Source organism: Devosia sp. Micro-HW1 (genome assembly GCF_056341075.1).
This window is the reverse complement of record NZ_CP094375.1, coordinates 3,262,501-3,319,142: the sequence shown is the minus strand read 5'-3', so window position 1 is coordinate 3,319,142 and position 56,642 is coordinate 3,262,501. Positions and strand designations below refer to the sequence as shown.

52 protein-coding genes, 1 tRNA gene and 1 riboswitch (2 of these 54 only partly in view) are annotated in these 56,642 nt (G+C 63.7%); of the genes, 21 read left to right on the top strand and 32 right to left on the bottom strand.

What is annotated here, in order from left to right:
- On the top strand, positions 1-219 hold the final stretch of the coding sequence (locus MQW79_RS15965) for a TIGR02186 family protein (RefSeq protein WP_476585452.1). The gene continues 543 nt to the left of window position 1, outside the view; only the last 219 of its 762 coding nucleotides appear in the window; its start codon lies beyond the left edge, outside the window; the stop codon is at positions 217-219.
- Between the two features lie 116 nt (positions 220-335).
- Here MQW79_RS15965 and pdeM read toward each other — a convergent pair whose 3' ends face one another.
- The gene (gene pdeM / locus MQW79_RS15960; RefSeq protein WP_476585451.1) at positions 336-1,103 is read right to left on the bottom strand and encodes a ligase-associated DNA damage response endonuclease PdeM; all 768 of its coding nucleotides are present in this window, start codon (positions 1,101-1,103) and stop codon (positions 336-338) included.
- A gap of 34 nt (positions 1,104-1,137) precedes the next feature.
- Positions 1,138-3,630 (bottom strand): ligase-associated DNA damage response DEXH box helicase, encoded by a 2,493-nt coding sequence (locus MQW79_RS15955; protein ID WP_476585450.1) that lies wholly within the window; start codon positions 3,628-3,630, stop codon positions 1,138-1,140.
- A gap of 280 nt (positions 3,631-3,910) precedes the next feature.
- On the opposite strand from MQW79_RS15955, the gene MQW79_RS15950 reads away from it, so the two are divergent.
- From MQW79_RS15950 to MQW79_RS15940, 3 genes are all read left to right on the top strand, one after another.
- Complete coding sequence (locus MQW79_RS15950) at positions 3,911-4,198, top strand: DUF6460 domain-containing protein (RefSeq protein ID WP_476585449.1); 288 nt, start codon at positions 3,911-3,913, stop codon at positions 4,196-4,198.
- A gap of 1 nt (position 4,199) precedes the next feature.
- On the top strand, positions 4,200-4,871 hold the full coding sequence (locus tag MQW79_RS15945; protein WP_476585448.1) for a nucleoside/nucleotide kinase family protein: 672 nt from the start codon (positions 4,200-4,202) through the stop codon (positions 4,869-4,871).
- Between the two features lie 160 nt (positions 4,872-5,031).
- Positions 5,032-6,378, top strand: a complete 1,347-nt coding sequence (locus MQW79_RS15940; RefSeq protein ID WP_476585447.1) for an MATE family efflux transporter — start codon at positions 5,032-5,034, stop codon at positions 6,376-6,378.
- Positions 6,379-6,521: 143 nt separating this feature from the next.
- Here the strand turns inward: MQW79_RS15940 and MQW79_RS15935 are convergent, their stop codons facing one another.
- Entirely contained in the window at positions 6,522-7,628 is a 1,107-nt protein-coding gene (locus MQW79_RS15935; RefSeq protein ID WP_476585446.1) for a quinone-dependent dihydroorotate dehydrogenase, read from the bottom strand.
- On the bottom strand, positions 7,625-7,984 hold the full coding sequence (locus tag MQW79_RS15930) for a DUF952 domain-containing protein (protein ID WP_476585445.1): 360 nt from the start codon (positions 7,982-7,984) through the stop codon (positions 7,625-7,627). Before MQW79_RS15930 ends, MQW79_RS15935 begins: the two co-directional genes overlap by 4 nt.
- 132 nt (positions 7,985-8,116) lie before the next feature.
- Between MQW79_RS15930 and MQW79_RS15925 the strand changes: the two genes are divergently transcribed.
- The 5 genes from MQW79_RS15925 to MQW79_RS15905 all read left to right on the top strand — a co-directional run bounded on the left by MQW79_RS15925 (position 8,117) and on the right by MQW79_RS15905 (position 11,372).
- Positions 8,117-8,773 (top strand): S24 family peptidase, encoded by a 657-nt coding sequence (locus MQW79_RS15925; RefSeq protein ID WP_476585444.1) that lies wholly within the window; start codon positions 8,117-8,119, stop codon positions 8,771-8,773.
- Positions 8,770-9,213 (top strand): aminoglycoside 6'-N-acetyltransferase, encoded by a 444-nt coding sequence (aac(6'), locus tag MQW79_RS15920; protein ID WP_476588252.1) that lies wholly within the window; start codon positions 8,770-8,772, stop codon positions 9,211-9,213. Before MQW79_RS15925 ends, aac(6') begins: the two co-directional genes overlap by 4 nt.
- A 438-nt stretch (positions 9,214-9,651) precedes the next feature.
- Positions 9,652-10,227 (top strand): hypothetical protein, encoded by a 576-nt coding sequence (locus MQW79_RS15915; protein WP_476585443.1) that lies wholly within the window; start codon positions 9,652-9,654, stop codon positions 10,225-10,227.
- A 2-nt stretch (positions 10,228-10,229) separates the two neighbouring features.
- Positions 10,230-10,451, top strand: a complete 222-nt coding sequence (locus tag MQW79_RS15910) for a helix-turn-helix domain-containing protein (RefSeq protein WP_476585442.1) — start codon at positions 10,230-10,232, stop codon at positions 10,449-10,451.
- 24 nt (positions 10,452-10,475) lie between these two features.
- Positions 10,476-11,372 carry an alpha/beta hydrolase gene (locus tag MQW79_RS15905; protein ID WP_476585441.1) on the top strand — a complete coding sequence of 299 codons (897 nt, stop codon included), beginning with the start codon at positions 10,476-10,478 and terminating at the stop codon, positions 11,370-11,372.
- Positions 11,373-11,386: 14 nt separating this feature from the next.
- On the opposite strand, the gene MQW79_RS15900 is transcribed toward MQW79_RS15905, so the two are convergent.
- Positions 11,387-13,030 (bottom strand): lysine--tRNA ligase, encoded by a 1,644-nt coding sequence (locus MQW79_RS15900; protein WP_476585440.1) that lies wholly within the window; start codon positions 13,028-13,030, stop codon positions 11,387-11,389.
- A gap of 142 nt (positions 13,031-13,172) precedes the next feature.
- Here MQW79_RS15900 and MQW79_RS15895 point away from each other — a divergent pair, with 142 nt between their 5' ends.
- Together MQW79_RS15895 and MQW79_RS15890 are read left to right on the top strand one after the other, a co-directional pair.
- Positions 13,173-13,583, top strand: a complete 411-nt coding sequence (locus tag MQW79_RS15895; protein ID WP_476585439.1) for a tellurite resistance TerB family protein — start codon at positions 13,173-13,175, stop codon at positions 13,581-13,583.
- Between the two features lie 13 nt (positions 13,584-13,596).
- Complete coding sequence (locus MQW79_RS15890) at positions 13,597-14,250, top strand: DUF2161 domain-containing phosphodiesterase (protein ID WP_476585438.1); 654 nt, start codon at positions 13,597-13,599, stop codon at positions 14,248-14,250.
- Positions 14,251-14,259: 9 nt separating this feature from the next.
- Here MQW79_RS15890 and MQW79_RS15885 read toward each other — a convergent pair whose 3' ends face one another.
- Complete coding sequence (locus tag MQW79_RS15885) at positions 14,260-15,075, bottom strand: transporter substrate-binding domain-containing protein (protein ID WP_476585437.1); 816 nt, start codon at positions 15,073-15,075, stop codon at positions 14,260-14,262.
- A gap of 116 nt (positions 15,076-15,191) precedes the next feature.
- Positions 15,192-16,400, bottom strand: coding sequence for an O-succinylhomoserine sulfhydrylase (metZ, locus tag MQW79_RS15880; RefSeq protein ID WP_476585436.1), 1,209 nt, complete (start codon positions 16,398-16,400; stop codon positions 15,192-15,194).
- 39 nt (positions 16,401-16,439) lie between these two features.
- Positions 16,440-16,515: riboswitch (SAM riboswitch) on the bottom strand.
- Positions 16,516-16,685: 170 nt separating this feature from the next.
- Between metZ and MQW79_RS15875 the strand changes: the two genes are divergently transcribed.
- Positions 16,686-17,792: a 2'-deoxycytidine 5'-triphosphate deaminase gene (locus tag MQW79_RS15875; protein ID WP_476585435.1), complete on the top strand. Its 1,107-nt coding sequence runs from the start codon at positions 16,686-16,688 to the stop codon at positions 17,790-17,792.
- 243 nt (positions 17,793-18,035) lie between these two features.
- On the opposite strand, the gene MQW79_RS15870 is transcribed toward MQW79_RS15875, so the two are convergent.
- From MQW79_RS15870 to MQW79_RS15840, 7 genes are all read right to left on the bottom strand, one after another.
- Entirely contained in the window at positions 18,036-19,094 is a 1,059-nt protein-coding gene (locus MQW79_RS15870) for an ABC transporter ATP-binding protein (protein ID WP_476585434.1), read from the bottom strand.
- 10 nt (positions 19,095-19,104) lie between these two features.
- A complete protein-coding gene (locus tag MQW79_RS15865) occupies positions 19,105-21,306 on the bottom strand; it encodes a glycoside hydrolase family 2 protein (protein WP_476585433.1) in 2,202 nt (733 codons plus the stop codon).
- 8 nt (positions 21,307-21,314) lie between these two features.
- Positions 21,315-22,133 carry a carbohydrate ABC transporter permease gene (locus MQW79_RS15860; RefSeq protein WP_476585432.1) on the bottom strand — a complete coding sequence of 273 codons (819 nt, stop codon included), beginning with the start codon at positions 22,131-22,133 and terminating at the stop codon, positions 21,315-21,317.
- Positions 22,130-23,074 carry a carbohydrate ABC transporter permease gene (locus MQW79_RS15855; protein ID WP_476585431.1) on the bottom strand — a complete coding sequence of 315 codons (945 nt, stop codon included), beginning with the start codon at positions 23,072-23,074 and terminating at the stop codon, positions 22,130-22,132. Before MQW79_RS15855 ends, MQW79_RS15860 begins: the two co-directional genes overlap by 4 nt.
- Positions 23,075-23,296: 222 nt before the next feature.
- Positions 23,297-24,571: an ABC transporter substrate-binding protein gene (locus tag MQW79_RS15850; protein ID WP_476585430.1), complete on the bottom strand. Its 1,275-nt coding sequence runs from the start codon at positions 24,569-24,571 to the stop codon at positions 23,297-23,299.
- Positions 24,572-24,683: 112 nt separating this feature from the next.
- The gene (locus MQW79_RS15845; RefSeq protein WP_476585429.1) at positions 24,684-25,667 is read right to left on the bottom strand and encodes a LacI family DNA-binding transcriptional regulator; all 984 of its coding nucleotides are present in this window, start codon (positions 25,665-25,667) and stop codon (positions 24,684-24,686) included.
- A gap of 46 nt (positions 25,668-25,713) precedes the next feature.
- Complete coding sequence (locus MQW79_RS15840) at positions 25,714-28,149, bottom strand: EAL domain-containing protein (RefSeq protein WP_476585428.1); 2,436 nt, start codon at positions 28,147-28,149, stop codon at positions 25,714-25,716.
- A gap of 151 nt (positions 28,150-28,300) precedes the next feature.
- Between MQW79_RS15840 and MQW79_RS15835 the strand changes: the two genes are divergently transcribed.
- Positions 28,301-29,020, top strand: a complete 720-nt coding sequence (locus MQW79_RS15835; protein WP_476585427.1) for a class I SAM-dependent methyltransferase — start codon at positions 28,301-28,303, stop codon at positions 29,018-29,020.
- 130 nt (positions 29,021-29,150) lie between these two features.
- Here MQW79_RS15835 and MQW79_RS15830 read toward each other — a convergent pair whose 3' ends face one another.
- The 11 genes from MQW79_RS15830 to MQW79_RS15780 all read right to left on the bottom strand — a co-directional run bounded on the left by MQW79_RS15830 (position 29,151) and on the right by MQW79_RS15780 (position 44,066).
- Positions 29,151-29,795, bottom strand: coding sequence for a ThuA domain-containing protein (locus MQW79_RS15830; protein ID WP_476585426.1), 645 nt, complete (start codon positions 29,793-29,795; stop codon positions 29,151-29,153).
- Positions 29,796-29,835: 40 nt separating this feature from the next.
- Positions 29,836-31,467: an acyltransferase gene (locus MQW79_RS15825; protein ID WP_476585425.1), complete on the bottom strand. Its 1,632-nt coding sequence runs from the start codon at positions 31,465-31,467 to the stop codon at positions 29,836-29,838.
- A 152-nt stretch (positions 31,468-31,619) separates the two neighbouring features.
- Positions 31,620-32,630, bottom strand: a complete 1,011-nt coding sequence (locus MQW79_RS15820) for a hydroxyacid dehydrogenase (RefSeq protein WP_476588251.1) — start codon at positions 32,628-32,630, stop codon at positions 31,620-31,622.
- On the bottom strand, positions 32,627-34,480 hold the full coding sequence (locus tag MQW79_RS15815; RefSeq protein WP_476585424.1) for a DUF2264 domain-containing protein: 1,854 nt from the start codon (positions 34,478-34,480) through the stop codon (positions 32,627-32,629). Before MQW79_RS15815 ends, MQW79_RS15820 begins: the two co-directional genes overlap by 4 nt.
- Positions 34,480-35,511, bottom strand: a complete 1,032-nt coding sequence (locus tag MQW79_RS15810; protein WP_476585423.1) for an ABC transporter ATP-binding protein — start codon at positions 35,509-35,511, stop codon at positions 34,480-34,482. Before MQW79_RS15810 ends, MQW79_RS15815 begins: the two co-directional genes overlap by 1 nt.
- Complete coding sequence (locus MQW79_RS15805; RefSeq protein WP_476585422.1) at positions 35,508-36,524, bottom strand: ABC transporter ATP-binding protein; 1,017 nt, start codon at positions 36,522-36,524, stop codon at positions 35,508-35,510. The genes MQW79_RS15810 and MQW79_RS15805 overlap by 4 nt, the downstream gene beginning before the upstream one ends.
- A 168-nt stretch (positions 36,525-36,692) precedes the next feature.
- Entirely contained in the window at positions 36,693-37,835 is a 1,143-nt protein-coding gene (locus MQW79_RS15800; RefSeq protein ID WP_476585421.1) for an ABC transporter permease, read from the bottom strand.
- Positions 37,832-38,824 (bottom strand): ABC transporter permease, encoded by a 993-nt coding sequence (locus MQW79_RS15795; protein WP_476585420.1) that lies wholly within the window; start codon positions 38,822-38,824, stop codon positions 37,832-37,834. The genes MQW79_RS15800 and MQW79_RS15795 overlap by 4 nt, the downstream gene beginning before the upstream one ends.
- Positions 38,825-38,943: 119 nt before the next feature.
- On the bottom strand, positions 38,944-40,851 hold the full coding sequence (locus MQW79_RS15790) for an ABC transporter substrate-binding protein (protein WP_476585419.1): 1,908 nt from the start codon (positions 40,849-40,851) through the stop codon (positions 38,944-38,946).
- A 113-nt stretch (positions 40,852-40,964) separates the two neighbouring features.
- Positions 40,965-42,791: a heparinase II/III domain-containing protein gene (locus tag MQW79_RS15785; RefSeq protein WP_476585418.1), complete on the bottom strand. Its 1,827-nt coding sequence runs from the start codon at positions 42,789-42,791 to the stop codon at positions 40,965-40,967.
- 267 nt (positions 42,792-43,058) lie between these two features.
- Positions 43,059-44,066 carry a LacI family DNA-binding transcriptional regulator gene (locus MQW79_RS15780; RefSeq protein WP_476585417.1) on the bottom strand — a complete coding sequence of 336 codons (1,008 nt, stop codon included), beginning with the start codon at positions 44,064-44,066 and terminating at the stop codon, positions 43,059-43,061.
- Positions 44,067-44,274: 208 nt separating this feature from the next.
- Between MQW79_RS15780 and MQW79_RS15775 the strand changes: the two genes are divergently transcribed.
- Positions 44,275-44,348: transfer RNA gene (locus tag MQW79_RS15775), tRNA-Gly, on the top strand.
- Positions 44,349-44,401: 53 nt separating this feature from the next.
- Here MQW79_RS15775 and phnE (MQW79_RS15770) read toward each other — a convergent pair.
- The 7 genes from phnE (MQW79_RS15770) to MQW79_RS15740 form a co-directional block, all read right to left on the bottom strand.
- Positions 44,402-45,757: a phosphonate ABC transporter, permease protein PhnE gene (gene phnE, locus MQW79_RS15770; RefSeq protein ID WP_476585416.1), complete on the bottom strand. Its 1,356-nt coding sequence runs from the start codon at positions 45,755-45,757 to the stop codon at positions 44,402-44,404.
- A 1-nt stretch (position 45,758) separates the two neighbouring features.
- Positions 45,759-46,730 (bottom strand): phosphonate ABC transporter, permease protein PhnE, encoded by a 972-nt coding sequence (phnE, locus tag MQW79_RS15765; protein WP_476585415.1) that lies wholly within the window; start codon positions 46,728-46,730, stop codon positions 45,759-45,761.
- Between the two features lie 173 nt (positions 46,731-46,903).
- Positions 46,904-47,812, bottom strand: a complete 909-nt coding sequence (gene phnD, locus MQW79_RS15760; protein ID WP_476585414.1) for a phosphate/phosphite/phosphonate ABC transporter substrate-binding protein — start codon at positions 47,810-47,812, stop codon at positions 46,904-46,906.
- A gap of 60 nt (positions 47,813-47,872) precedes the next feature.
- Entirely contained in the window at positions 47,873-48,700 is an 828-nt protein-coding gene (gene phnC, locus MQW79_RS15755) for a phosphonate ABC transporter ATP-binding protein (protein ID WP_476585413.1), read from the bottom strand.
- 264 nt (positions 48,701-48,964) lie between these two features.
- On the bottom strand, positions 48,965-49,576 hold the full coding sequence (locus tag MQW79_RS15750; RefSeq protein ID WP_476585412.1) for a DapH/DapD/GlmU-related protein: 612 nt from the start codon (positions 49,574-49,576) through the stop codon (positions 48,965-48,967).
- Positions 49,577-49,585: 9 nt separating this feature from the next.
- The gene (gene phnN / locus MQW79_RS15745) at positions 49,586-50,137 is read right to left on the bottom strand and encodes a phosphonate metabolism protein/1,5-bisphosphokinase (PRPP-forming) PhnN (protein WP_476585411.1); all 552 of its coding nucleotides are present in this window, start codon (positions 50,135-50,137) and stop codon (positions 49,586-49,588) included.
- The gene (locus MQW79_RS15740) at positions 50,134-51,282 is read right to left on the bottom strand and encodes an alpha-D-ribose 1-methylphosphonate 5-triphosphate diphosphatase (protein WP_476585410.1); all 1,149 of its coding nucleotides are present in this window, start codon (positions 51,280-51,282) and stop codon (positions 50,134-50,136) included. The genes phnN and MQW79_RS15740 overlap by 4 nt, the downstream gene beginning before the upstream one ends.
- A gap of 164 nt (positions 51,283-51,446) precedes the next feature.
- On the opposite strand from MQW79_RS15740, the gene phnF reads away from it, so the two are divergent.
- The 7 genes from phnF to MQW79_RS15705 all read left to right on the top strand — a co-directional run.
- On the top strand, positions 51,447-52,205 hold the full coding sequence (gene phnF / locus MQW79_RS15735) for a phosphonate metabolism transcriptional regulator PhnF (protein WP_476585409.1): 759 nt from the start codon (positions 51,447-51,449) through the stop codon (positions 52,203-52,205).
- The gene (gene phnG / locus MQW79_RS15730; RefSeq protein ID WP_476585408.1) at positions 52,195-52,638 is read left to right on the top strand and encodes a phosphonate C-P lyase system protein PhnG; all 444 of its coding nucleotides are present in this window, start codon (positions 52,195-52,197) and stop codon (positions 52,636-52,638) included. The genes phnF and phnG overlap by 11 nt, the downstream gene beginning before the upstream one ends.
- Entirely contained in the window at positions 52,638-53,168 is a 531-nt protein-coding gene (gene phnH, locus MQW79_RS15725) for a phosphonate C-P lyase system protein PhnH (RefSeq protein ID WP_476585407.1), read from the top strand. Before phnG ends, phnH begins: the two co-directional genes overlap by 1 nt.
- Positions 53,168-54,262 carry a carbon-phosphorus lyase complex subunit PhnI gene (locus MQW79_RS15720; RefSeq protein WP_476585406.1) on the top strand — a complete coding sequence of 365 codons (1,095 nt, stop codon included), beginning with the start codon at positions 53,168-53,170 and terminating at the stop codon, positions 54,260-54,262. The genes phnH and MQW79_RS15720 overlap by 1 nt, the downstream gene beginning before the upstream one ends.
- On the top strand, positions 54,259-55,173 hold the full coding sequence (locus MQW79_RS15715) for an alpha-D-ribose 1-methylphosphonate 5-phosphate C-P-lyase PhnJ (protein ID WP_476585405.1): 915 nt from the start codon (positions 54,259-54,261) through the stop codon (positions 55,171-55,173). The genes MQW79_RS15720 and MQW79_RS15715 overlap by 4 nt, the downstream gene beginning before the upstream one ends.
- Positions 55,170-55,991 (top strand): ATP-binding cassette domain-containing protein, encoded by an 822-nt coding sequence (locus tag MQW79_RS15710; protein ID WP_476585404.1) that lies wholly within the window; start codon positions 55,170-55,172, stop codon positions 55,989-55,991. The genes MQW79_RS15715 and MQW79_RS15710 overlap by 4 nt, the downstream gene beginning before the upstream one ends.
- A gap of 167 nt (positions 55,992-56,158) precedes the next feature.
- Positions 56,159-56,642, top strand: the 5' portion of a protein-coding gene (locus tag MQW79_RS15705; RefSeq protein ID WP_476585403.1) for a phosphonate C-P lyase system protein PhnL. Its footprint extends 254 nt past the window's final position; 484 of the gene's 738 nt are visible here — the first part of the coding sequence; it begins with the start codon at positions 56,159-56,161; its stop codon lies beyond the right edge, outside the window.

Here is a 56,642-nt window from a genome sequence, read left to right as displayed (position 1 = left end):
CCGAGCAATGCACCGCCGGGCCCCTATATCGCCCAGACCTATCTGTTCAAGGATGGGGAAATCATCGCCCGCAAGTCGGATGGCTTTGCCGTGCGCAAGATCGGCTTCGAACGCTTCTTGGCCCTCGCCTCGACCCAGTCGCCCTTCCTCTATGGCCTTGCCTGCGTCGTGCTGGCGCTGTTCACCGGCTGGCTTGGCGGCGTACTGTTCAGGCGGTGACTCGGGCCTTGTGAAGCCGTCACCGCCGGGCTTGACCCGGTGGTCCATCTCGCCACGGCATGGATTGCCGGTACAAGCCCGGCAATGACGAAAGAGCGAGAGCCTCGTGTTCTGCCTCAGCCGCCCACCAACCGCTTTACCGGCACCGGATAGGTGCGGTCGCGGCCCAGCATGACCACTTCCAGTGAGGGCCAGTTGAAGAGGCCGAAAAACGCCTGCGAGAGAATGTTGAGCGCGCCGGTGGAGCTGCCATAGGCGGGCAGGATCATCAGCCGGCTGTCATGCACGAAGCAGGGTTTTCGCGTGGTGCGGCCATCCATCAGCAGGCGGGCGGCCGGATGCAGGTGACCGGCGACGAGGCCGGTCTGGCCCTTCTTCGGCTCATGAGTGAGAAAGAGACCTTCAAGTTCCAGCTCCGGCAGGCAAGTACCGCCGATGGCATGGGGCGCCGGATCATGGTTGCCGGAAAGCCAGATGCATTCGACCATTTCGGTGATGGCATCGAGCCGCATGCGGTCGGCCGGCGTCAGCAGGCCGGCGGAGTCGGGTCGATGGAAACTGTCGCCCAGAGCAATGAGTCGCTTTGCGCCCGTCCGCCGAAGGTCAGTTTCCAGCCGCGTCAGCGTCATGGCCGTATCATAGGGCGGCAACATCTGGCCTCGCCGGGCAAAGCTCGCCATCTTCTCGAAATGCAGGTCCGCCACGAGCAGGGTTTCGCGCGCGCGCCAATAAAGGGCGCCCGAGGCGAGAGGCTCGAAATTATGACCGGCGAAACGCAGCACTGATTGGTCCGGGATGGAGGCAGAAAGGGCGGCGTTGTTCATATAGTTTTTCGTACCATTCGTGGCCAGACCCGAGGCCTGCCATTCGAGCACAGCTCTCATGGCCTTTCGCCTCAAATCGCTCCACTGGAGCGATTTACCCTTCGGGACGGCTCAAAGCCTCTCTCAGCAACTCCTCTGCGGCATCAGCCATAGCTGATTCCCGCGCTTCCCCGAAAATCGGTTCCTTGCCGATGTCGAGCATGACCGGCACGGCAAGCGGGGAAATCTGCTGCAGGGGCTTGTGGACGATGTGGTGCCGGATGCGGCTGAGCATCTGCCCGAGCCGCTCGATGTCGAGCAGGCCCCGTGCGGCGTCGCGGCGGGTGGCTTCGATGAGAATATGGTCGGGCTCGTGCTGGTAGAGCACGTCATAGATGATGTCCGAGCTCATGGTGATCTGGCGCCCGGACTTTTCCTTGCCCGGATGCCGCCGCTCGATCAGCCCGGAAATGATCGCGCAATTGCGGAAGGTGCGCTTCATCAGCGCGCTCTCATCGAGCCAGGATTCGAGATCGTCGCCGAGCATGTCCTCATCGAAGAGCTCGTCGAGCGAGAGCCTCCCGGTACGGATCAGCGCCGAAAGATCGCCCAGCCCCCAGACGGCCAGAGCATATTCACTGGCAACGAAACCCAGCGGCCGGGCGCGCATGCGCTCCAGGCGGCGGGTCAGCAGCATGCCCAGGGTCTGATGCGCCAATCGGCCCTCGAAAGGATAGCAGACGAGGAAATTATGGGTGCCGCGCGGAAAGGTTTCCACGAGGAGACTATCGCGCCGCGGCAGCACGGAAAGATCGCGCTGCAGGCGCAGCCAGTCCGATACCTGGTCGGGCAGTTTGGACCATTCGGCGGGGCTGTCCATGATGCGACGTACGCGCTCGGCGAGGTAGGTAGAGAGCGGGAATTTGCCGCCCATATAGGACGGGATTTTCGGGTCCTTGGCAAAGGCCCGCGACACGAAGGCCTCATTGTCCTTCATGCCTTCAAAGGCGACGATTTCGCCGCCGAACATGAAAGTGTCGCCCAGCGACAAGGTGCCGAAGAAATATTCCTCCATCTCGCCCAGCACGCGCCCGCCCGCCCCGATCGGCCCGGTGGTGCGGCCGGTCTTCTGGCCGCGCGCCCGCACCAGCCGGACGCGCACCATGGGTTCCTCGATGATGGTGCCGATATTGAGCCGATATTGCTGGGCCACGGCCGGATGGGAAATCCGCCACTTGCCATCATCCATCTGCCGGAGGCGCGCATAGCGCTCATAGGCGCGCAGGGCGTAGCCGCCGGTGGCGACGAAATCGAGCACCTTGTCGAATTTTGCGCGGGTGAGATCGCGATAAGGCCAGGCGCGGATCACTTCCGCATAGAGATCGTCGGCGAGAAAGGCATCGGCGCAGGCCATGCCGAGCACATGCTGGGCCAGCACGTCATAACCGCCCGATTGCGGGTCTTCGCTGTCCTGATGCCCTTCCGACACGGCCTCCACCGCCGCTTCGCATTCGAGCACTTCGAAGCGGTTGGAAGGCACCAGCAATGCCTTGGAGGGCTCATCGAGCCGGTGATTGGCGCGGCCGATGCGCTGCAGCATGCGGCTCGAGCCCTTGGGCGCGCCCACCTGCACCACGAGGTCCACATCGCCCCAGTCGATGCCCAGGTCCAGCGTCGAAGTACACACGACCGCCTTGAGCTTGCCCGAGCCCATGGCCGCCTCGACCTTGCGCCGCTGTTCCACCGAGAGCGACCCGTGGTGGAGCGCAATGGGCAGCATGTCCTCGTTGATGTTCCAGAGCCCCTGGAACAGCAGCTCGGCCTGCGAGCGGGTGTTCACGAAGAGCAAAGTGGTCTTGTGCGCCTTGATCGTCTCGTAGAGCTCACGATGGGCATAGACCGCCGAGTGCCCGGCCCAGGGCAGGCGCTCCTCGGTTTCGAGAATGCTGAGTTCCGGCGCCGCACCGCCCACCATGCGCAGCAGGTCGGTCTGCCCGTCGGGATGGGGCTGGGCAATCCAGTCGCGCAAGAGATCCGGCCGCGCCACCGTTGCCGACAGCGCGGTAATGCGCATGTCCGGCGCGAGTTTTGCGAGGCGGGCGAGACCGAGCGAGAGCAGGTCGCCACGCTTGGAGGTGACGAGGGCATGGAGTTCGTCGAGGACGACGCGCCGCAGCGTCCCGAACATCAGCTCGGCCTGCGGATGGGAAATCAGCAGGGCCAGCTGTTCGGGTGTGGTCAGCAGCACATGCGGCGGCTTTACCCGTTGCCGGGCGCGCTTGGACGCCGGCGTATCACCGGTTCGCGCCTCCACGGTGATCGGCAGTCGCATCTGGGTGATCGGCGTCGAAAGGTTGCGCTCGACGTCTACGGCAAGGGCCTTGAGTGGGGAAATGTAGAGGGTGTGCAAGCCCTCGAAATCGCCATCGACGAGATCGGAAAGGGTCGGCAGGAAGCCGGCCAGGGTCTTGCCGGCGCCGGTCGGCGCGATCAGCAGCTGGCTGGCGCCGGATTGATATGACGCCAGAACATCGCGCTGATGCTGGCGCGGGGCCCAGCCGCGCGCCTCGAACCAGTTTGAAATGACGGGCGGGAGGGATGAGGTCACGGCGACGCCGCCGGTCGCGCGAATAAACCCCCACCCTGCTTCGCGACGGACTTGGCAGTCGCCAAGTCCTGCTCAGCTTCCCTCCCCACAAGGGGGAGGGCGAGGAAGGAGCCGAAGCCGTTCAGTATCCGGGCATCTGCAGTCTGCGCCTCCCTCCCCCTTGTGGGGAGGGAATGAGGGTGGGGGGTTTCGCGCACACGGAAAAGAGACACGTTGAACCTTCTGCAAATCACCTCAGACCCTATATGATGGGCCTGACCCTGCCAAACAGAGTGAACCGATGACAGAAGATCCAAGATCATATTCCCGTTCCAGCTTCGAGCGGTTGATCGGCGGCAGGCCGGTCCCGGTGCTGCTGAAGCTGGTGGTGATCTCGCTGCTGGTCGGCTTTGGCATGGCCCTGTTTGGCCTTGATCCGGCGAGCCTGGTGCGCGGCGTGGTCGATCTCATTGAGGAAGCGCTCCGCGACGGAGCCGGCGTGTTCCGCCAGATGGGCGCCTATATCATCACCGGCGCCGTCATCGTCGTGCCGATCTGGCTGCTGCTGCGCCTGACCCGCGCGCGCTGACATGGTCGATACCGTCTCGATCACGCCGAAAAACGTGCTGTCGCGGCTGGTGCCGCATATTCTCGAGATGGAGAGCCAGGCGCGCGGGCAGCGGATCGCCATCGGCATTGCCGGCGGACCGGGCGTGGGCAAGTCGACCTTGTCGGCCGAACTGGTCGCCATGCTCAATGCGGTCAAGCCCGGCAGCGCGGCACTGGTACCCATGGACGGCTTCCACATCAAGCATGCCAAGCTCGAAGCCATGGGTGCAACCGACCGCAAGGGCGCGCCGCATACATTCGAAGGCGCGGAATTCGTGAGCTTCCTGCACCATCTCAAGCATGCGACCGGGCCCGTCAGCGGGCCGGGCTATATCCGCAGGATAGAGGATACGGTGGAGGATGCCTTCACCGTCGCGCCTGACGTCCGGGTGCTGGTGGTCGAGGGCAATTATCTGCTGCTGACCCAGGGCGAATGGGCCGGGGTCAAGGCGATGCTCGACTATGCCGTTTTCCTCCACGTGCCACGCGACCTCGTGCGGGTCCGGCTGATGCATCGCCACGGCGAGGAAGGGCTCTTTTCCGAAGAGCGCAACCGCGCCCATATCGAGCGCAATGACCTGCCCAACTATGATCTTGTCGAACAGTCGCGCGAGCGGGCCGATGTGGTGTTTGAACTGGAGGTGGAGCGGTAGTCTCACCCGTTCTTCCGCGGGTCGTCACCACCGGGCTTGTCCCGGTGGTCCATGGATTGTTGGGACAAGCCCGGCAATGACGTTGAACACAAGACTGCGCTTGATCTGATACCGGTCTATCGGGCTAGTACGGTGCCTGCCCATTCCCGAGTCCCCTCCCATGACCACCCGCCCCCAGCATCCATTCGACGTCCGCCATGCCGATGTCTGGAAGATCGCCCTGCCCGCGTCCGTCGCCTTCATCACCGAGCCCATGGTGGGTCTGGTCGACATTACCGTAGTCGGGCGGCTCGGAGATGCGGCCCTGCTGGGTGGGCTGGTGCTGGGCGCACTGGTCTTCGACGTGCTGTTCTCGCTGGCCTATTTCCTGCGCATCGGCACGGCCGGGCTCGTGGCGCAGTCGGTGGGCGCGCGCGATCCGCGCAATGGGCTCCTGCATGTCAGCCGGGCGCTGATCCTCGGCACCATCATGGGTCTCCTGATGATCCTTTTCGCCGCGCCCATTCTCTGGGCGTCCGAGGCAATCCTGGCGCCAGAGGCCGGGGTGCGGCAGGCGCTGGCGGACTATTTCCATGTCCGCATCTGGTCGGCGCCGTTTTCGCTGATCAACTATGCACTGCTCGGCTGGTTCTATGGCCGCGCCGAAGCGCGCACCGGCATGATGGTGCAGATGCTGCTCCATGGCATCAACATCGTGTGCAGCATCGTCTTGGTTTATTGGCTCGGCTGGGGTGTTGCCGGCGCGGCGGCCGGAACCGTGATCGGACAGGTCGTGGCGGCGCTGCTCGGCCTGTACCTTATGGCCCGCACCTATGGCGGCCTGCGCGCGCTGGCAGCCCGGATCGCGCCGGGAGAGCTGGGCGACGCTGCCGCCATCAGGCGCATGTTCGGCCTCAGCCGCGACCTGATGATCAGATCGATGGCGCTGATGGGCGCCTATGCCTGGTTTGCTGCGCAGGGCTCTCGCATGGGCGAGGTTGCGCTGGCGGCCAATGCGCTGCTGCTCAACCTGCTCATGGTAGTCGGCTTCTTCCTCGATGGCATCGCCCAGGCGGGCGAGCAGTTGACCGGCAAGGCGGTCGGCGCCAATTGGCGGCCGGCTTTCGACAGGGCCTATGGCCTGTCGCTGCTCTGGGGCCTCATCATCTCCGTGAGCCTTGGTCTGGTCTTCTATCTCGCCGGCCCCGCCATCATCGGTTTCATGAGCACCAATGACGATGTGCGAAACTATGCGCTCGACTTCCTACCGCTGGCCGCCCTTTGCTCTCTGACCTTCATGCCCGCCGTAGTGCATGATGGCATTCTCGTCGGCACGACGCAGAATGTGCTGATGCGCAATGGCATGGTGGCGTCGCTGCCGGTTTTCCTCGGCGCAGCGCTGATCCTGCAGCCGCTCTGGGGCAATTGGGGCCTGTGGGCCGCGCTGCACATCTGGTTCCTGACACGCGGCCTCATCTACTGGTGGGCGCTGGGACGCCGCAAGGCCGGCCTGTTCAGCCCGGCCTGACTGCATACCATCCAAAAACGCAGTTCCGTCCTCGCGCCCGACGCGAGGACCACTATCCGCGCGCGCCTCTCGCAATTTGGGCTGTGGCGGCTGGCCCTCGGATCAAGTCCGAGGGCGGCACAGTGGGTGGATGGCTATCGCGTTCAGTCGACCCTGCCGTCCGCCCAATCCGCAGTCTTCGTCCCCACCAGTTCGGAGATATTCTTCTTGCCAGCCGAACGGACCTCGGCAACCAGGCCGCGCTTGATGCGGTCGAGCAGGTCGAGCCCGCCAAAAACCAGCGCCGAATAGAGCTGGATGGCATTGGCGCCGGCTTCGAATTTCTGCAGCGCCGTCTGCGGCGAATGGATGCCGCCCACGCCCACCAGCGGCAGCGTGCCGACGCGCTGGCGCATCTGCGCGAGGCGCTGGGTCGAGAGCGCAAACAACGGCTTGCCCGAGAGGCCGCCAGTTTCGGTTGCGTTTTCCATTTCCGCTACTAGATCGCGCGAAATCGTGGTGTTGGAGACGATCAGCCCGTCGAGATCGGTGTCGAGAATGACGCGCGCCACGGCATCCATACCGGACTCGTCGAGATCGGGCGCGATCTTCAAGAGCACCGGCACGCGGGTCCTGGCCTTGGCGCGGGCCGCCAGCACTTCGCCGAGCAGGCGCCGCAGCGCCTCGTCGGCCTGGAGATTGCGGAGACCAGGCGTATTGGGCGAGGAAATGTTGACGGTGAGGTAATCGGCGAGGTCGGCGAAGCGTTTGACGCCCAGGACATAGTCGGCGACGAAATCCTCGCTATCCTTGTTGGCGCCGATATTGACGCCGAGCGCGGCCGGCACGCGCAGGCCCTTCAGCCGCGCAAAGGCCGCGTCGTGGCCCTCATTGTTGAAGCCCATGCGGTTGATGACGCCGTCGGCCTCGGCAATGCGGAACAGGCGGGGCTTGGCGTTACCGGCCTGCGGTCGCGGCGTCACGGTGCCGATCTCGACCATGCCAAAACCCATCAGCGCCAGCGGGCGTGGCACTTCGGCATTCTTGTCAAAGCCTGCCGCCATGCCGACGGGGTTTTTCAGCTCCAGACCGCAGAGAGTGGTCGCCAGTTCCGGCGGATCGGCATGCTCCTGTTGTGGCGCCAGGCCCAGCCGCAGGGCGGTAATGGTGGCGCCATGGGCCGTTTCCGGATCCATGCGCAGCAGAGTGTCCCTGGTGAGATTGGCCAGGCCCGCATTGCGCAGCAGCGGCGACAGGGCGGAGAGGATCATTGCACGGCCTCCGGCAGCACGCAGTTGCCGTCGGCATCGACACTGATCGGCTCCTCCCACTCGACATGGCTCAGGTCCAGCGGACCGCCATAGAGATGGGGAAACAACTGACCGCCGCGCGACGGCTCCCACACAAGGTCCTGACCCAGATCACCGGCGCGCACCGCCAGCAGCACCAGATCGGCCTGACCCTTGAAGTGCAGGCGCAGGGTTTCGGGCAATTGGGCGGCGGTCGAAAAGTGCATGTAGCCGTCGGCCGCATCGATCGGCATGCCGGCGTAAGACCCGGCCTGGCGGGCCGGCGCAAAGCTGGTGCCGGTTGCGATCTTGTAGATGAACTGGGGCGTTTCGGGCATGCGTCAAACCTTGTGCAGGCAAAGAACCGATCGGTTGCCGGGGTAATGCGGAATGGGGCGCTTTACAAGCGGCTTGGGAGGGGTATAGGATTGTTTTCTTCTCTAAGACACAATTCCTTTCCGGGTGCAGCCATGCTCTCACATCGGGCCATTTGGGATGGCATTGACTCGCTGGCGCGACGGCAAGGCGTATCCGTCTCGGCGCTGGCCAAGCTGGCCGGGCTTGATGCCACCGCCTTCAACGTCTCCAAGCGCATCAGCAAGGACGGGCGGGAACGCTGGCCTTCGACGGAGAGCATTTCCAAAATTCTCGAAGCGACCGGGGAGAGCTTTGACAGCTTTCTCAACGGAACCGGAGCTTTCCTGTCCATGCAAGGCGGATTTTCGGAGCCCGGCGGCGGCCTGCGCAACATACCCCTATTGGGTCTCGCCCAGGCGGGTAGCGGCGGGTTCTTCGACAGCGCCGGCTTTCCGGTGGGCCACGGCTGGGACGAGGTAGCGCTGCCCACCCCCGACGATACCGGCATCTATGCCCTCGAAATCTCGGGCGACAGCATGGAGCCGCTCTATCGCGAGGGGGACAGGATCGTCGTTTCGCCTACCGAACAGGTCCGCCGTGGGGACCGGGTGGTGGTCAAGACCCATGAGGGCGAGGTGATGGCGAAAATCCTCTTCCGCCAGACCGCCAAGCAGATCGAGCTGCATTCGATCAATCCGGCCTATGAGCCGATCCTGCTCGACATTGTCGATATCGAATGGATGGCGCGCATCATCTGGGCCAGCCAGTGAGGGTGGAGCCGGCCATCGCCGCCGATGCCGCGGACTGGACCAGGATGCGCACGGCGCTGTGGCCCGAAGGCGGCGAGGCCGAGCATGCAGAGGAGATTGCGCGCCTGCTCGTCGATCCGGGCGAGACCCTCAACCTGATCGCACGAAGCGATGCGGGAGTGGCGCTCGGCTTTCTCGAAGCCAGCCTCCGTCGGGACTATGTCGAGGGCTGCAGCACTTCGCCGGTGGCCTTTCTCGAAGGCATTTTTGTCCAACCGGAGGCGCGCGGCCAGGGCGTGGCCCGTGCCATGGTGTCGAAGGCCGAGAACTGGGGGCGGCAGCGCGGTTGCACCGAATTCGCCTCTGATGCGGCGCTCGACAATTTTGCCAGCCACGACATGCATGCCGCGCTGGGCTTCGAGGAAACCCGGCGCGTCGTCTATTTCAGGAAATCCCTCTGACCTGCCAGCTACGGCCGGCTCGCACGAAGAGATCGGCGAGAATGCGCGGCATTGCCGCCGTCTCCGCCAACTCTCCTGGTTCGGAGCGGAGGCGACGAACGCGGCCTCCTCCGAAAGCACAAAGGTCTGCCACGGTTTGCCGCTCGCTACGGCTTCCAGGACCATCCGTTCGCCGTTTCGCACCACACGAGTGCCGGTTGCGCGAGGCCGGATCGGCGCGCGAGCGGTCGGTCATCACCATCACCTGGCGATGGATACTTTGCCGCTACTGGTCGTGGTTGGTCGCGGCGGCCAGGGGCAGCGCCACGGCGAGCATCGAGAAGAGGCGGCTCCCCGCCTCTTATCGTTTAGCAACAATTTTTGTTCCACTCATGTGCTTTTATTATTGTACAACGATAATTTTCATGCAACCAATTCGGCACAGATCGGAGACTGGACATGAACACTGGATTGACGCCGGCTGACGGCAGAGTCGTGGCGATGGACGTCGCGCCGCGCATGGTATTGTTGTTCAACGGCCTCGCCATCGGCGCCGTCACCCTGGCAACATTGCTGCCCCTGGCTTCGGTCGCCTACTGGCTGCTGGTCGATCCGGCCGAGGCGCGGCAGATGACGGGCGTACCCGCCGACCTCCTGCCAGACATCACCATGGGGCAGCGCCTCGTTGCAGCGCTCGTCGCCCTGATCACCTGCCTGCCCCTGGCTTGGGGCCTCGCGCGTCTCAGGACGTGCCTTGGCAGCTTTGCCGATGGACGCCCCTTTGCCTCCGATGGCGTGGCCGGTCTGCGTGACTTCGCCTTGGGCAGCATGGTGGCGGCCCTGGCCCAATTGGCGGGTCATACCGCGATGGGGCTGGTCCTGACCTGGAATGCGGCACCGGGCCACCGGCAGCTCGTGCTGCGCGTCGACAGCGACATGCTGTTGCTGGCCATGTTCGCCAGCACGATCGCGGCGCTGGCCTGGGCCATGGAAAAGGCTGCAGCCCTCGCCGAAGAAAACAGCCAGTTCATCTGACCATGGCAATCAGGGTCAATCTCGGCGTCGTGCTGGCGCAGCGTAATGTGAAGTCCAAGGACCTTGCTGAATATATCGGCATCACCGAGGCCAATCTGAGCCTGCTCAAGCAGGGCAAGGTCAAGGGCATCCGCTTCGATACGCTCGAAGCCATCTGCCGATACCTCGACTGCCAGCCGGGAGACATTCTCGCCTTCGAGGATGAGCCGACCCCGGCGGAATAGACTTTTCACCCAAGGAGAAATGATATGCGGTTCCTTTCCGGCGCCGTCGCGATGGCGCTTGCCTGCCTTCCGGCGACCACGGCCATGGCCGAAACCCTGCAGCGCAGCGATGGCAGTGCCATTCACTATCACCTTGCCCGCCCGGACGGGCCGCCTGAGGGCCTCATCCTCATTGCCCAGGGGTCTGGCTGTGCGCCGGCCGCGACCAATCCCTCGCTGGCGGCGGTACGCGATGCCTTTGCCGGCTACGCTGCCCTGACGGTGGAAAAATCCGGCGTCACGCCGGAGGCCGGCATTGTCGACGGCTTTACCGACTGCCCGGCGGCGTTTCACGACACCTATACGCTCACGCAGCGGGTGGAGGATTACCGGACGGTGCTTGCCCATCTGCGGCGGACCGGGGGACTGGAGGGACAGAGGCTCGTGCTGTTCGGCGGCTCCGAAGGGGGGCTGGCCGTCGCACGGCTCGCCGCCACGGAGAAGCCTGTCGCCACGATCATTCTCTCATCGGCCACCGGCCTGTCGCTGGAGGAGATCATTCTCATGACCCTGCCGCCGGAGGGCCAGGCCGCCGTGTCGGCGGGGTTTGCGGCAGCCAGGGCCGATGACGAAGGCGCTGCGCTGTTCGCTGGGTCGTCGCATCGCTTCTGGGCCGATATTCTCGACCAGCGCGCCCTCGACACCATGCTCGAGAGCACCGCACCCTTCCTGGTCATCCAGGGCGGTCTCGACACGTCCAGCCCGCCGGCCGCATCGCGACCGACCCTCGACGCCTTTGCCCGGGCCGGCGCTTGCGGGCTCACCTATTGGGAGTTTCCCGGCCTCGACCACGGAATGCTGACACCAGACGGGCAATCCCGGCTGACCGCGGTGCTGAACATGGCGGCCCTTTGGGCCGAACGGCCCATGACCGCCTGTTGATTATAGCCCTGGACCTAGGCGGTCAGCTTGCCGTCCAGGGCCTTCTGAATGAGGTGGCGCGTGTTCTCGATGCCGTAGAGCGCGGCGAAGGAGCCGAAGCGCGGGCCGCGTTCCTGGCCGATCAGCACCTGGTAGAGCATCTGGAAGAAGTCGCCGGATACGCCGGGACCGCCGCTGGGGCTCTGCTTGGTGTGGTCCTGGTAGCGCTCGATGGTACGGGCCACATCGAGAGCAGCGGTCTGGATGGTTTCGTTGTCGGCGTCGGCGGGCAATTCACCGAAGGCGGCCGACAGCTTTTCAAGCGCGGCTCGTTCGACCGCGTCGGGGGCACGGTAGGTCTTCTTCACGAAGTCGCGGAAGTAGCGCATGGCGTAGCCGACCAGCGCATCGAGCTGGGGATGGGTCTTGGCCGAAACGCCCGGCGCATAGGCCGAGATATAGCCCCACATGACTTCCGGGGTTTCCGGGTTGGACGCCGTAGCCAAGTTCAGCAGCAGGCCAAAAGTGACCGGCATGTCGATCTTGGGCACATTGCCGAAATGGACATGGAAAGCTGGATTTTCGAGCCGTGCAGCCGCTTCCTGGCGCTCGAAAGCGGCGACGAACGAGAAGTATTCGTCCACGGCGCGCGGAATGACATCGAAATGCAGGCGCTTGGCGACGCGCGGCTTCTGGAACATGTAGAGCCCCAGGCTCTCCGTCGGCGCATAGGTCAGCCATTCATCGATGGTCAGGCCATTGCCCTTGGACTTGGAGATCTTCTGGCCTTCGGCGTCGAGGAACAGCTCATAGACATAGTGCTCGGGCGGGGTGCCGCCGAGGATCGAACAGATCTTGTCGTAGATATGCTGGTTGGTCTGGTGGTCCTTGCCGAACATCTCGAAATCGACACCCAGGGCCGCCCAGCGCATGCCGAAGTCCGGCTTCCACTGTAGCTTCACATGGCCGCCGGTGACCGGCACGGTGGTGTCGCGGCCGTCTTCGTCCTCGAAGGTGACAGTGCCATCCCTGGCGTTGACTTCCTTCATCGGCACATAGAGCACGCGCCCCGAAATCGGCGAGATCGGCAGGAAAGGCGAATAGGTCGCCTGCCGTTCGGCCCCAAGCGTGGGCAGCATGACATCCATGATCGCCTGGTAGCGTTCGGCCGCGAGGCGCAGCACGGTGTCGAACTGGCCGGACTTGTAATAGTCGGTGGCGCTGGCGAACTCGTAGTCGAAGCCGAAGGTGTCGAGGAAACGCCGCAGCATGGCGTTATTATGCTCGCCAAAGCTCGCATATTCATTGGTCCACGGATCGGGCACCGCCGTCAGCGGCTTTTGCAGATGCGGCTCCATCGCCTCCTTGGAGGGGACGGTATCCGGGATCTTGCGCATGCCGTCCATGTCGTCGGAAAAGCACAACAGGCGGGTCGGAATCTGGTCGCGGGTCAGCAGGCGAAACGCGGTGCGGACCATGGTGGTGCGCGCCACTTCGCCGAACGTGCCGATATGGGGCAGGCCCGAGGGACCATAGCCGGTCTCGAACAGGGCTTCGCCCTTGCCCGACTTTTCCAGGCGTTTGACCAGTTTGCGCGCTTCCTCGAAGGGCCAGGCGCGCGCGGTCTGCGCGGGCTCGAAGAAATCGGGGTCAAGTTCGGGCAAAGCGGCTGGCGACACGGGCTGGCGGCCTTTCGGTGGGCAGGAAGACACAAAGCCCGGTCAATGCACCGGAACCGGGTCAACGTCAATGTCGCAGGTGGTTGCGCAGGGGGGCGCAAGCGCCTAGTTCTTGGTCCTGTTCGCAACGGGGACTGCCACGATGACTCATGCCCATGACGCCCTCATCCACCTGATGATCGTGGCCGCCTCATCAGACAGTGCGATGAGCGAGAAGGAGCTCAAGCGCATGACGGCGCTGATCGAGCGCCTGCCGGTGTTCGACGGCTTCGACATGGATCGGCTGGAAGACGTCGCCAATGAATGCGCGGACCTGCTCAACGGTCCCAACGGCCTTGATCGGGTGGTCGCCGAAGCGGTCGCCGCCCTGCCCCCCAAGCTGCAGGACACGGCCTATGCCTTGGCTGTCGAACTGACGGCCGTGGACCTTCACCTGGAACAGGAAGAACTGCGCTTCCTCGAAATGCTGCGCGATCACCTGAGCCTTGACCGGCTGACGACGGCGGCCATCGAAGTCGCCGCGCGCGCCCGCCATCGCCGCATGCCGAGCTGAGTTATCAGCCGGCATGGAAACCGCGCTCTACCTGCCCGTCAAAGCCTTCCTTGAAGCGGCCGGCTATGTGGTCAAGGGCGAGGTCGGCGGTTGCGACCTGGTCGGCGTCAGCGCCACCGATCCTGATGTCATCGTCGTGTGCGAACTTAAGCTCAGCTTCAATCTCGAGCTGATCCTGCAGGCAGTGGACCGTGCCACCATCGCCGACGAGGTCTGGATCGCGGCGCGCCTGTCCAAGGGCAAGGGACGCGAAGCCGACAAGCGCTATCGCCAGCTCTGTCGCAGACTGGGCATCGGCATGCTGGGAGTAACCGATGAGGGCGTGGTCAGCATCATCGTCAGCTCCGTCGCACCCATGCCGCGCACCAATTCCAAACGGCGCTCGCGCCTGGTGCGCGAACACCAGCGCCGGCAGGGCGATCCGGCTCTTGGCGGCAGTACCCGCGTTCCCATCATGACCGCCTATCGCCAGCAGGCGCTGACCTGTGCCTTGGCCATGCTCGATGGCCCGCTGCGACCGCGCGACATACGACCGGCCGCACCCGATGCGGGCAAGATCCTGCTGGGCAATGTCTATGGCTGGTTCGAACGGGTCCGCCCCGGCGTCTATCAGTTGACCGAGGCCGGTCGGTCTGCCGCCGAGCAGCATCGCCAGTTGATGGCCTGAACCGGCCCCTCAGTAAAATCCTACCGGGAACCAGCGCAGATAGAGTTCGTCGAGCGCGCCGCTTTCCTTCAGGCGCACCAGCGCCCAGTCGATGGCATGGCGCACCGGATCGTGTCCGGCCGGCACGGCGATGGTCATGCCTTCGCCGAACAGGCTCGGCCGGAAATAGGCGCCGCCGGCAAAGCCGCAGCAGCCGAGGTTCTCATTGAGCCAGAAGGAGGCCCGCATGGCGTCGCCAAACCAGGCATCAATGGACCCCGACCTGACCGCGTCGAGCCCGGCAATCTCGCTGTCGAAGCCGACGCGCTCGACATCGGGCAGGTAGCGTTCGAGAAAATCCTCATGGGCGCTGCCTGCTCGTACGCCGACGCGCTGCTCGATCAGCCCCTCGGGAGAGAAGCCTTCAACAGCATCGGCCTGGGTCACGAAGCGGCCCGGCAGGGCGAGATAGGCGGAGGAAAAATCGAACTGCGCCCCATTCTCGTCGGTCATGGCGAGGCCCGCGATCAGGGCGTCCCCCTGGCTTTCCGAAAGCGCCGTTGCTGCCTGGTCCCATGGCCAGGCCTGGATGGTGCAGGCGACATTGACCTCGGCGCAGATGCGCTTGGCCAGATCGATATTGAAGCCGACCAGTTCCCCGCCTTGGTCCCGGAAGTTGAAGGGCGGGAAATCGGCGGTGGTCAGAAAGCGGATCGCCGGAATGGGCGTGAGGCTCGGCAGCATTTCACGTGCATCGGGATCGGCATGATAGGGCATGGTCTGGGCGAAGGCGGGGGTGGCGAGCAGGGCCAAAGCCAGCGCGCCCAGCGTGCGGCGCCACCCCACCCTTGATCCCTCCCCCTCAAGGGGAGGGAGACGATGAACTCCGGCGCCTCGGTCCTGCGCCTCCCTCCCCTTGAGGGGGAGGGAATGAGGGTGGGGTGAAGCGGCCAACACCATGGCTAAACTTGATCCAGCCCATACATCAGGTCGGCAATCAGGTCGTCGGGGTCTTCAAGGCCGACCGACAGACGCAGCAGGCCCGGGGTCACGCCGGTTTCGAGGCGGACCTCCTCGGTCAGGCGCGCATGGGTCGTGGTCCGCGGGTGGGTGATGAGCGATTTGGCATCGCCCAGATTGTTGGAGATGAGGATCACCGCCAGATTGTCGGACAGGGCGAAAGCCCCCTCCTGCCCGCCCTTGACGTCGATGGCGAGCAGCGTCGAACCGCGCTTCATCTGCCGCTTGGCGAGGTCATATTGTGGATGACTGGGGTCATGCGGGTAGATCACGCGCTCGACCTTGGGATGGCCTGACAGCGCCTTGGCAATCTTCTCGGCCGAATTGGTCATCTGCTCGACGCGCAGCGCAAAGGTTTCGAGGCCCTTTGTGAGAACCCAGGCATTGAAGGGCGAGAGCGTCGCCCCGGTATGGCGCAGGAACGTATGGACATCGCCTTCGATGAGCGCCTTGGAACCCAGCACGATGCCGCCCAGCACGCGGCCCTGGCCATCAATATGCTTGGTGGCCGAATAGGTGACCAGATCGGCCCCCATCGCGAGCGGCTTCTGATAGAGCGCCGTGGCAAAGACGTTGTCGACGATCAGTTTTGCGCCATGGGCATGGGCGATTTCGGCGACGGCGGCGATGTCGACCAGTTCGAGCGTCGGGTTGGTCGGGGTCTCGATGAACACGACCTTGGTATTGTTCTGCATGGCGGCAGCGAAATTGGCCGGGTCGCGCCCGTCGACAAGCGTCGAGGCGACGCCGAAGCGTGGCGCGAAATCTTCGACCACATAGCGACAGCCGCCGAACAGCGCCTGCGAGGCAACGATATGATCGCCGGCACGCACCTGGCTCATCACCGCATTGGTAACGGCGGACATGCCGGTGGCGAAGCACCGCGCCGCCTCGGCGCCTTCGATCAGCGCCATGCGATCCTGGAACATGTCGTAATTCGGATTGGCGAAGCGCGAGTAGTTGTGCCCGCCCGGAATCTTGCCCTGAAACAGCAGCTCGGCATGCTCCGAACTGGGATAGGAAAAGCCGGAATTGAGGAACAGCGCTTCGCTGGTCTCGTTGAACTCCGAACGCCTGTTGCCCCCGTGAACCATCTGCGTCGCCGCCGACAGCTTCTTGGGATCGGCGAGGGGATTGTTGTTCCTGGACATGTTCGAAACCTTCATACGAAAAAACCGGCACGCAATGGGCGGCCGGTTACTACGGTCTTTAGCGACTTCTTTAGAGTGGCTGCAAGCGACCGGCCAAATCACCACTACGAATTACCCTAAGGCCATCAGCGCAGCGGCGTCAATTGTCGAGGTTGCTGGGGAAGAAGCCCCGACGCGGCCCCCCATCGTCATTGCCCGGCTTGTCCGGGCAATCCAGACTTGGCACAAGCATGGAGGATGCGAGACGGGTGGAGCCCGTCCTCGCGGCCTCGAGGAGCGCACTATATGACCCAGACCTGGCCAAAGGGCGTCTTTCCGGCGCGGTTGATCGAAAAGCTGCACGCCGAAGGCTCCATTGCCGCGGAGCGTCCGTTCGACGCCGATCAAGTGCAGCCGGCCAGCCTCGACCTTCGGCTGGGCAAGACCGCCTATCGCGTCCGCTCAAGCTTTCTGCCCGGCCCCAACCATTCGGTTGCCGAGCGTATCGAAGCGCTGAAACTGCACGAAATCGACCTGACCAAGGGCGCGGTGCTGGAGCGGGGTTGCGTCTATCTCGTGCCGCTCGAGGAAAGCCTCGACCTGCCTGCCGACGTCAGTGCTTCGGCAAACCCCAAGAGCTCAACCGGGCGCCTAGACGTCTTCACCCGCGTCATCGGCGACCGGGCGCGCGGCTTTGACCAGTTGCCGCCAGGCTACAAGGGCCCGCTTTTCCTCGAGATCAGCCCACGCACCTTTCCCGTGCTGGTGCGCACCGGCTCGCGCCTCACCCAGATGCGCTTCCGTTCCGGCGACGCCCGCCTGTCGGTTGAGGCACATCGGGCGCTGCACGCCTCCGATACGCTGGTCATTGGTGGCGATCAGCCGGTCGACAACGGCGTCGCGCTCTCCATCGACCTCATGGGCGAGGGGCGGGACGGGCTCATCGGCTTCCGATCCAAGCGCCATACGGCTGTGGTCGATGTCGACAAGAAGGGTGCGCTCGATGTGCTCGACTTCTGGGAGCCGCTCTATGCCCATGGCCAGAGCGAGCTGATCCTTGATCCCGATGAATTCTATATCCTGGTGAGCCTCGAGGCCGTCCACGTGCCCCCCACGCACGCCGCAGAAATGGTGCCGTTCGATCCGCTGGTCGGCGAATTCCGCGTGCATTATGCGGGATTTTTCGATCCGGGCTTCGGCCACTCGGCCGCCGGCGGCACCGGCAGCCGCGCCGTGCTCGAAGTCCGCAGTCGCGAAGTGCCGTTCCTGCTCGGCCATGGCCAGATCATCGGACGGCTTATCTATGAGGAACTGGCCGAAAAACCCGACCGCCTCTATGGCAGCGCCTTCGGCTCCAACTACCAGGCCCAGACGCTCAAGCTCTCGAAACACTTTAGGCCGTTCGAGCGATAGGGCCCGGCCCCATGCCACCAAAAAACTCGTACCGTCCTCGGGCCTGACCCGAGGACCTGTTGCCACATCCGCCATGGTTGAAAGTGGCCCTCGGATCAAGTCCGAGGGCGGCTCGGTGGTTGCAGGGAAGCCGGATTACCTCCCCGTCGTCATTGCCCGGCTCGTCCGGGCAATCCACCTCGCAAAAGCATGGACCACCGGGACAAGCCCGGTGGTGACGATGAACATATAGGCCTCCGCGCTCTACCTTATCCGCCTGCCGTCCTTGCCGAACACCAGCAGGTCCGCGGGTTCGAATTTCGCCGAATAACGGTCGCCGGTCTTGAGCGTGCGGTTATTGTCGGTGGCGATGGTGAGCAGTTCGCTGCCGGTGTCGCGGGCATAGGCATAGGTTTCCCCGCCCAGATGCTCGATGATCTCGACAGTGACGTCGAGCGCGGCGCTGCCCTCGGTGGAAAAATGCTCAGGACGGATGCCCACGGTGACGGAAGCGCCGGTCTCCAGCGCCACGGGCGAGGGAATGACCTGACCCGGGAAATCGATGAGGCGGATGCCGCCGGTCTCAGCCGTGCCTGCGAGGAAGTTCATCTTAGGCGAGCCGATGAAGCCAGCCACGAAGATATTGTCCGGGTTATCGTAAAGTTCGAGCGGCGAGCCGACCTGTTCGATGCGCCCGTCGCGCAGCACCACGATCTTGTCGGCCAGGGTCATGGCCTCGACCTGGTCGTGGGTGACGTAGATGATGGTGGTGTTGAGCTCCTGATGCAGGCGCGCAATCTCGATGCGCATATGCACGCGCAGCTCGGCGTCGAGGTTGCTGAGCGGTTCGTCGAACAGGAACACGTCCGGGTGGCGGACGATGGCGCGGCCGATGGCGACGCGCTGGCGCTGCCCGCCCGAGAGCTGGCCGGGACGGCGCTCCAGCAAGGGTCCGAGTTCAAGAATGCGGGCCGCCTCGGCCACGCGCCTGTCAATCTCGGCCCTGGGTGCACCGGCGAATTTCAGCGCGAAGCCCATATTCTCGCGCACCGTCATATGCGGGTAGAGTGCATAGGTCTGGAACACCATGGCAATGCCGCGCTGGGACGGATCGACCTCGTTCATGCGCCTGTCGCCGATGGTGAGATCGCCCGAGGTGATCTGCTCAAGTCCGGCGATCATGCGCAGCAGGGTGGACTTGCCGCAGCCCGAGGGGCCGACAAAGACCACGAATTCCTTGTCCGCAATTTCGAGATCGACGCCCTTGATGACCTCGACGGCGCCGAAGGACTTCTTGACGTTGGCCAGCTTCAATCCGGACATGGGCGGTTCCTCAGCTTGCGGAAAGCGTTGCGACGGCCCGTCCGAGCCGGTCGCTGGTGACGGTGACAGTGATCGGACCCTTGCCGGTGGTCCTCAGCCAGAAGCCGGTCGAACCGGCGCGCAGCGGCACGAGGCCCGGGCCCAGCCGTTCGGCGGCGCCGGAGACTTCGATACTCACCGGCTCGGGGAAGAAGGGCAGCTTCTTGCCCGACTGGTCGAGCGCCCGCACCATGACGCGGACAGTGTCGCCCTCCGCGCCGAGTTCGGTCTTGTCGGCCACGACTTCAAGCTCGTGGGCGATCGGATCGGCGATGAAATTGACGGTCTTGACCGGTTTTCCATTGATGAAGCCGGTGACGGTGGCGTCCTCCCAGCTCATGCCCCAAAGGCCCAGTTCCTCGTCGGTGAGATGCGCGCGGGTGATGACCACGGGCGCATGCGGCAGGTGCGGGAATTTATCGCGGTCGGGTCGGAAGCGCTTGGGCGCGTTCTTGCCATAGGTCAGCTCGACCTCGTCGCAATTGGTGAGGATGATGAGCGGCAGCACGCCACCGATATTGCGCTCGCCGCGGGCCCAGAAGGTCACCGGCTTGAGGATGACCTCGTCCTCCGGTTCGCACTGGCTGCTATAGGCCCAGGCGGCAAACTTCGGTTCGCGGAACATGTCCATGACGCCATGGTGGCAGATGCGGTCGCCCGAGCCGAAATCCTTGTGGGTGTTGTAGTCGAAGGCGCACCAGCCGATGCAGCCGGCAATCTGCGGATCGCCATAGGCGGCGTTCATCACTTCCAGATGCCGCAGCACATGCTCGGCCTGGCGCTGTTCCTGGTCCCAGGACTTGGTCGGGTACATGTGCCCGCCATATTCGGTGATCATGTAGGGCACGACACGGTCGAGGCCCGTCACTTCCTGCTGCGGCCGCAGCGGGGTGCGCGGGCGGTTGCCGCCCCACTCCTCATTACCGAGGATGAAGTCGTTCATGGTGTAGACGTCTTCGAGCAGCTCGCTGTCGGTGATGTAGCGCACGCCACCGGTGGAGCGGGTCGGATCGAGCTCCCGCGCCAGTGTGTTAGTGCGCACATAGAAATCGCGGTCGTCCTGGCTCTCGTTGATGCGCACGCCCCATATGACGATGGAGGGGTGGTTCCAGTCGCGGGTGATCATGCGCCGGACGTTTTCGACGCTCTCGTCCTTCCAGCTTTCGCCGCCGATATGCTGCCAACCGGGGATTTCCTCGAACACCAGGAGCCCCAGTTCATCGCAGCGGTCGAGGAAATAATGGCTCTGCGGATAGTGCGAGGTGCGCACCATGTTGAGCTTGAGCTCGTGCTTCAGGATTTCCGCGTCCCGTTCCTGCGCCGACTTGCCGAGGGCGTAGCCGACATAGGGGAAGGACTGGTGCCGGTTGAGGCCGCGCAGTTTTAGCGCTCTGCCGTTGAGCTTGAAGCCCTCGGTGGTGAATTCAGCCGTGCGGAAGCCGAAGCGAAATGTTGCCTCGTCCTGGCCGGCGGCGGTGTCCACGGTCACGGCAAGCGTATAGAGCGACGGGGTCTTGAGATCCCAAAGCGTGATGCCGGTGAGCCCGTCGAAACCGATCTCGACACCGGCGCCTGAAATCGCCGCCTCGGTACTGGCAATGATCTTGCCCTCGCCGTCGAGCAGCGTTGCCTTGAGCGTGCCGGACAAAGCCAGGTCCTGCGGATTGGCGAGATCGATGCGGGCGCGCACCGCCTTCTTTTCGGCCAGCGCGTCGGGCGTTTCCACCTTGGCATTGCCGACAAAGATGGGCGCCGTCACCTTGAGCCAGGCTTCGCGATAGATGCCGGCATAGGTGAGGTAATCGATCTGGCCGCCGAAGGGCGGGATTTCCGGATTTTCACTGCCGTCGATGATGACCGAGAGCAGGTTTTCGCCGTCATTCAGCCGGCCGGTCAGACGGGCCTCGAAGGGCGTATAGCCATCCTTGTGCGCGGCGATCTCCGCCCCATTGAGGCTGACCTTTGCATTGGCCATGGCGCCGTCGAAGACCACCGACACTTCCCTGCCCTGCCAGACGGAGTCGGCGGTGAAGCGCTTCTCATAGGTGAAGACGCGCTGGTAGGCCTTCTCGTCGAAATAGGTGAAGGGCAGTTCCACCGCCGTATGCGGCAGGCGGACCTGGTCCTTGCCCTCGAACAGCCAGCCGGAATTGAAATCGATCAGGGAACGCATGGAAGACTCTATTTGACGGCGCCCAGCATGCCTTCGACGAAGCGGCGCTGGAGCAGGAAGAAGATGATGAGGGTGGGCAGGGTGGCAAAGATGGCGCCGACCATGACCACGCCCCAGTCGGGCGTATAGGCCGAGGTGAGACCGGCAACGACCAGGGTCAGGGTCTTCATCTCATTGGTCTGCAGCACGATCAGCGGCCAGAGGTAATTGTTCCAGTTGGCCATGAAGACGATGATGGTGGCCGCCGCATAGGTCGAGCGCATCACCGGCATGTAGACCCAGAAGAAGATCTGCCATTCCTTGAGCCCGTCGATGCGCGCGGCATCGCGCAGTTCATGCGGGAAGGCTTTCGTCGCCTGGCGGAAGTAGAAGACGATGAAGATCGACGCCACCGTGGGCAGGATGATCGCCTGGTAGGTGTTAATCAGCTTGAGGTTCGCCATCATGATGAAGAGCGGGACCATCAGGGCCGCGAAGGGAATGGACAGCATCAGCAAGAGGCTGCCGAAGATCTTTTCGCGGAAGCGGCTGCGGAACATCTCGAAGCCATAGCCCGCCAGTGAGGAGATCAGCAGCGTCAGCGCCGTGCCGAAGCCGGCGATGAAGAACGAGTTGAACAGGATGCGCGGCATGTCCACCGAGGTGAAGAAGTTCACCATATTGCCCCAGAGCGCACCGCCGGGCGTGGCCTTGCCCTTGAGGATGTCGGCAGAGGTATTGGTGGCGCCGACCGCCATCCAGAAGAACGGGAAAACCGAGATGAAGGCGGCCAGCAGCAGCAGCAGATAGGTGGCGGCGCGGCCGACAAGGGCGATTGGGTTGCTCATGCGCGGCGATCCCTTGCCACCAGGAACTGGATGAGGGTGAGGATGCCCACCAGCACGACGATCACATAGGAGACGGTCGCGGCGTAGCCGAAGCTGGGCATGAAGCGGAAGCTGAGATTGTAGATATAGAGCGACAGCGTCAGCGTCGCGTCTGACGGCCCGCCCTGATTGGTGATCAGGTTGGGCTCGTCGAAGAGCTGCAGCGTGCCGATGGTGGAAATGACGGTGGTGAAGAGGATCACGGGCTTGAGCATTGGCACGGTGATGTACCAGAAGCGCGCCCAGGCCGGGACGCCGTCGATCCTGGCCGCCTCGTAGATCGAGCGGTCGATATTCTGCATGGCGGCGAGGTAGAAGATCATGTTGTAGCCGGTCCAGCGCCAGGTGATGGCGCTGATGATCACGACCTTGGCCCAGAACGGATCGGCGAGCCAGGGAATGGGATTGTCGATGATCTGCAGGGCCATGAGCATCTCGTTCATGATGCCGTCCTGGGCAAACATGGAGCGGAAGACCACCGAATAGGCCACCAGCGAGGTGACGCAGGGCAGGAAGATGGCAGTGCGGAACCAGCTCCGCCCCCAGAGCCTGCTGTCATTGAGCGCATTGGCAAACAGCAGCGCCAGGATCAGCATGATCGGCACCTGGATGGCCAGGAAGATCAGCGTATTGGAAAGGGCCCGGAGGAAGATCGGGTCCTGGGTCAGGCGCATGATATTGGTGAAGCCGCCGAAGCTGAAATTCATGCCGCGACCGACCTGGAAACTCATCCAGAGCGACCAGATGATCGGGTAGATCATGAATATGCCGAGAAGGGTGAGGGCGGGCAGCACGAAGAGCCAGCCATTGACCTGCTGCGAGCGGTCATATCCCGATTGCGCCACGCTTTCCCCCTGCTTACTCGCCGTGCCCGAGGGGCGTCGGCTCTTTCCTGGTGTCATTCCCGCGAACGCGGGAACCCCTGTTCAGCGAAACCCAAGTTTATCGTCATTGCCCGGCTCGACCGGGCAATCCACCTCCCCCGCAGTCTGGACTACCCGGTCAAGCCGGGCAGTGACGACCATGAAGAGATTGGCGGAACGATAAAATCACCGACGACCCCCGCGCCGAACGCGAGGGCCTCGGGGAGGCCGGGGGCGGCGTGCCGCCCCCGGTTTTCCTGATTACTGGACCTGCTGGTTGACCTGGGCCTCGATGGCCGCGGCGATCTCGTCGATATTGCCGCCGCTGGTCAGGGCCGGAATCTGCGCCACGACAGCCGCGTCGGCTTCGTTGGTGAAGATGCCATAGTTGACCGCCGGGATCTGGCCGAGCCAGTCGGAGAAGTTCTGCCACACCGGGGCGCCGCCGAAGAAGTCGTCGCTGGCCGAATAGGCCTCACCTTCACGGGCGGCCAGGAGCGAGCCGAGCGCACCCTGGTTGACGAGGATTTCCTGGTAGAAATCGACATCCTGACCCCAGACGGTGCTGAGGAAGTCGAGGGCTTCGGCCTTGTTGGGGGCCGAGGACATGACATACCAGCTCGAACCGCCGAGGTTGGAGGCATTGGTGGCGCCTTCAACGCCGTCGAGCGCCGGGATTGGGGCAATGCCCCACTGGCCGGACTGGTCGGCATTGGCCTTGATCGTGCCGACCATCCACACGCCGGTCACGGTGGCAAGGGTGTCGCCCGAGGTGAAGGAACCGGTATACTCGGTCCAGCCGGCAACCGGCTTGGTGATGCCCGAGGCAATCAGATCCTGGTAGGTCTTGAGGGCAGCCTTGAACACGTCGTTATTGGCAATGTTCACGCTGCCATCTTCGTTGAAGTACCAGGAACCTGCCGACTGCATCATGATGCGGAAGATGCCGGCGTCATTGGGATCGATCGGCAAGAGGATCTGGCCGGTCTTTTCCTTGATGTCGGTGCCGATTTCGATGAGGCGGGCCCAGGTGATGCCTTCGAGGTCGGCGGCGGTATAGCCGGCATCCTCGAGAATGTCGGAGCGGTAGAAGAGGCCCGTCACGCCGGAGTCGAAGGGCAGCGAATAGGCTGCGCCATTGAGGGTGGCGAGCTCAACCTTGTAGGGCGCGAAGCCGGAGAGATCGGCAGTGCCGGACACCGGCTCGAAGGCGCCGGGGAAGGACTGCAGATACTTCTGTGCACCATAGTCCTCGATCAGCACGATGTCGGGCAGGCCGTCAGTGGTGCCGGAGGCCAACTGGGCCTGCAGCTTGGTTTCGAGGTCGGCCTTGGCGAAGTCGACGACGGTGACAGTCACATCGGGATGCGCGGCGGTATAGATTTCGGCGGCCTTGTTCATGGTGGCGCCGTTGAAGTTGGGGTCCCAGGCCCAGACGGTGATTTCACCGGCCGATGCGGCGGTGACGGTGAACAGGGATACGCCGGCAAGCGCGATAGCAAGCGAGCGCTTCAGGCCCGCGGAAAAGCTGGTCATTGATAATCCTCCCAATTGGGTGTTTCCTCTTCACCCTGAGAGCACACTAATATGACTTTTGGCTCCCGCGCAAGAATTTCAGTAAATTTTTACTGCGGATAATTTTGCGCGCCTATTGTCCGTCGAGGGACCGCGTACTCGCCCGCCAGACAATGCGGGAGGCCAGGTTGATCTGCTTGGCCAATTCGCGCCCACCAACCCGTTCGAGCAGCAGTTCCACCGCGGTTTCGCCGATTTCCTCAGCCGGCAGGTGGACCGTGGTCAGCGGCGGGTTGAGAAACTGCGCCACCGAGATGTCGTTAAAGCTCGCCACCCCGATGTCGCCGGGAATGGCGAGGCCTGCCTCGTGCAGGGCACGATAGACGCCGATGGCCATGGAATCGTTGAAAGTGACGATGGCGTCGAAGGGCCGCCGCTCGGCGAGAATATCGCGGGTGAGGCGGTAACCGCCCTCTTCGGTATTGTCGCCGCTGCGGAACAGGCGGTCATCGAACCAGCCGGCCGCCGTCATCCATTGCACAAAGGCCTGGGCGCGCCGGTCACCCCAGCCGATATAGCCGATCCGCCGGTAGCCGCGCTGCGCGAGCGCCGCCAGCAGCTTCTCCATGGCTGATCTGAGGTCAGCCGACACGGAGTCGATCTGGTCGTCATGCGGCACGTGGTCGGCAAAGACGATCTGGCGGGAATTCTTCACCAGCCAATCGGTTTCGTCCTCGTCGTGGCGGCCAATGACGATGGTGCCGGAGGCCTCCTGCAGCAGCTTGGCGTCGGGCTTCGCATCGGTGTGGTAAACTTTTACCGTTTCAATCTTGAGGGCGGCGCAGCGCCGCTCGATGCCGAGGCGCAGGGCCACGTAATAGGGATCAACCAGCTCGCGTTCAGGCGCCAGGAAATGCACCAGCGCCACCTTGGAGAGGCCCTGCTGATTGGCGCGATTGCGGGCACGCGGGGTCGCGTAATTGAGCGCTTCGGCCGTCTCGATGATTGCCTGCCGCTTGCGATTGGAGATCGAGAGCGTGGAATCGTAATTGAGGACGCGCGACACCGTGGCGCTCGAAACGCCCACCGCCGCCGCGATTTCTTTTATCGTTACCATGGCCGGCACGCTACTTCCGCGCGGCCAGCGGGGTCAATCGCCTTGCTCAGACCGCAAAACCCGCTTCAAGCCGGTCATCCCAATCGATGGCGCCGGGCCGGCCGAGCAGGAAGCCCTGCGCCTCGGTACAGCCTTCCTTGCGCAGCACGTCGAGCTGGGCCCGTGTCTCCACGCCTTCAGCCAGGACAGGCACGGAGAGACTGCGCCCGAGCGCCAGAATGGCCCGCACAATGGCCTTGGACTGCTCGTTGCTCTCGACTTCGTTCATGAAGGAGCGGTCGAGCTTGATCTTGTCGAAGGGGAAGGCGCGCAGGGTTTCGAGCGAAGAATAGCCGGTGCCGAAATCATCGATGGCGATGGAGACGCCAAGCGCCTTGATCTGCCGCAGGATATGGAGGGCCCGCTGCTTGTCGCTGATGATCGAGGTCTCGGTGACTTCCAGCTCGAGACGATGGGGGGCGAGGCCCGACATGAAGAGCGTATTGCGGACCGTGTCGATGAGGTCGACCTGGGCCAGTTGCAGTCCGGAGACGTTGACGGCGATCTTGTAGGGTTCGGGCCAGGACGCGGCTTCGAGGCACGCCATCTTCAGCACCCAGGCGCCGATGGCGTTGATGGCGCCGCATTCCTCGGCTACCGGAATGAAGTCGGCCGGCGAGACTTCGCCATGGCCGGGGCGATTCCAGCGCAACAGCACTTCGTAGCCGGTGATGTCACCGGACGAGACAGACTTCTGCACCTGATAGGCGAGGTAGAATGCGTTCTGTTCGAGCGCGGTCCAGAGGTCCCGCGCCATGTCGCGGCGATCGCGCGCCTGCTCGTCCATGTCGCGTTCATAGTAACAGATGCGGCGGTCGAACTCGGCCTTGGCGCGATACATGGCGAGGTCCGCATTGCTCATGAGCTTGGACAGGTCCTGCCCGTCCTCGGGCCACACGGCGACCCCGATGCTGCCGCCCGAGGAGACCGCCAGCCCATCGGTTTCGATCCGTCGGCTCAGGGCATCCTCGATGCGCACGAGGAAGTCGCGCAGCCCATCCATGCCGGAAAACACCTTGATGGCCGCAAACTCGTCGCCGCCGAGACGGGCTATGACCTCGCCGTCGCGCAAGAGGGCGTTGAACCGGCTCGCCAGGGTCTTGAGCACCAGGTCACCCGCGGCGTGGCCATGGCTGTCATTGATGTCCTTGAAGTGGTCGAGGTCGATAGCGATGATCGCCATCTTGCCGCGGGTTTCCTCGGCCTTGGTCCGGCACACTTCGAAGGATTCGTTGAAGCGGGCGCGGTTGGGCAGGCCGGTCAGCCCGTCGTGCCGGGCGAGATGGGCGATGGCCCGCTGCGAGCGGTGCCGCTCGGTGATGTCATCGAGGGTCGTGACCCAGGAGCCGTCGCCAATCGGGCTGTGGCTCACATGCAGCACGCGGTCTTCGGCGAATGGAATGACGATTTCACCACCGTCGCGGATGAGCGGGGCATGATCGGCCAGGACGTCATCGACCCGCGCCTCAAGATCGTCGGGTTCGATATCGCTGCTGATGATGGTCAACCGGCAGGTTTCGCGGAAACTCACGCCATGCAGATCAGTGGAGGATTGCAGGCCAAGCAGGGTGAGAAACCGCTCATTGTGGAGCTGCAGGTGGCCATCGGCACCATAGAGGCCAAGTCCCTGCGCCATATGGGTCATGGCCAGTTCGAGCTTGGTGGTCACCGCCATGATCTGGGCCGCGTCGCGCATTTCGCGCTCCTGCTCACGCGCGGTCCGTCGGCGATCCGCCTCGTCCAGAATGGCGCTGCCCAGAGCCAGGGCGAGCAGCAGGATGGAAATGCAGGTGAGGGCTATGGAGAGCCAGAAGCCATCCAGCTGGCCGCTGACCGAAAGCGGGAAGCAGAGCGAAAAGTCCGCAGCGGCCATTGAAGTGAAGTGCATGGCGCAGATGGCGACGGTCAGCAGCGATGCGCCGGCCAGCACGCGCCGCACCTTGCCTTCCATGCCCAGGCCGAGCGCCACGCCACCCATGGCAATGCCCGACAGAACCGAAGTGGTGACCAGCGTCGGGTCCCAGACGAGGCGTCCGCCCATAATGAGTGCGGCGATGCCGGTATAGTGCATGGCCGAAATGGCGATGCCGACGACCGCGCCGCCCAGGAAACGATCGGAGAAACTTTCGGCCCGCGCCGCCATGGCAATGCCCAGGCCACAGACACCGATGGAGATGAGCAGCGACAAAGCCGTCAGCCCGATGTCGTAGCTGAGGGTAAAGCCGGGCTGGAAGGCCAGCATGGCCACGAAGTGCGTGGCCCAGATGCCAAAGCCGACGGCCATAGCGGCCACGGCGGTCCAGATATTGCGGACGCGCCCGGAGGCGCGCGCGGCATGGCGCGCCAGTCCGATACAGGCATAGGAGGAAATCATGCAGATCGTCGCCGCGAGGACGATCAGGGCCGGATCGTGGGCCGAAATGAAAAACTCGATGATCGGCAATTACGCGCCTATGGAAATACCCGTACTCGTGCATAGTCCTGAGGCTAAAAGATTTACGGAACCGTCACTGCGAAGCTGCAAATGCGCAAACGTGATCGTTTCTGGGCTTTTTTGTCGGCGCGCTATAGCATTACCGAGCCGAGGGGGCGTCATGACCACAGAACTCTACCCTGCCGACTTTTATGCTGACCGGCGCGCTCATACGCTGCATGCGGCGCGGCGCATCCTCGCGGCCCTGCCCCAGGGTCTTGCTCGTGATCGCGTCGCCGATATTGGCTGCGGCACGGGCACATTCCTGGCCGCGGCGCTGGAGGCAGGCGCAAGCCATGCCTTCGGCATGGAGGGCGACTGGGTCAGCGCCGACATGCTCGATGACAAGGCAATCGCCTTCTCTACGCAGGACCTGGAGCAGGACTTTGCCGGCCCGCAAGTCGACCTGGCCCTGTCGCTGGAAGTGGCCGAACATCTCTCGCCCGGCCGCGCCGAAGGGTTTGTGCGCGACCTCGTAGCCATGGCCCCGGCCATTCTGTTCAGCGCCGCCATTCCCGGCCAGGGCGGGGTCGGTCACATCAACGAGCAGTGGCAGAGCTATTGGGCCAACCGTTTCGCCGCCCATGGCTATCGTGCCTATGACGTCGTCCGCCCGCTGATCTGGACCGATGAAGCCGTGCCCGCCTGGTACCGTCAGAATGCGCTGCTGTTCCTCAACGACGCGACCGCCTCGGCACTGGGCCTCACACCTACCGATGCGACGCTACTCGACCGCGTTCATCCGGCCTTCTGGGCCCGCGCCAATCGCGAACTCAAATATGCCAATGCGCTTCCGGAGTCAGAAGTGCTCCGCCAGCAGGCGCAACAGCAGCAACAGTAGGCCAACAGGTCCCAATGTTCATCGTCATTGCCCGGCTCGACCGGGCAATCCAGTTCGCTGTCGCATTGACCACCCGATCAAGTCGGGTAGTGACGAAGGACGGGTGAAGCCGCGTCCTGAACCGGTCCGGTCACCGCGCCGCCCACAACAGTCCGCGCTTCAGGATCGTCCGCACCTGCGGGATTTCAAGCTCGTCCGCCGTATGACCGAGAGAGGAATAGAACACCCGGCCCTGGTCATGGGTTGTGGTAAAGACAACAGGCATCACTACGTCCTTGCGCCAGGAGTGGAATTCTCCCGAGAAGGTGGTGGTCGCCAGCACTTCGACCGCCGGATCGTAGTTGAGGTAGTACTGCTCGCTCGTGTGCTTGAAGCTTTCGATCCCGGCCATGATGGGATGGTCGGATCGGGTCACGTCCACGGTGTAGGTGATGATATTGCCCGGATGCTGCACCCAGTAGACGCTGGCGGCATAGCGGAAGGGCACGCTGGCGCGGAAGGTGGTCGCCAGCCCCATGTGATACCCGGCCAGCCCGGTCCCCGCCCTGATGGCGGCAATCAGGTTCTTCATCTTTTCGGGGTCAAGCGTGCCGTCGGTGATGACGGGCACGACCAGATCATTCGTCCCCACATCCTCTGCCCCCAGCGCTTCGTAGTCCGGGGTCACGGTGACAGCAAAACCCTCTTCCTCGAGCAGGGTCCGCACCACATGCGCGCCACGCTCGGGCGTATGCAGCTCCATGCCACCCCAGACGACGAGGGCCTTTTTGGTCATGTCTCATTCCTTCCTGTTCTTCTCCCCATCGGAGAGAAGATCAAAGCCCCAACCCAACCGCCTCTGTCCGGTGCACACCCTTGGGCACGAAGCAGAAGGCATCGTCCTCGCCCAGCAGTTTGGCTGCCAGATGCACCACCGAGAGCCACATTTCGGTGCCCTGCAGGCTAGGCGTCTGCCCATCGGCAAAGGCAAAGCCTGCACCATCCACCCAGCGCTCGCCCGCCCGCGCGATCACCGAGCGGGCAATGGCTTCAGCCTCGCCGCGACGATGGTCGGTCTGGCCCAGACAAAGCAGCAGCGGGTGGATGGTGTCGAGCAGGTTGCAGGCGGTATAGGTTGGCCCCGAAAAGCCGCCATAGTTGCGATGGTTGCGCAGCACGGAGTCAATCGCCGCTTCCGGCCGCGGCACGGCCACGCCAAACTGGGCATAGGTGCCGCGCGTCAGCCGGTAAAAGCCGTTGACCGGCTGCAACAAGCCCTCGTCCGAGGTGGGCGATCCCCAGAGGCCGGAGGCCCGGTCCTGTTTCAGCGCCAGCCAGCCGAACAGCGTTTCCCGCGCCGAACCGGAAGAGAAATAGCGGGCATTGAAATAAAGCGCCGTGCCGATGGCATCGACGGCAGCACCGGCACCCCAGGCACGACTGCGCCAGGTGAGGTTCTGCAACCAGGCGCAGAGGTCAGGGGCGGACAACTCGACGGCAGAAACCTTATGCAGCGGCTGCGACCCCAGCACTTCGAGCGCATAGCCGACGGCCAGGATGTTGTAGAGCGCCAGGCCGTCGTCGCGCATGGCCACACCCGGCATGGGCGCCTGATAGGGGTCGGGGAAGAGCCCCGTCTCCGTGTCCTGCACCGCCTGCAATCGGGCAATTGCCGTCGGTACGTCCAGCCCCTCAGGCAGGCCGTTGAACGCCGTTGCAATCTCGATGGCGTCGCAAAGATGGCGAATGCTCATCTTCGCTCCGCCATGGTTTTCGCGCGAAAGATAGTCGCCTTCCGCCATGTTGCGCTTGAGGATGTCCTGGGACTGCCCTTTGGCCCGTTCACCCAGAGCCGCCAGTTGCGCCCGCGTATCGTCGCGCCGCGAACGGCCGCGATAGCGCAGCACCTTGGCCGGCACGCCGCCGACAATGGCCATGGGTGGAACATCCTTGCTGACCACCGCACCCGCCGCGATCACCGCACCACGCCCGATGGTGACGCCATCGACCACGACCGCATTGGCGCCGATCCACACGTCGTCCTCGATCGTGATACCCAGCGTCTCGTGCTTCTGCAGGTAGATCGGCACATCGGGGTCGTCATAGCCGTGGTTGAACCCCACCAGAGACACGTGGCTCGCGATGCGCACCCCGTCGCCGCAGCGCACCTTGCCCGAGATCATCGCATAGGGATTGACGGTGCAATGGGCGCCAAAGGTCGCCTCGCCACGCACCAGCGCGTGTCCGGCGATCCAGCTCTGCGCGCCCAGGTCCAGCCTTGTGGTGAAGATGGCCGCGTCCCGCGCCACATAGGCGGTGGGGTGGAATGTCGCCCCTGCGCGGGTGGCCAGCTCGGCCTGTCGCGCCCGGTGCTCGGGGCTATCGATATCCTCGGGCCTGCGGTCCCAGGTGAGGAATTGCAGGCGGGATTGGTGCCAGTCCTCGTCCGCGTGGTTTTTATCGAGCATCGCTACCCCTCACCCGTCTCGGCCTGCGGCCGATCCACCCTCTCCCTCAAGGGGAGAGGGGAAGCACCGCGCTCGCCTCACCCCCGATTTCCCCTTCTCCCCTTGAGGGAGAAGGTGCCCGAAGGGCGGATGAGGGGTCCTCTTCTCCGCCATCACGCCAATCTCTCCAGCAGCGCCGGCTCGATTTCATAAAGCATGGGCTCGCCGCGCACGAAGCGCTCGACCTCTTCCACCGCCATCAGCCCCAGGCGCGCCCGTTCGGTGCCGATGGCGCCGGCCACATGCGGCGTGAGAAAGACATTGGGCAGGGTGAACAGGGGCGAACTTGCCGGTGGAATTTCGGGGTCGGTGACATCGATCACCGCGTGGATACGGCCCGTCTGCAGTTCGGCGATCAATGCCGCCTCGTCGACCAGAGCTCCGCGCGCCGTGTTGATGAAGGCGGCACCATCCTGCATGAGTTTCAGTTGCCGCGCGCCGATCATGTGCCGCGTGCTGGGCAGGGACGGCGCATGGATCGAAACCACGTCCGAGCGGGCCATCAATATGTCGAGCTCGGCCAGTTCCACCTGAAGGGCGATCGGATCGTCGGGCTGCACGAAGGGATCATAGACCAGCACATCGACGTCGAACCCAGCGAGCATGGACGCGACCTTGCGGCCGATGCGCGAGGCGCCGACAAGACCCACCGTGCGGCGGAAATTGCCGATTGTGTCGTCCATCAATTCATAGCTCGACCGGCGTGTGGGGTCGGCGCGATAGAGATCTCGCAACTCGAACATGCGCTTGTTGGCAAACAGGATCGCCGCCAGTGTGAACTCGGCCACCGGCACCGCATTGGCTTCGGCGGCATGGGTCACGCGGATGCCCGAGGTATAGGCGGAGTGATCGACGGTGAATTTCACCGTGCCTGCCGCATGGGCGATCAGCCTCAGGCGCGGCGCGGCGCGCAGCACATCCGGTGTCAGCATGGGACAGCCCCAGCCCGTCACCAGCACCTCGGTCTCGGCCAGCGCGGCGCGGGCCTCGGGGGTCGAGAAGCTTGTCAACGGCTCAGGTGAGATCATGTCGCAGCAGGCAGCGAGCCGTTGCATGGCGCCGTCGTCGAAGACATGCCGCGTCTTGTGCGGATCGAAGGCAAAACTCAGTTTTGGGCGCATCAGAACCGCTCCGGCACCAATATGGCGCTGACATCCACGCCCTCGCGGGCAAACAGGGCTTCGAGGGCCGCAAGGTCCGGCGCATGCGGCGGGGTGGTGAGAGCCGTCTCGGCCTCCCGCCCGGCCTTGAGCGCCATGGCCGCCGTTACCAGAACGGTCGTGCCGGCCTCGATGTCGCCGCGCAATTGCGGCACGATGGTCTTCGAAGCAATGAGATTGGTATTGGGCAAGGCGCGGAAGGCACGGCCTTCGCGACCACCCTGCAAGCATATAATGGCACTGAGATCGGTCTTCGACCGTGCCACCGCCCTGCCCTTCCCGTCGATATAGTCATCGGCATTGAGATCGGCCCGGGCAATGGCAAATCCGCCCTCGGTGCCATGCAGGGCCCTTGGCGTCGTGATCCGATGCACGCGGACATGCCAGTGATTGGCCGGGATCAGCCAGGTTTCGACCGTCACATCGCTCCAGGGCTTCCAGCGCGCATGGAGGCAGTTTTCGGCAATCTGCGCCACTTCGTTGGTTTCGCGCACCCGGTAGTGGCGGCCATCGTCGCTGAGGGCCAGCGCGCCATCGAAGGCGCCTGAGTGGTAAGCGCGCTCGTCCACTTCCACGGAAAAGCCATAGCGGCTCGAGTAGACGAACTTGGCATATTTCTCGGCGCCCGCCCGCATCTGCCAGTTCTGCTGGCCGCTCGAGAGGGCAACGACATTGCCAGGCGAGTGCTGCATCACCATGCCGGGGTGCTTAAGCGGCACCGGCTTGTGATCGAAAGCGGCTGCCTCTTCCTCTGCGGTCCAGAACGGGTGGTCGGCGGGAAGAGCCAGCGGCAGGAAGGCTTTCAGCGCCCAATAGGGCGAGCCGGCGGAATTGTAGCTCTCGGACATGAAGAGCTGCGGATAGGCAAAGCCGATGGAGAGCACGCCATTGCCATGGGCGATGGGCTTGTCGGCCCACCAGCGCAGGTGGCGCAGGAAATGGCCCTTGATCTTGCCCCAGGGCAGGCCCTCGACATCGGCAAAGGCCAGAGCGCCCCAGAAACCTCCACAGGCAAAGCGATAGGTCAGCGAGCGCCCGAAGGCCAGCGTGCCGCCATCTTCGTCGAACCAGTGCTGGATATCCTGGGCAAAGAGTTTCGCGCGCTCCTTGTAGGCCGCCACGCGCTGCTCATCGCCGCGCGCCAGCCTGGCGTAGATCAGGCCATAAAAGTGCATGGCGAAGGGAATGTAGTGGTCGATGCGTCGCACATTGCCGTCGCGATACCAGCCCTCGCCGAGATAGAAGCCGTCGAGTTCCTCGAGATACTTTTCGGTCAGCGAGCGGTCGAACTCGACCCCGCATTCTTCAAGGCCGAGATCGACCAGTATGCGGAAAAATTTCCAGTTGTTGTCCGCATAGTCGAATTGGCGCGCATGCTTGAGATAGGTCGCCAGATTGTCCTTGGCCCGTTGCGGCAGCGGCTCCCAGACGAGGTGCGGCACCATGCGCATGGTAAAGCCGATCGCGGCAAGTTCGACCATGCGCTGGTCGGTGGAATTGACCTCGCCCCAATATTCGGGGTGCTCCGGATCGGTGCCATTGGCGAGGCCCTGTCGATAGAGCTCCCAATGGGCAAAGTCGGCGCCACCCGCCGCCAGCGGCGTCAGGCCCCAGAGCGGGCGGGCAAAGCCTTCGAGGTCAGCCGCGGCGCGGTCGAAATGGGCCGCCGCCCCGTCGAGCCGCACGCGGGCGCCGCCCTCGGAGAAATAGGGCAGCAGCGGATCGAAGAGATCGCGCAGTCCCTTTTCGACATCGGCACGGGTCAGAAGCGGGTTGCCGAAGAGCGGATTGTCGGCGGCAGGATCAAAAGTCATTACGCGAAAACCTTTTGCGGCGCCTCGTAGGCGCCCTTGAGATCGAGAGTGTCGGCAAAGTGGCATGCGGCCATCTGCGCCGTGCCGTTGATGGGCCGCAATTCGGGCTTGTCCGAGCGACAGACGTCCTGCGCGTATTTGCAGCGCGTATGGAAGGGGCAGCCCTTGGGCCGGTTGCCCAGATAGGGGATTTCGCCCTTGAGTTCCTTGTTGCGGCCCTTGCGCCGGGTCGGATCGGCAATGGGCAGCGCTTCGAGCAGCATTTCGGTATAGGGGTGGCGCGGCCGCTCGAACAGGAGATCCGTGGGCGCGTTTTCCACTACATGCCCCAGATACATCACCACCACCCGGTCGGCGATGTAGTTCACCACCCCCAGGTCGTGGCTGATGAAAATATAGGTGAGGCCAAACTCTTCCTTGAGATCGTCGAGGAGGTTGAGCACCTGCGCCTGGATGGAGACGTCCAGCGCCGACACCGCCTCGTCTGCAATGACAAGCTTGGGGTTGAGCACCAGCGCCCTTGCAATGCCGATGCGCTGCCGCTGGCCGCCGGAAAAGGCGTGCGGATAGCGCCCCGCCGCGTCGGGCGAAATGCCAACCTTGGCCAGCGTCTCATAGACCCGTGCTTCCAGCTCCCGGCCGCGCAGCAGCTTGTGGACCCGGAGCGGCTCGGCGACGATGTCGAAGACCCGCATATTGGGATTGAGCGAGCTCATCGGGTCCTGGAAGATCATGCGGATGTCGCGCCGATAGGGTTTTATCTCCCGTTTGCTCAGCGTGGTCAGGTCGACATGGCCGCCTTCATCCTTGTGATAGAAGACGTGACCCGAAGAGACCGGCTGCGCCTTGATGATGCAGCGCCCGAGCGTGGTCTTGCCGCAGCCGCTTTCGCCGACAATGGCCAGGGTCTCGCCCTTTTCGACGGTGAGGTTGATGTCGTTGAGCGCCACCAGTTCGCGGCCCTCGCGGAAGAGGCCGCCGCCGAGGTGAAAGACTTTGCTGAGGTTTTCGACTGACAGCAGAGTGGTCATGCCAGAACCTCCTCGCGAACATGGGTAAGCAGATGGCAGCGGGCGACATGGCCCTCGCTGATCAGCGTGCGTTCCGGCCGCATCGTGGCGCAGGGCCCGAAGGCATGCGGACAGCGGCTGGTGAAGGAGCAGCCCGAAGGCCGATCCTTGGGCGAGGGCACTGTGCCCTTGATCGGCGTCAGCCGCGTGCGCTCCGCCTTGCGTTGCAGCCGCGGCACCGAACTCATCAGCGCCTGCGTATAGGGATGCTTTGGGGCCCGGAAGACTTCGTAGACATCGCCCTGTTCCACGACATCGCCCAGATACATGACGGCGATGTCGTCGGCGATTTCGGCCACCACGCCCAGGTCATGGGTGATGAACAGCATGGCCATGCCGAAATCGTCCTGCAGCTGGCGCAGGAGATCAAGGATCTGCGCCTGCGTCGTCACGTCGAGGGCCGTGGTCGGCTCGTCGGCGATCAGCAGTTTGGGCGTACAGGCCAGTGCCATGGCGATCATGGCGCGCTGCCGTAAACCGCCCGAGAGTTCGAACGGATAGGCATTGGCGCGGTCGCGGGCGCCGGGCACGCCGACCTGGTCGAGCAGCGACACGGTCCGTTCGCGCGCCTGCTTCTTGTTGAGCCGATCGTGCAGGATGATGATTTCGTCGATCTGGTCGCCGATCGTGTGCACGGGCGAGAGCGAGCTCATCGGCTCCTGGAAGATCATCGAGATCTCTGCCCCGCGCAGCGCCCGCATCTGAAGGCTGTCGGATTTGAGCTTGGCGATATCCACTGCGCCGTTGCCGGTATCGAAGAGGATTTCGCCGCTCGGGATCCGGGCGTTCTTGTCGAGCAGGCGCAGCACGGCGCGGGCGGTGACGGACTTGCCGCAGCCGCTTTCGCCCACCAGCGCCAGCGTCTTGCCGGGGGTCAGCGTAAGGTCAACCTGCCGCACCGCCTCGATGTCGGCCTCGTCGGGCGAGGAGAAGACGATGGACATGTTGCTTATTGTGAGGAGGGGCTTGGTCATGCCGGGAACTCTGTGTTGGTAGCGGCGCGCAGCGCCACCTCTCCCTTGGGGGAAAGGTCGACCCTCTTGGGTCGGGTGAGGGGGCCTTGCGACGACAACGGTGCCAAAGGCCCCCTCACCCGTCGCTTCGCGCCGACCTCTCCCCCAAAGGGAGAGGTGAAGTAAGACCTATCGCCCATGGGGATCTGCGGCATCACGAAGGCCGTCTCCGAAGAAGTTGAGGGCAAGGATGACCACGACGACACAGACGCCAGGTGCCAGGAGCCAAGGCGCCGTCGCCAGCGTGCGGATGTTCTGCGCGTCCTGCAGCAATGTGCCCCAGGAGACGATGGGCGCCTGCAAACCGAGGCCCAGGAAGCTCAGCGCCGTTTCGGCCAGGATCATGCCGGGAATGGCAAGCGTCGCCGCGGCAATGATATGGCTGGTGAAGCTCGGGACCATGTGGCGGGTGACGATGCGCCAGTCGCTGGCGCCGTCGAGCTGGGCCGCCGTCACGAAATCCTCGGTGCGCAGCGAGAGGAACCGCCCACGCACCACGCGCGCCAGCTCGGTCCAGCCGATCAGCGAGAGGATGAGGGTGATGGCGAAGTAGGTTTGCAGCGCGGACCAGTCCTTGGGCATGGCCGCGGCCAGGCCCAGCCAGAGCGGTATGGTGGGCATGGAGCGGATGAACTCGACCACGCGCATGACCGCACTGTCGAACCAGCCGCCATAGAAGCCGGCAAAGCCGCCAATGACGATGCCGAAGAAGAGGCTCAGCGTCACCCCGGCGAGACCGATGGAGAGCGAAATGCGGGTACCATGGATGAGGCGGCTCAGCATGTCGCGGCCCAGCCGGTCGGCCCCCAGGATGTAGAAAGGGTCGCGCGGATTTTCGACGCCCATCAGTTTGACCGACATGGGGATGATCCCGGCCAGCATGTAGGGCTCGCTCGCCACGAAGAAGCTCACCGGCAGGCGCACTTCCTCGTCGATGACGAAGGTGCGCCTGAGGGCCACCGGGTCGATCTCGGTCTTGTAGCCATAGACATAGGGGCCGAACTGCCAGGAGCCGTCTTCGTTCTGGGCAATGAAGTGCAGGCCCTGGGGCGGCGCATACGTATAACGGGCGCTGTAATGGGCCGGGTCGACCGGCGCGAGAAACTCGGCCAGCAGGGCGATGAGATAGAAGGCGCCCACGATCCAGAGGCTGACCAGTGCCAGCTTGTGCTGGCGGAAGCGCCGCCACATCAGCCGGAACTGGCTTTCGCGCACGGGGCGCTTGGGCGCGACGGCGACAGCGGAGCTTGGGTTGACGGTGTCCACGGTCATGACTTGCTCCCGTAGCGGATGCGGGGATCGATGAGGGCAAGCAGGATGTCGGAAATCAGCGTGCCGACCACGGTGAGGACGCTCAGCAGCAGGATGATCGCCCCGGCCAGATACATGTCCTGCGTCGTCAGCGAGCGCAGCAGCATGGGGCCGGCCGTGGGCAGGTTGAGCACGACCGAAACGATGACCGAACCCGAGACCAGTGCCGGCAGCAGCCAGCCGATGGTCGAGACCAGCGGATTGAGGGCCAGCCGCACGGGATATTTGAGGATCACCTTCCATTCGGGCAGGCCCTTGGCCCGCGCCGTCACCACATAGGGCTTCTTGAGTTCGTCCAGCAGGTTGGCGCGCAGGATGCGGATCAGTTCGGCCGTGCCCGCCATGGCGAGCACCAGAACCGGCGCCCAGGCATGGGCGAAGAAATCCCAGACGCGGGGCAGGCTCCAGCGCGCTGTCTCGAATTCGGGCGAGAACAGTCCACCCAGCGTCACCCCGAACCAGGTATAGGCCAGGTACATCAGGATCAGCGCGAAAAGGAAATTGGGGACGGCGAGGCCAATGAAGCCGACCACGGTAGCGAGATAATCGCCCAGGGAATATTTGCGCACCGCCGCATAGATGCCGATGGGCATGGCGATGAGCCACATGAAGATGACGGCCATGCCTTCCACCAGGATGGAATTGCCGAGGCGCCCCCAGATCAGCTCGGTCACGGGGCGCTTCCATTCGAAGCTCGACCCGAAATTGCCCTGCAAGATGCCGGTCACCCACTTCCAGTATTGCACATAGAAGGGCTCTCCCAGGCCATACTGGACGCGCAGGTTTTCGATAACCCTGGGGTCGACCTGGTCGCCGGTGGCCGAGAGCGCGGCAATGTAGCTGGTGAGATAGTCGCCGGGCGGCAGCTGGATGATGGCGAAAGCCACGATCGACACCGCCACCAGTGTCAGGAGCATGGCGAGGGTGCGCCGAATGATGAAGCCAAGCATGGCGGGGGCCTTTCCGGTTTGGTCGGTCCCCTCGCGGCCGGGAAGCGCCGCGAGGGGAGGCAAGCGGGGGGAGGTCGTCCCGCTCTGTGTGGGTGGTCGCTTTCGCTGACCTTCAGACCTTATTCGAAGTACCAGGTCACCGGATCCATCGGGGCCGGGGTCGGGAACAGCCAGGCGTTGAACATGCTGTCGGGCACGTTCTTGAGGTTGTTACGGACGATCGAATAGGAGTTCGGCATCAGGCTGACGCCAATCACCGGGAACTGCTCCTTGGTGATCGCGAGCACCTGGCGGAACAGATCGGCGCGCTTGTCCGGATCGGCTTCGGCACGGACCTGATTGTAGAGGTCCATCTGCTCCTTGGCCCAGTCGGCCGGCTCTTCGGCGATTTCCGGACGCGTGCCGTTGAACCACTGTGCCCAGCGATAGGCCCAGACCGATTCATCGGAGAACGGGAAGTAGTAGCGCGGCTCCTGCAGGGCCTCGATGCCACCGTCGCCGGCCCAGACCTGGGCATCGAACTCGCCGGCCGGACGCTTTTCGTAGAACAGCGTACGGTCGATATTGTTCAGTTCGATCTCGATACCGGCAGCGCCAAGCTGGAGCTGCATGATTTCGAGCATGTCGATCCATTCCGGACGCAGGGCCGAGATCACGTCGACCGAGATCTTGGCCGGATTGCCGTCGCTCATCAGGTAGATGCCGTCGCCATTCTTTTCGGTGAGGCCCGCGGCTTCGAAATGCTGGGCGGCGAGGTCCGGGTCGAACTCGGTATATTGCTTGGCCAGCTCTTCGTCATAGAAGGCCGATTCAGGACGCGGCGCGACCTGGAAGGGTTCGCCCTGGCCGGTAAAGACCACGTCGACGATCTCTGCGCGATCGATGGCATGGGAAATGCCGATGCGGAAGTCCTTGTTCTGGTAGAGCTCGCGCTTGACCGGATCGAGGTGGTTGAGATTGAGCTGCAGCACCAGGGTATTGGAGGCCGAGGGGATGACCTCGCCCAGATAATAGCCGCCGGCTTCCTGGCCGTCGAAGAACAGGGGCTTGTTCACATTGGTGGCAATGTGGCGTTCCTGAAAATCGATCTCGCCGTTGAGGGCGGCCAGCGTCAGTTCTTCAACGCCGCCCTGGCTCACGCGCATGTCGAGATTGTCGATATAGGGCAGCTGGTTTCCGGCGCTGTCGGTCTTCCAGTAGTAGGGATTGCGCTTCCAGGTGACACGCTGGGCATTGGCCGAAAGCGGCTGATCGATGATCCAGCCGTAGATGGTGGGCAGGTCCGGATTGGAGAAGCGGATGGTTTCCCAGCCCCAGGCACAGCGGTCCTGAAGGTAGAGCGCCCAGCCGTCGAAGCCGGCTGCCTGGGCGTCTGCGTCGGCATTCTCGTTATAGGTGGGGTGGAACTGGCTGCAATATTCCTTCTGCAGCGAGGTGATGTGCAGGCCATCGGTCGAGGCCAGCGTCTCCAGGAACATGCCGTTCGGCTTTTCGAACGTGAACTTGAAGGTGTAGTCGTCGATGACATCAAGGGTCATCGGGTTGTTCTTGTTGTCGATCCAGCTATTGGCCGCGTAATCCGGGTCCTGGTACATTTCGACGGTGAAGGCGATATCGGCCGTCGTATAGGGCGTGCCGTCGCTCCACTTTACGCCTTCGCGCAGCTTGAACGTATACTCCTTGGCGTCGGCGCTGGCTTCCCAGCTCTCGGCCAGGTTCGGCATCACCGTCTTCCATTCGTGGTCGTAGCGAACCAGGCCCTCATAGGCCACGGTCTTGACGATGAGACCGTTGTCATTGCCGCCGTTCATGCCCATGCGCCAGGTGCCGCCATAGGTGCCGACACTGGGGCCATCCACGACAAGCGGATTGGCCGGCAGTCGTTCGGCGACCGGCGGCAGTTCGCCGCTGTCTACGGCCGCGTCCAGTGCTGGCGATTGCTGCTGTGCCAATACAGGCCCCGCCGCGGCCATGACCGCTGCAAGGGCCACTGCACTGGCCAGGCCAAACAGATGGTCTTTCCTCATCCTAGTCCTCCCTTTGCCGGGGTTGTCCCACCGCCGGCGTTCACTCCTGGCCGTCGGCACTCCTCAGAGCCGCAGGCCCGCGATAGATCTGCCCAAGGGGCAGCACTCTCCCCTCAGTCGAGGGGCGAGATTTCGAGCGCAAGGCGTCCCGCCCGGCTTTTCTGCCGGGGCGTAAACACCACGCGTGTAAGGTCAACGGCAGGCTGGTACTGCTTTTCCGAGCCGGGATGCCGGTCGAAGGCAACGTCCAGTTCTGCCGTGTCGTAGCGGACGACGACGCCCGCGAATTCATCGCCGATGCGGACAGTGCCGTTGCCGGCTTCCGCCGCCATGGGCGTCACCAGCACCGACTGAAACAGGCCCTCGGTCCCGGCAAATTCGAAATCGTCTTCCAGCAGCACGCGGCCACCCGGGGTCTTCCGGTCGAAGGTCAGGCTGCGCTTGAGGGCGGCAAGGCCGGCCTCGCCGGGATAGGCGGCCGCCATGTCCAGCTCCAGCCGGTCGGCTTCGGCGCCATGTTCGTGCAGCAGCACCTCGGCCGCGTGCTCGCGACCCGGCGCCTGCTCGATACCATTGACCATGGGCACCGAATGGCCGCGCGAGGAGGCAAACAGATTCTGGTAGCGCTCGGGCCCGAAATAGCTCTTGGAATAGCGCCCGCGACCGGGATCGGTCAGCACGACCTTGCCGCCCGTGACGACCATGAACGAGCCGACATCGTTCTGGTTGTGCATCTCGTCATTATGGCCGCCCTTGGCGGCGAGACAGAGCGCATCGGCATCGGACGGATCGAACCGGCTCATCATCCAGCCCATCTCGTCGTACCAGTCGTGCAGACTCGGCAGTGCGGGGGCGGCATCGTCGGGCAGCGGCCAGGCAAACTGACGCAGCGGCCAGCAGAACTGGTTGTAAATCCCGACCGAAAAGTCGTTCTTCATCCCAAGACCCAGGAGGCCCGGCAGGTCGAGCACCCCGGCCAGATGCGTGAGCAGGCCCGGATGAAAGAGCGGGTTGCTGTCGCTGTCGGAAAAGCTCACCCAGACACCCGGCGTCAGCATGGTGTTGAGCGGGAAACGGGCGATGGATTTTACATAGTCGCCTTCCAGGAGGTCGATGGCGCCATCGGTCCTGGCGTTGAGCAGGTGGGCGAGCACGACGTAGTTGCCAAACCCATAGGTCCAGTAATCCGGTCCTTCGCTCGACCCGCCTTCGCCGTCAAACGTCTCGAGATAGTCGGCAAGGCTATGGAGGCCGCGGGTGACGATACGGGCCAGCCGCGCCGTATCGGTCTCAAGATAGAGTGCCGCGCCGACCACGCCGGCCACGCAGACCGCCGTCCAGTTATTGACCTGCTTGTGCGGCGTCGTATGCAGCCACCAGTGATCGTCCCGATCGAGAAAGGCGCCAATGGCCCGGCGCTCCACTTCGGAGCGGATACGCAGTCGCAGATTGGGCGAAAGCCGATCGCCGATCAGGTAGTCCATTTCCGCCAGGTCGAGCGCGGTCATGGCGGCAGCAAGGTCCAGCGTCGGATGATCGGGCCGGTCAAGATCGCGGGCATGGGCGGGCCAGGCCCAGTTGCTTTCCTCGAGCCGCGCCCAGGCGACATCTTCGAGTGCAACGAGGAAACGACCCTGCCCTTCGAGCCATTCGGCCAGGGTCAGGCGATAAAGCATATTGCGGCGGGCGCGCTGGGCATCTTCATAGCCCTCGCGGCGACCCGTCTCGCGGAATTCGTGGTAGAGCGAAGCCGGCAGGGCGGGGATCGACGCATTCAGGTCGGTCGCTGCCGCCTCAAGCAGATCGGCAATCGCCGCCTTGCCCAGCCGCGCCTTGAGCGACACGAGTTCGGGCGACCCGAAGCGGGGAAATGGCGCAAAATCGGTCGCGGCGTCGAGCACCAGGCCAACATGCTTCACATTCCAGTGCCGCAGAGTCACACATGCCTCCCAAGGTCGCGTCAGGCGCTAACAATGGGTTAGCGAATTCCCTTTGCGGGCTATTCTGAACGCCATGCAAGGCTATGCACGGTTTTGCGCAAATTCAAGCTTTTTGCGCATTTCACGCAATTAATGCAAGATTGCGGAAATTGCGTCGATAGAGCAGCCGGATAGTGTGGATCGGCCCGGCAGGGGCGCAGGGCTTTTCAACATGGCGGGAGAAAAAAGTTACGCAAATTTGCTCGCGTGGCGGGCGCCAGGCCGGTTTCAGACGAGACTGTGAACCGTTTCACCCTCGACCATGGACAGGCCGATCTCAAGCTGCTGCACGGCGCGTTCGCCATCGAGCTGGCTGCCCAGAAGCCGGATGACGCCCCGTCCAATCGCCTCACGGTCAACCCGCACCGTCGACAGGCGCGGATTGGCCATGCCAGCAATCGGCAGGTCGTCGAAGCCGATGATGGAAAAGCCTTCCGGCATGGGAGAATCGGGACCCAGCAGCGCCTCGACCATGCTCACGGCCACACTGTCATTCCAGCACAGGACCGCCGTGATGTCGTATTCGCCGGCCAGGATCGCGGCCAAAAGATCCTTGCTCGAATGCTCGTTAGAGATCACCACAGTACCGGAAACGCCGGGGTTTGCGGCGATCGCCGCCTCAAATCCGCGGCGACGCTGCAGGATGGTGGGGCGGTGGCGATAAGTATAGTGCAGGATCTTGCGGTGCCCGGCGTCGATGAGCCGCTGGGTAGCGCGGTAGGCGCCATAGAAATTGGCTGGCGCCACCGAATTGAAACGCATCAGCGGATCGCTGCCATTTGCGAGGACCAGGGCCATTTCGGTCTCCTGTGCCCATTGGGCAATGTCCTCGTCCGGATCGATCCCGGCCAGGATGACCCCATTGGCGCCGGTCTTGGAGACTTGCCGGCGGATAAAGTCGAGGGTCACCATATCCTCGTTGACCAGCCGCACGTCGAGCACGATGCCGGCCTCTTCGGACTGGGCCCGCATGGCCTCGACAATGCCGTGGTAAAAGCTCGCCAGACTGCCCATGGCGCTGTTGAGCGGCACCAGCGCCAGGGCCCGCTTGTCGAGCTTGCCAAAGGCCGGCGGATGCTTGCTCTTGTAGCCGAGCATCCGCGCCACGCGCTGCACATCGGCCCGCACGGCATCGCTGATGCCGATCTCATTTGCCAGCGCGCGGGAGACGGTCGAGACCGAAACGCCCAGTTTCTCTGCGATGTCAGCCTGACTGGCGCGCTTGCCCGATGCCATGAGAGCTCCCCTTCACCCAATACGCAATATTTGCGTTTATTGAGCAAAGCAAGAGGTGATCCAGGACCCGACCCGCCTCCTGGACCCTGCGGATGAACGGACCGATACCGGGCCATTTTGCCAACACACTGTTATCGTTTGACATAACCTCGCCAAACGCGCTGCGCGCTTGACGCTGATCGCGATTTCACGCATTGATCGCGCCGATGCGGGTGTAGCTCAATGGTAGAGCAGCAGCTTCCCAAGCTGAATACGAGGGTTCGATTCCCTTCACCCGCTCCATTTCCCCGATATCACCATCCACCAATGCGCTGTTGTGCTGAGTTGAAGCGGCGCTACGGGCGCAGCGCATGGCCGGGGCCGCCGATGAGACGCTGGCGGATCGCCGTGGACATGTTGTCGAAGAGGAAGACGACGAACAGGATGAGCAGCACCATATAAGCGACCTTGTCCCAGTCGGAATTGGTGCCCATGGTTTCGAGCAGTTTGAGGCCGATACCGCCAGCACCCACGGCGCCGATGACGGTCGCCGAACGCGTGTTGGCCTCCCAGAAGTAGAGCGACTGCGAGACGAAGACCGGCAGGACCTGCGGGACGACGCCATAGCGGTTGACCGCGGCCGGGTGCGCACCGACCGACTTCATGCCCTCGCGCTGCTTGTCATCGACATTTTCCAGCGCCTCGGCATAGACCTTGCCCAGCGCACCGGTGTCGGTGAGGAAGATCGCGGCAATGCCGGGGATCGGACCGGGCCCGAAGCCGCGGGTGAAGAACAAGGCCCAGATCAGCATGTCGACCGAGCGGATGAAGTCGAAGAAGCGTTTCATCAGCCAGTTGGTCGGTCGGTTGAGGGTGATGTTTCGAGCCGCGAAGAAGGCCAGCGGGAAGGCGACGAGGGTCGCCAGCAGCGTGCCGACAAAGGCCATGACCAGGGTCTGGAACAGCTTCACCAGGATATCGCCGTGCTGCCAGGCCTGGTTGCCCAGCCACTGTTCCCAGACCAGCTGGATATTGGGCTTGCCCGCAACGACCTCGTCGCCCGAGAAGATGAGGCCAATGGTGGAGAACAGGTCATTGCCCCAGAGCGGCGAGCCCGGATCGTAGAGGAAATTGGCCCAGCCGAAGAAGCGGCGCTGCACCGCCACCTGGTTGTCGCGGATCTCGGCCTGGCCGGCAAAGCCGTAATGGACCCAGACCTTGTCGCGATCCTGGACGATCGCATCAGGGGCATTTGCGGGCGCATAGGCGCCATCGGCGGTGATGGTGACGGGATAGACGGTGCCATCGACATAGACATCGACCTGACTGGTGGTGATGTGAAGGCGATTGGCCTCGCCATCGAAGACGGCAGTCATGCTGCCATCGGCATGGGGCGTCAGCCAGGGGATGATGGCGCCTTCGGGATATTGGCCGCGGCTCGACCACTGGGCGTTGACGACACCATCGTCGCCGAAGCGGAGGCGCGGCTGGGCACGCCAGCTATACCAGTCCTGCACATAGATCGATGCGCGGTCCCATTTGCCGTTCTGCAAGGCCGGGCCGACATTGAAGAAGAACCAGCAGAAAACGAGATAGGCGAAGGTCAGGCCGATACCGAGTGGCAGGCCGTACTGCCTGACGAAACTGCGCCGGAAGACTTCGGGAAACTTGTTTTCGAGGCGGGCGCGTTCGGCGGTGCTGATGGCGGACATGTCAGACGCTCCCACGGGCGATGTCGAAACCCTGGTTGCCGACGAGGCGCCGGCGCAGCCAGCCCGAGAGCTGATCGATGGCGATGATGGTCACCAGGAGCATGATGATGATGGCATAGGTCTGGGCGGCGTAGTCGCGGCCGATGGAGAGGCGGAACACTTCGCCAATGCCACCGCCCCCCACCGCGCCGATAATGGTGGAGGCGCGGACATTGATCTCCATGCGGAGCAGCCCATAGGAAACGAAATTGGGCAGCACCTGCGGAACGATGGCATAGCGGACGCGGTCGAGCCAGGTGGCGCCGACGGACCTGAGGCCCTCATCCGGCTTCATGTCGGCATTTTCCACCACTTCGAAGAACAGCTTGCCCAGCGCGCCGACGGTGTGGAGCGAGACCGCCACGATGGCGGCAATGGGACCGATGGACAGAATGGCCGTCAGCATGCCGGCGATGACGATTTCGGGGAAAGCGCGCAGGACTTCCATGACACGGCGCACGAACCAGCGCACGGCGCCCGCGCCAACCAGATTGGTGGCAGCGAAGAAGCAGAGGCAAAAGGCAAAGGTGCCGCCGATAATCGTCGAGACGATGGCGATGTTGACCGTGATGATCAGCTGGTAGACCAAGTGCGGGATGTAGAAACTGTCGGTGATGTAGACCCGCTCCGACGTGTAATCGTACTTGGCCGAGCCGTCGAAATAGGGCGAGGGCAGATCGAACATGGCGCGGAAGATCTCGAAGGGATCGCGCGGCAGGAAGTTCTTCACGAAGTCGAACATGTAGGGAATTCGGTCGAAGAACTTCCCGGAATTGGCGGCATTGGCGTAGTTCATGGCGAAGAACAGCGCCGCCAGCACGCCTCCCACGGCGAGAAGCGAATAGACGCGGCGCGTCATCACCTGGCTGCGATAGTGCCGCAGCAGGGTCTCGGTCGCTGGCGCAAGGCCATTGGATGGGGCGATGTCGGCCATGAACCAGCCTTTCAAGAACCACGGTGTCATTCCGGCGAAGGCCGGAATCCATGTCCACATGCCCACGCACAGCGGCCTTGGCAGTTCGGCGCATGGATCCCGGCCTGCGCCGGGATGACATTGAGTTTGGGGTAGCTGCGGTGACCGAAATCACCGCAGCGTCTTATTTGAAATCAGCTACCGATGACCGACTTACGGGCGTCGATAATGGTCTGGTACATGGCCTTGTCGGCGTCGACAAAATTGGTGTAGCCGCCGGCGGTGAAGGCGTCGAAGCATTCGAAATCGGTTTCCGGCAGGGCCTTGAACATGGCCGTGATCTGTTCCTTGACCTCGGGAGCAACGGCGTTGGAGACCATCAGCGGACCGTTCGGGATGATCGGGGACTGCCAGACTTCGACCAGGTCGTCCATGTCGAGCATGCCCTTGTCGACCATGATGCGCAGGTTGCCCGAGGTGTAACCCTCGGAGAAGTCGCCCTGCCCCGAGCCGAAGGTGGTGCCGACATCCCAGGTGCCGTCGATCACGCCGAGGACGAGGTTTTCATGGCCGCCACCGAAGCCGGTCTCGGCGTAGAATTCCTTGATTTCCTTGCCGAGGTCGGCCGGCAGGGCAACGCTCGGGATCAGGAAGCCCGAGGTGGAATCCGGATCGGCGAAGCCGAGCTTCTTGCCTTCGGTCGAGGCCAGGTCGGTAATGCCCGAATCCGAACGGGCGACCATGATCGTGTAGTAGCCGGTGGAGCCATCCGCCTGCTGGGTGGTCAGCACCGGATCAACGGCGTCGGGGCTCTGCAGTTCGATGGCGGCGTAGGACGAGGCGCCCATGATGGCGATGTCGATGGTGCCGCCGAGCAGGCCCTGAATGATGCCGTTATAGTCCGGCGAGGGGAAGAACTGGACTTCGGTGGCGCCGGTGGCGGCTTTCAGCGGCTCGGCGACGCATTCGGCACGGCGCAGCTGGTCGGCTTCGTTTTCGCTGCCGTCGAGGCCGATGCGCAGGACGAGACCGTCCTGGGCAAAGGCGGCTGACGACAGGGAAAGGGCGACGGAGGCGAGGAGAAGTTTACGGATCGCGGACACGGGAAGTCTCCTTTGGTGACGCGGGATGGGTCCTTCGGCGACAGGGAAGAGCCGAATGACTTAGGGAGCCTGTTGCGCATTGCTTGGCGTGCGCGGCAGGAACTGGACGGGCGCAATGGAGGTCGAGGTCATGACTTCCGAAAAAGCTTCCTTCAGACCATCGGCACCGTAGATAGAGCGGGCCACATCGGTGGTGAGTTCGTCGGGCGTGCCGTCGAAGACGACGCGGCCCTGGGCCATGCCGACAATGCGCTCGCAATAGGCGCGGGCGGTGTCGAGCGTGTGGAGGTTAGTGATGACGGTGATGCCTTCGGCATTGATGTCTCTGAGGCTGTCCATGACGATCTGGGCATTGCGCGGATCAAGGCTGGCAATGGGCTCGTCGGCCAGGATCATCTTTGGCTCCTGCATCAGGGCACGGGCAATGGCGACGCGCTGCTGCTGGCCACCCGACAGAGTCTGCGCCCACTGCGTAGCCGTCTGGGCGATGTCGAGACGTTCCAGTGCCCGCAGTGCCTCATACTGCTCGTCGGCGGTGAACAGCTGCAGCAGGTTCAAGACGCCGTTGCGACCGTTGAGCCGGCCGAGCATCACATTGGTGATGACATCGAGGCGCGGCACGAGATTGAACTGCTGGAAGATCATAGCGCAGTCGCGCTGCCAGTCGCGCAGGGCCTGGCCGCGCAGCTCAGACACCTTCACGCCGTCATATTCGATATAGCCGGAGGAAACGTCGTTGAGACGGTTGACCATACGCAGCAGTGTCGACTTGCCGGCGCCGGAGCGGCCGATGATGCCGACCATCTGTCCTTGCGGGATTTCCAGCGTCACATTGTCGACGGCAACCTTGTCACCAAATCGTCGCGTAACGTGCGAAATCTTTAGCATGGAACTGCCCCGGCCGTTGAACTGCGGCAGACCTAGGGCCGGGACGTAACGCCCCCATTACACTTGGGTGACGGTTGCATGACTATGCACCGGGAAAGTGTGGTGGGTTGTCGCGGGGGATGGCCACCTTTCCTTCTCCCCTTGCGGGAGAAGGTGCCCGAAGGCGGACGAGGGGATGGACCGACCGCGCGGTAGGAACCCCTCACCCGTCTCGGCCTGCGGCCGATCCACCCTCTCCCGCAAGGGGAGAGGGGGAGCCGGAGATTATTCGTACTTCTCGAGAAACGCCTCGATCCCCAGCATCCGGAAATCGGGCAGCGCCACGTGCAGTTGCTCGTGGCTCCAGTCCCACCATTTCATGGAATCGAGGCGGCCCGCGACGCTGTCATCAAAGCGCTGGCGGATGGTCCGCGCCGGCACACCGACGGCGATGGCAAAATCGGCAACGTCTTTTGTGACAACCGCGTTGGAGCCAATAATGGCGCCGTTGCCAATATTCACCCCCGGCATGATCACCGCGCCATGGCCAATCCAGGTATCGTGGCCAATGGAAATCGGCGTGCTTTCGCGCCATTCGAAGAACGATGCATCGTCCTCCTCGCCCTCGAAATACTGCGCCGAGCGATAGGTAAAATGGTGCAGCGAAGCGCGCTCCATCGGATGCATGCTCGCATAGATGCGCACATTGGCGGCGATGTTGGAGAATTTGCCGATGGTGGCATAGGCGATCTGGGTGCCGCCGACGCAGTAGGAATAGTCGCCCATGGTCGAGTAAGCGACGTGGCATTGGGCGCCCACTTCGGTATAGCGGCCGAGGGTCGATTGCGTGACCCTGGCCGTTTCGTGGACAAACGGCGTCTCGCTCAGCTTCTTCATGCGATGCCCTCACACCGGCAGGCGCAGCAGATCGCGCAGCAGCGCCACAAACTGCTGGCCGGACGCTTCGAGATCGCCCGAATTGTCGATGCGCACCGTGCTGGGCGGCAGGCGGAAGCCGGCGCTGCGCTCGATGCGGCGACGGATGTCCTCGCCCCCCTCGCGCCCACGCCCGGCCAGGCGCCGCGCGATGATCTCGGGCTCTGCCGTCACCTCGACGACCAGAGCGGTCGGATAGCGTGCGAGCAGTTTTGGCAGCACGGCGCGCGAGAGATTGGCAATAACCACCCGACCGGCGGCCAGATCGGCTTCCAGCGCAATCGGCAGACCGTAGAGGAGGCCATGCGCCTCCCAGCTGAGCGCATATTCACCGTCCCGCTCTGCGGCGGCAAAGGCCTCGGGCGAGAGGCTGTCATGATCCTCGCTGCCACCATCGGCGGCGCGTGTCACCGCTCGGCGCACCACGACGACCTGGTCACCCAGACGATCTCGTGCAAAATTCATGACGCTGTCCTTGCCGGCGCCGCTCGGCCCGACAACAGCAACGAAGGTACCGGTCATAGCACCCGCCTGCCCTGGCGCCAGACGGTGCGCACGATCGGAATCCCATCCTCGATCCGCACTTGCACGAGGTCGGCGCGCTTGCCCAGTGCGATCTCGCCGCGATCATCAAGACCCGCCGCATCGGCCGGCCGCTTGGTGACGAGGCTGATAGCCTGCGGCACGTCCACGCCGGCCACTTCGTCGACAAGGCAGAAGGCCGATTGCAGCATGGAAAAGGGAATGTAGTCGGATGACAAAATGTCGAGCAGTCCCGCAGTGGCCAGCTCGCGCGCCGAGACATTGCCTGAATGCGAGCCGCCGCGCACCACATTTGGCCCACCCATGAGAATGGCAAGGCCGGCATCGCGCGACGCCTGCGCGGCTTCCATCGTGGTGGGGAATTCGGCGATGCGAATGCCCAGTTCCAGCGACTCATCGACATGGGCGGCGGTGGCGTCATCGTGGCTGGCCAGCGCGATATTCCTGATATGGCAGAGTTCGGCCAGCGCCTTGCGGTGGCGGTCGGCATAGGTGATCGATTCCAGCGTGCGGCGGGCGATGAATTCGGCCAGCTGTGCATCGCTCATCTTGAGCTTGCCCTGGTAATAGGCGCGGTAGGCGTCCGGGTTGGCGAACTGGCGCTGGCCCGGCGCGTGATCCATCAGCGAGGCGAGACGAACCAGCTTGTGGTCCATGATGCCCTCGAATGCCTTGAGACAATCGGGCGCTGACACCTCGCAGCGCAGGTGGATGAAATGGTCGGCGCGCAGGCGCCGCGCCTCGACCCCTGCAGTGATCGCATCGGCGAGGATGCGCAGTTCGGCGGCGCCCATATCGGCATGCTCGTCAATGCCGACGCGGATGGCGTCGAAAACGGTGGTGATGCCCGAGGCCGCGATCTGCGCGTCATGCGCCTGCACGGCCGCCACCGGATGCCAGCGCACTTTCGGGCGCGGCGCATAGTGGGTTTCGAGATGATCGGTGTGCAGCTCGACGAGGCCCGGAATGAGATAGTCGCCTTCGAGGTCGACACCCCGCACGCTGTCGGAGCCGATATCGGTGATGACCCCGCCAGCCACTTCCACTGCACCTTCGACCACCCGGTCGGCGAGCACTATGCGGGCATTGGTGAGGACGATCTGGTCGAGGCCGATGGCTGTCATGTCTGGTCTCCTTGGCGCCTCACCTACCCAGCCTCTGTGACAAGCCGACGACAGAACAGGCGACATTCGAATGAGTTGGCGCACGGATGTCGAAAGGTCGTCCTACCGTCATTCCAGTGTCACCTCGGCTCGCTAGAACCAGCTCATTCGAATGAGTTGACGATATGCGAAGCCAAGGACAGTCCTGGGAAGAGACCCGGGACAAAATCAATCAGGAAATCACCTCCGGACGGTTGGCGGCGGATACAAAGCTGCCATCCGAACCTGAACTCTGCGTGCTCTATGGTGTGCGTCGCCACTCGCTGCGCAAGGCGCTGGCAGCGCTGGTCAACGAGGGCAAGTTGCGTGTCGAGCATGGCCGCGGCACGTTCGTCGAACGGGCGACCCTGCTCAACTATGTCATCGGCGCCCGCACCCGCTGGCATGAAAATCTGTCGAGCCAGGGCCTCACCGCATCGGGCGAGACGCTGGCAGAAATGAAGCTGCCGGCCAGCAGCCGTGTCGCCGCCGCACTCGGGATCGAGAAGGACGCGCCGGTCTTTGCCCGCTCCTGGCGCGGCTTTGCCAATGACCTGCCGATCTCCATCGACTGGGCCTACCACGCCGCCGCGCGCTTCCCGGACCTGCCCGAGCGCCGGCGGAGCGACGCGTCGATCACGCAGGTCTATCGCTCCTACGGCATTCTCGACTATCGCCGGCAGCGCACCACGGTCTTTACCCGGCTCGCCACCGAGCACGAGGCCAGCATGCTGATGCTGCGGCCCGGACAATCGGTACTGGTGGTGCAGAAAATCGACGCGGACATGGACGGCAACCCCATCGGCTTTTCTGAAGCCGTGTGGGCCGGCGACCGCGTGCAATTCACCTTTGAATCCGACCAGCCACGAGTCACCACGTCCGAGAGAGACAGCGATGTTCAATGAAACCCCATCCGGCGGACCCGAGCATGGCGAGATGCTCGACATCCTTGCCCGCGCCCGCCCCGACCGCCTCAAGCAACTTGCCGAAACCCTGCTTGTCGACTTGGGCGACATCTCGGTCATCGCCAACCGCACCGGCCTTGTCATGGTGCCGATGCGCGACACGGTCGGACAAGTCGATTTTCACCTGGGCGAAGTGCTGGTGAGCGAGGCCCATATCAGCGGCCAGGCCGGCCAGATCGGCTATGGCATGGTGACCGGCCGCGATCTCGAGCGCGCCATGGCCATGGCCGTCATCGACCTCCATGTCGCGGCCCGCGGCGAAGATGAAAGCACCCGCGCCTTCCTCGCCGAGGAAAGGGCCCACCAGGCCCAGACAGATGCCGAACGTATGCGGCAAGTGGAAGCCACCCGCGTGGAAATGGAGACATTCTGATGCTGACCGTCGCTGCTCCCGACGCCGTCGAACTGCGCGCCAATGCGACGTTCGAAGCGCTGATGTGGGCCCTGTCGCGCCCCGGCGATGTCAGGACCCTGCCCGAACCCGGCTTCGGCGCCATTGCCGAAACCCTCATCGATCGCGAATGCAGCGCCTATGCCGATTCGCCCGAAATGCGCGCGCGCATCGCGGCGAGCGGCGCCATGCTGGCTGATACGATCGGCGCGGCCGACCATGTGTTCCTCTCCAGCTTCGATGGCGTCGAACTGGCCGAGATCAATTGCGGCAGCGCACTCTATCCCGATCACGGCGCGACCCTGGTTGTCGCCGTGGCCCATGCCGGACAGCGTATCCGCCTCACTGGCCCCGGCATAAACGGCTCGACCGAGATTGCCCTCGCTGTGTCGTCTGGCTTCTGGGCCATGCGGAACCTGCTCTGCCTCTATCCCGAAGGCTTCGACATCTTCTTCGTCGATGGCGACCAGGTCGTCGGCATTCCGCGCTCTTGCCTGGTGGAGGTGCTGTAGTGGCCTATGTTGCAACCCGCGGGGGCGAGAAGGCCATCGAACAGGCCGAGCGGCTGTTCCGCCAGGACCTCGGCACAATCGACGCCGCCCGCGTCGAAACCATCCGCTCGACCATGCCTTACCTGATCGACCGGGTGATGGGCGAAGCTTCGCTCTATGACGAAGAACTGGCAGCGCTCGCTCTGGCGCAGACCGGGGGCGAACTTTCCGAAGCCGTGCTGGTGTTGCGCGCCTGGCGCACCACCCAACCACGCCTCGCGATATCGCGACCCGTGCAGCAGCATGAAATCCTCACCCAGCGCCGCATCTCGGCTGCCTTCAAGGATATTCCGGGCGGCCAGATCCTCGGGCCAACTCTCGATTATTCCCATCGCGTGCTGGCGACTGACGTGCTCGAAGGCAAGCCCTTCACCCCGCCCGCAGTCGAGAAGGCGGCCAACCCCGCACCGGCGCAGCAGCCCTCGCTCGCCGACTGGCAGCGCCAGCAAGGGCTCGTCGCCCCGGCCAGAGCATCGACCGTGTCGCCGGAAAACATTCCGGACCTGACGCGGGAGCCGCTGCTGTTCCCGGCCTCGCGCGCGCATCGCCTGCAGAGCCTCGCCCGAGCCGAAACCGGCGGTGTGCTGGCCCTCGGCTACGCCGCCATGCGCGGCTATGGCAATGCCCATCCCACGGTCAACGAGCTGCGCGTCGGCGAGGCCAATGTCGTCGTGCGCCATCCCAATGGCACCGAGTTTTCCGCCGGGCGCGTGCGTGTCAGCCAGGCGGAAGTCACGTCCAAGGAGAAGGGCGGCTATCTCGAACTGGGCTTTGCCGCCACCTTCGGCTGGAACGAGGTCAAGGTGATTGCCGCGGCAACGCTCGACCTCAATTCGGACGAAGCCCCTGTCGGCTCGGCCGTGCATGAGGAATTCTACCTCTACCACACCGAAAGCGTCGAAGCTTCGGGCTTCTGCATTCACTTCAAGCTGCCCCACTACGTCACTTTCCAGTCGATCCTGGACGCCATGCGTGACGCCAAGGCCAGGAAGGTCGCGGCCGAAGCCAGGGGCGAGACTGACGTCGCCGAAACCGAAGAGGAACCCGCGCTATGAGCCTTGCAATGCTGACCAAGGACTGGGCCGCCACCAGCTATGGTTTCCTCGACGCGTCGGCCAAGCGGGAGTTGCGTCGCAAGATGCTGAAAGCCATCGCCGTGCCCGGCTGCCAGATGCCCTATGCCAGCCGCGAAGTGCCGATGGCCCGCGGCTGGGGCACCGGTGGCCTGCAGGTGACGCTGACCCTCGTCAACCCGAGCTCGGTGGTGAAAGTGATCGACCAGGGTGCCGATGACGGCGTCAACGCCGCCTCGATCCGCCGCTTCATTTCGCGTGTCTCCGGCGCTTCCGAGACCTGGGACACGCTGGGCGCCAGCATCATCCAGTCGCGCCACCGCATTCCCGAGGAGGTGATGCGCGAGGACCAGGTCCTCGTCCTGCAGGTCCCGGATCCGGAGCCCTTGCGCGATGTTGAGCCGAACATCTCCCTCGCCAAGCAGATGCATGCCGATGCCGACTACGGAAAGCTCTGGCTCACGCTTTACGAGCAGATCGTGCGCAAGGGCCGGATCATGCAGGGCGCCTCCTATCCGGCCATGGTCAATGGCCGCCACGTCATGACACCCTCGCCCATTCCGCGCTGGGACGTACCCAAGCTCAATATGGCCCAGCACCTGACCTTCCTCTCGGCCGGGCGCGAAAAGCGTCTTCATGCCGTGCCACCCTATACGCGGGTCGAGCCGCTGGTCTTTTCCGATCGTCCTTACCTCGTCGAAGATCATGCCGACCTCACCTGCCGGCGCTCGGGCGTCCGGGGCTTCTTCATGAACGAGTTGCCGCAGGATGACGGCGGCTCGGTCTTCGAAGTTTCCGACAGCAATCTCGGGATCAAGGCCCTCGACAGGGCCGACGGCGCGCCCACTGAAATCGGCGAGACCTGGTATCGCAACGGGGAGTTTTCAGCATGAGCCTTGATCTCAGCCCGCCGGCGCTGGAGCGCGCCGCCCCCCGCCTGATGCGGGCCGAACCACTGCTGACGATGCAGGGCATCTCAAAGACCTTTGGCACCGTCCGCGCGCTGCGTGGCGTCGATGCCAAGGTCTATCCCGGCGAAGTCATGGGCATTGTCGGAGAAAGCGGTTCGGGCAAGTCGACGCTCCTCAGGATGATGAACCTCGAAGACACGCCTGACAGCGGCGATTACACCTTGCGTCTGCCGGGCCGCGAGCACGAGAACCTCTTCGATCTCACGCGCTATGAGCGCCGGATGCTCTGCGCCCGCCATATCGGCATCGTCTACCAGAACCCGCATCTGGGGCTGCTGATGCAGCATTCTTCGAGCGGCAATGTCGCCGAGCGCCTGCTGATTGCCGGCGAGCGCAGCTTCGACGTGCTGCGCGGCAAGGCCCGCGAGGCACTCGACGCATCCGAGTTTCCGCTCGACCGCATGGATGCGCGCCCCATCGAGCTCTCGGGCGGCATGCAGCAGCGCGTGCAGCTGGCCAAGGCGATTGCCCTCGAACCGGCTCTGCTGCTGCTCGACGAGCCGACCACCGGCCTTGACGTGTCGGTGCAGGCCCTCGTGCTCGATACGCTGAAGCGCCTGCAGCGCGATCGCAGGATTACCATGGTGCTGGTCAGCCACGACCTCGGCGTCATCCGCACCATGGCCGACCGCGTCATGGTCATGCGTCATGGCGAAGTGGTGGAACAGGGCCTGGCCGACCAGGTCTTCCAGGACCCCCAGCACGCCTATACCCAGCAACTCGTCCACGCGAAGCTTTGAGGTGACGCGATGCCCTCCCTCATTTCCGTTCCCCCCACAACGTCATTGCCGGGCTCGTCCCGGCAATCCATGCGATGCCTCGACGCCCAATGGACCACCCGGACAAGCCGGGTGGTGACGGGCGTGGCAAGATCGCGCTTCACGAAGAGCTCCCGGAAGGCACGTTCATGACCGCACCCTCCCCCCTGCTTCGCGTCCAGGGTCTCACCAAGACCTTCCGCATGTATCACCTCGACAGCATGCTGCATGCCTTCGAGGGCGTCAGCTTTGACCTTTTCGAGGGAGAATTCATCCTGCTGCGCGGCCACAATGGCGCCGGCAAGTCGACGCTTCTGCGCACCATCTGGCGCAGCTACCTGCCGGTCGGCGGCCACGTCCTTTATCGTTCCAGCCATGGCGAGATTGACCTCGCCAATGCCGCCGATGTCGACATTGCCTTGCTCCGTCGCGAGGAAATCGGCTTTGTCACCCAGTTCCTCAATGCGCGCCCGCGCGTCGCGGCACAGGACATTGTCGCCGAACCACTCCTGCTGGCCGGCACGTCAAAGACCGAGGCGCTGGAGCAGGCCCGTCACTGGCTCGACCAGTTCGGCGTGCGCCCCGAACTCTGGCGCGCCTACCCGTCCACCTTTTCGGGCGGCGAACAGCAGA

Bases quoted from the DNA above. Each gene is read 5' to 3' on its own strand.
- MQW79_RS15950 (WP_476585449.1), top strand. From the start codon at position 3,911: ATGACAGAAGATCCAAGATCATATTCCCGTTCCAGCTTCGAGCGGTTG.
- MQW79_RS15835 (WP_476585427.1), top strand. From the start codon at position 28,301: ATGACCACAGAACTCTACCCTGCCGACTTTTATGCTGACCGGCGCGCT.
- MQW79_RS15830 (WP_476585426.1), bottom strand. From the start codon at position 29,795: ATGACCAAAAAGGCCCTCGTCGTCTGGGGTGGCATGGAGCTGCATACG.
- MQW79_RS15825 (WP_476585425.1), bottom strand. From the start codon at position 31,467: ATGCTCGATAAAAACCACGCGGACGAGGACTGGCACCAATCCCGCCTG.
- MQW79_RS15715 (WP_476585405.1), top strand. From the start codon at position 54,259: ATGAGCCTTGCAATGCTGACCAAGGACTGGGCCGCCACCAGCTATGGT.
- MQW79_RS15710 (WP_476585404.1), top strand. From the start codon at position 55,170: ATGAGCCTTGATCTCAGCCCGCCGGCGCTGGAGCGCGCCGCCCCCCGC.
- phnN (WP_476585411.1), bottom strand. From the start codon at position 50,137: ATGACCGGTACCTTCGTTGCTGTTGTCGGGCCGAGCGGCGCCGGCAAG.
- MQW79_RS15905 (WP_476585441.1), top strand. From the start codon at position 10,476: ATGCGGTTCCTTTCCGGCGCCGTCGCGATGGCGCTTGCCTGCCTTCCG.
- MQW79_RS15865 (WP_476585433.1), bottom strand. From the start codon at position 21,306: ATGCGTTCCCTGATCGATTTCAATTCCGGCTGGCTGTTCGAGGGCAAG.
- metZ (WP_476585436.1), bottom strand. From the start codon at position 16,400: ATGTCCAGGAACAACAATCCCCTCGCCGATCCCAAGAAGCTGTCGGCG.
- MQW79_RS15910 (WP_476585442.1), top strand. From the start codon at position 10,230: ATGGCAATCAGGGTCAATCTCGGCGTCGTGCTGGCGCAGCGTAATGTG.
- MQW79_RS15945 (WP_476585448.1), top strand. From the start codon at position 4,200: ATGGTCGATACCGTCTCGATCACGCCGAAAAACGTGCTGTCGCGGCTG.
- MQW79_RS15890 (WP_476585438.1), top strand. From the start codon at position 13,597: ATGGAAACCGCGCTCTACCTGCCCGTCAAAGCCTTCCTTGAAGCGGCC.
- MQW79_RS15925 (WP_476585444.1), top strand. From the start codon at position 8,117: ATGCTCTCACATCGGGCCATTTGGGATGGCATTGACTCGCTGGCGCGA.
- MQW79_RS15930 (WP_476585445.1), bottom strand. From the start codon at position 7,984: ATGCCCGAAACGCCCCAGTTCATCTACAAGATCGCAACCGGCACCAGC.
- MQW79_RS15805 (WP_476585422.1), bottom strand. From the start codon at position 36,524: ATGACCAAGCCCCTCCTCACAATAAGCAACATGTCCATCGTCTTCTCC.
- MQW79_RS15870 (WP_476585434.1), bottom strand. From the start codon at position 19,094: ATGTCCGGATTGAAGCTGGCCAACGTCAAGAAGTCCTTCGGCGCCGTC.
- MQW79_RS15850 (WP_476585430.1), bottom strand. From the start codon at position 24,571: ATGACCAGCTTTTCCGCGGGCCTGAAGCGCTCGCTTGCTATCGCGCTT.
- phnG (WP_476585408.1), top strand. From the start codon at position 52,195: ATGTTCAATGAAACCCCATCCGGCGGACCCGAGCATGGCGAGATGCTC.
- MQW79_RS15915 (WP_476585443.1), top strand. From the start codon at position 9,652: ATGAACACTGGATTGACGCCGGCTGACGGCAGAGTCGTGGCGATGGAC.
- MQW79_RS15895 (WP_476585439.1), top strand. From the start codon at position 13,173: ATGACTCATGCCCATGACGCCCTCATCCACCTGATGATCGTGGCCGCC.
- MQW79_RS15855 (WP_476585431.1), bottom strand. From the start codon at position 23,074: ATGACACCAGGAAAGAGCCGACGCCCCTCGGGCACGGCGAGTAAGCAG.
- MQW79_RS15940 (WP_476585447.1), top strand. From the start codon at position 5,032: ATGACCACCCGCCCCCAGCATCCATTCGACGTCCGCCATGCCGATGTC.
- phnF (WP_476585409.1), top strand. From the start codon at position 51,447: ATGCGAAGCCAAGGACAGTCCTGGGAAGAGACCCGGGACAAAATCAAT.
- phnC (WP_476585413.1), bottom strand. From the start codon at position 48,700: ATGCTAAAGATTTCGCACGTTACGCGACGATTTGGTGACAAGGTTGCC.
- MQW79_RS15845 (WP_476585429.1), bottom strand. From the start codon at position 25,667: ATGGTAACGATAAAAGAAATCGCGGCGGCGGTGGGCGTTTCGAGCGCC.
- pdeM (WP_476585451.1), bottom strand. From the start codon at position 1,103: ATGAGAGCTGTGCTCGAATGGCAGGCCTCGGGTCTGGCCACGAATGGT.
- phnE (WP_476585416.1), bottom strand. From the start codon at position 45,757: ATGTCCGCCATCAGCACCGCCGAACGCGCCCGCCTCGAAAACAAGTTT.
- MQW79_RS15795 (WP_476585420.1), bottom strand. From the start codon at position 38,824: ATGCTTGGCTTCATCATTCGGCGCACCCTCGCCATGCTCCTGACACTG.
- MQW79_RS15810 (WP_476585423.1), bottom strand. From the start codon at position 35,511: ATGACCACTCTGCTGTCAGTCGAAAACCTCAGCAAAGTCTTTCACCTC.
- MQW79_RS15935 (WP_476585446.1), bottom strand. From the start codon at position 7,628: ATGATCCTCTCCGCCCTGTCGCCGCTGCTGCGCAATGCGGGCCTGGCC.
- phnH (WP_476585407.1), top strand. From the start codon at position 52,638: ATGCTGACCGTCGCTGCTCCCGACGCCGTCGAACTGCGCGCCAATGCG.
- MQW79_RS15780 (WP_476585417.1), bottom strand. From the start codon at position 44,066: ATGGCATCGGGCAAGCGCGCCAGTCAGGCTGACATCGCAGAGAAACTG.
- MQW79_RS15815 (WP_476585424.1), bottom strand. From the start codon at position 34,480: ATGACTTTTGATCCTGCCGCCGACAATCCGCTCTTCGGCAACCCGCTT.
- MQW79_RS15790 (WP_476585419.1), bottom strand. From the start codon at position 40,851: ATGAGGAAAGACCATCTGTTTGGCCTGGCCAGTGCAGTGGCCCTTGCA.
- MQW79_RS15750 (WP_476585412.1), bottom strand. From the start codon at position 49,576: ATGAAGAAGCTGAGCGAGACGCCGTTTGTCCACGAAACGGCCAGGGTC.
- MQW79_RS15800 (WP_476585421.1), bottom strand. From the start codon at position 37,835: ATGACCGTGGACACCGTCAACCCAAGCTCCGCTGTCGCCGTCGCGCCC.
- MQW79_RS15740 (WP_476585410.1), bottom strand. From the start codon at position 51,282: ATGACAGCCATCGGCCTCGACCAGATCGTCCTCACCAATGCCCGCATA.
- MQW79_RS15860 (WP_476585432.1), bottom strand. From the start codon at position 22,133: ATGAGCAACCCAATCGCCCTTGTCGGCCGCGCCGCCACCTATCTGCTG.
- MQW79_RS15875 (WP_476585435.1), top strand. From the start codon at position 16,686: ATGACCCAGACCTGGCCAAAGGGCGTCTTTCCGGCGCGGTTGATCGAA.
- phnE (WP_476585415.1), bottom strand. From the start codon at position 46,730: ATGGCCGACATCGCCCCATCCAATGGCCTTGCGCCAGCGACCGAGACC.